This is a genomic window from Desulfocicer vacuolatum DSM 3385, assembly GCF_900176365.1.
Lineage (GTDB): Bacteria > Desulfobacterota > Desulfobacteria > Desulfobacterales > Desulfobacteraceae > Desulfocicer > Desulfocicer vacuolatum.
In genome coordinates, this window is sequence record NZ_FWXY01000012.1 from 57,672 (window position 1) to 115,342 (window position 57,671).

Below are 57,671 nucleotides of genomic sequence, written 5' to 3' on the forward strand. Positions count from 1 at the left end.
GGCCTTTGTCATTACCACGGCCATTGCCATTTTCTGGAACAGCATTAATACCATCTATGAACTCTTTACAGCCCAGACAGTCTCCCAGGGGGCAAGTGTACAAGCCCTGTGGGTGGCTTTATTCACTGTGGGATTAAAATTAATTCTCACAGCCTGGACCCGCAACATTGGTAAGCAGACCCAAAACAGTGCGGTCATTGCCCTGGCTGCAGATCACCGCAACGATGTGTTTGCCTCTGTGGCAGCCACTCTGGGTATTTTCTTTGGTCGCATGGGCTATGCATGGATTGATCCCCTGGCCGGTGCAGTGGTTTCTTTGATTATTCTGCATACAGGTGTGGAGATCCTCAAGGATGCCGCAGGGGAGCTCATGGATACAGTGCCGGGTCAGGCCCTGGGACAAGAAATCCAAACCCTCATTACACAAATCAATGGCGTGGAGCAGGTGGAAGAAATAAAAACCCATTGGTTCGGCCCCTACCTTGTGGCCAATATAACCATAGGAGTTAATGCCACCCTCACCGTGGCCCAGGGGGATCACATCGCCACCCAGGTGGAAAAAATCCTGATCAACGGGGTTGACCCCATGAGACGGGTTTATGTTCATTATCACCCCACACGGGAATTTACTCCACTAAAACAGAGTAAGTTTCAATGCTGAGTGTGATACTTTGCTTTTAATTTCAGCATGATCGGCTATGGCATCAATGGTGCCCCCCCCCCACGGCTTGCATTGATTATTAACGCTGAAATTTATTTATTGCAGGTTGCATTTCCATGAATATGTGGGTTATTATAAAAAGTTTATGAAATTTCCATATGAAACACTCCGCAGATCAAGGCGTGTTTCAAGCTTCGTTGTGGGCAGACCGAGGTCAGAATGCGGTCCGCAGTGGCTGTTACAAAGATAGATATAAAACCACAAATATGAAACCTATACCCATTCACAACAAGCTACTTTTCTGATAATTGGCAAAAAGACAGTAGTTTCATAATGGACAACATACATCCAAAGGCTCTCAATAAAGGTTAAAAGATGCAAATATACCAATACCCCTCGCCCGAGGGAGAAAAAAAAATCAGTGATACCATTGAAAGAGGACTTGGCTATACACAAGAAGATTACAACAATGTGGAAGCCTATATAAATGATGTGAAAAAAAGAGGCGATGACGCCCTGCTGGAATACACCCGAAAATTTGATTCCAGCGCCATCACCTTGGAAAATCTCAAGGTCAGTGAAGAGGAGTTCAACCAGGCAATGGAAACACTGGATGACTCTTTTTTAAAGGCCCTGGACCGTGCCGTGGCCCAGCTGACGCAATTTCACCGACAGCAAAAAGAAAAATCATGGATCGACACCCCCAGGCAAGGGGTGATGGTGGGTCAACTGGTAAGACCTGTGGACGCCGCAGGTATATATGCCCCGGGTGCCCAGGGCGGCAAAACGCCCTTGGTATCCTCAGTTTTAATGGGGGGGATCCCGGCCAAAGTGGCAGGGGTTGAAACCGTTATACTCATGACCCCACCCATGGCCGACGGTACCGTCAATCCCCACATGCTGGCTGCGGCAAAAAAAGTGGGCATTGACCGGGTATTCAAGGCCGGAAGCGCCTGGGCCATTGCAGCCATGGCCCACGGAACCCCCATGGTTCCCCGGGTGGATGTCATTGTGGGCCCCGGCAATATTTATGTCACCCTGGCCAAAAAGATTGTTTCCGGCACCGTGGGCATTGACATGATTGCCGGTCCCAGCGAAATTCTGATCATTGCAGACAACGGGGCAAATCCGGATTTTCTGGCAGCAGATCTTCTTTCCCAGGCAGAGCATGATATCATGGCTTCTGCCATCCTGATCACGGACTCAAAGGACCTTGCCATTGCCACCCAACAAGCGGTAAAAATGCAACTCCAAGCCCTTTCCCGCAGAGACATTGCCACCCCATCCATGAAAAATTTTGGTGCAGCCCTGGTGGTCCCGGATATTGGGACAGCCATAAACCTTGCCAACCGTTTGGCCCCGGAACACCTGGAACTTGTAATCAAAGAGCCCTTTGAGTGTATTGATCGCATCAAGAACGCCGGTGCCATCTTCATTGGGCCCTACACACCGGAACCTGTGGGGGACTACATTGCAGGCCCCAACCATGTATTGCCCACAGCAGGAACAGCGCGTTTTTCTTCAGCCCTGTGTGTGGATAACTTCACAAAAAAAAGCAGTCTTATCAACTACTCCCGGGAGGCATTCCTGGCAGAGGCAGATGATATTATTACCCTTGCTGAAACCGAAGGGCTGGACGCCCATGCCAATGCCATAAAAATAAGACGTCAAGGGTAAGACTGGGTATCAGCCATTGGCATTACTGATTACCAAACCCGTTTTGGGCACTGCAATCAGGGCATTCCCAGGTAATACCGTTGCATGTCATTCCCCATTCGTTCTCATACATGCATTCCTGGCAGATGGAGAATCCGCACCGGCAATTCCAGCAAAATTGAAATTCTCTGCCACAGCAGTGGCAGAGATGTATCTTTTTGCTCCGTCTTTTTTCCTTTCGTGATTGTTGAGTTGCCTCAGTCATATTTTCTCCTAAGGGTTTTTTATATGAAAAAGTGGGCACTGGGTATTAGGTTCTGGGTGCTCACAGCAACTACTTTTTCATTATTCGTTGTGGCTGGTACTTACAGCCATGTGGGTTATATGAAATACTCCGCAAACCAGAAACGTATTTCAAGCTTTGTTGTGGGCAGAACCGCATCAGAATAAGGTCTGCCCATGGCAGTTATAAAAAAACCACAACCAACCAAAGAAATGCTTATACAGGGTTTGTTCTTATTTTTGAAGTTTTTTTAAGAGACTTGTTTTTAAGACCAGGCATTATATATCCTATAAATCTGCAACCTCTCCATAAGGAATTTACAATACATGAACAAAAAAAAACTCTTTCTCATTGACGGCAGCGCCTATCTTTACCGGGCATTCCATGCCATCCGAAATTTATCAAATTCCAAGGGACTCCCCACCAATGCCACCTTTGGATTCACCCGGATGCTTTTAAAACTGATCAAAGAGGAAACACCGGAATACATTGCTCTGTTTTTTGATGTTAAAGGTCCCACCTTTCGCCATGAGATGTATGACCAATACAAAGCCAACCGCCCCCCCATGCCAGAAGAGATGGCCCAGCAAATTCCTTATATCAAGCAGATAATCACCGCCTTTGGTATTCCCATTGTTGAAAAAAAAGGATTTGAAGCCGATGATCTCATTGGTACCTGTGCCAGACTGGGCCAGGAAAAAGGATTTTCCACCGTCATGGTCACAGGGGATAAAGACTTCATGCAGCTTGTCACTGACCACTGCATCATCTACGACCCCATGAAAGATAAAACCATTGACAAGGCAACCATCCAGGCCGAGTTCAATCTTTCCCCGACACAGATTATAGACATGCTGGGTCTGGCCGGTGATACCGCAGACAACATCCCCGGGGTTCCGGGTGTGGGGCCCAAAACGGCCATGAAACTGTTGGAGGCCCATGGCAGTGTCCAGGGAATTTACGACAATCTTGATGAACTGAAAAAGAAAAAGGCCCTGCACAAAAAACTCTCTGAAAACAAGGAACAGGCGTTTTTAAGCCGACAACTGGTGGCCATTGATCAACATGTAAAAATTCCTTTTAACATTGAAGATTTTAAAGCTGTTGCTCCGGACAATGAAACCCTTTTCAACCTCTTCCAGGCGCTTGAGTTCAGACAGCTTCAAAAGGAATTCACCCGGGAATCAGAGCCTGTGGAAAAAACCTATGTCTGCCTCACGGACCTGAAAAACATCAAGCAACAGCTGAATCGTTTGAAAAAGGCGGACATCTTTGCCATTGACACCGAAACCACATCCAAGCATCCCATGCAGGCTGAACTTGTGGGCATCTCCTTTTCCCATGAACCCCACAAGGCATACTATATTCCAGTGGGACATGTGGCCTTTGGCAATGAAAAATTTGTACAGCCGGATCGCGAAACAGTTCTGGCGCTTATTAAGCCCATTCTGGAAGATGCTGCCATACCCAAGGTGGGACAAAACATCAAATATGACTACATTGTACTTTCCCGGTGCGGTATTTCCATGCAGGGCATGGCCTTTGACACCATGATTGCCTCCCACCTGCTCAACCCCTCCCGCCGGGGACACAGCCTGGATCAAATTGCTCTGGACCTGCTGGGGCACAAAACAATCAAATATGAAGAAATTGTGGGAAAGGGAAAGAATCAAATAACCTTTAACGAGGTGGAAATTGAAAAAGCTGTGGATTATGCAGCAGAGGATGCAGATATCACCCTTCTGGCGTATCACATTTTGGAAAAACGTATCCGGGAAAACGAACTTGACAGCCTGATGCAGGAAATTGAGATGCCCCTGGTACCGGTGCTGGCCGGCATGGAAATGAACGGTATCCAGGTGGACAGGGACAAGCTGTCCAATCTATCCAAGGGCTTTGAACAGGAACTTGCCGGCATTGAGGAAGAGATATTTTCCCTTGCAGGGGAACGATTCAATGTCAATTCCTCCCAGCAACTGGGGGCCGTTCTTTTTGAAAAACTAAAACTTCCCACACAGAAAAAAACAAAAAAAAAGACCGGGTATTCAACGGATATTGATGTATTGACAAAGCTTGCCCAATCCCATGAACTCCCGGGTTTAATCCTGCGCTATCGTTCCCTTGGTAAATTAAAATCCACCTACACCGATGCATTACAATTGTTGATTCATCCCCAGACCCACCGGATTCACACCTCATTTAACCAAAGCATCACTGCCACAGGACGGTTGAGCAGTTCCGATCCCAATCTTCAAAACATCCCCATCCGCACCCCGGAGGGCAAAGAGATCAGGGCGTCATTCATTCCCCGGCAGGGGCATGTCCTGGTGGCAGCGGATTACTCCCAGATTGAGCTTCGCATTTTGGCCCATTGTGCAGAGGATGAAATTTTAATTGATGCCTTTACCCATGATGAAGACATTCACACCCGTACAGCAACAGAGGTGTTCAACGCCCTGCCCGGATTTATCACCCCTGAATTGCGCCGCCAGGCCAAGGCCATTAATTTTGGGATTGTCTACGGCATGGGAGCATTTAAGCTGGGAAAAGAGCTGGAAATCAGCCGAAAAATGGCACAGACATACATTGATAACTACTTTAAACGGTACGCCGGGGTGAAAAACTACATTGACACCACCATTGCCACAGCCCGGGAAACCGGAGAAGTAACAACGCTTTTGGGTAGGAAAAGACGACTGGAGGACATCAATGCCGCCAATGCCAACATGCGCGGATTTGCAGAAAGAATGGCCATCAACACTCCCATCCAGGGCAGTGCCGCAGATCTGATCAAACTTGCCATGATCCAGATGGAAAAAGCGTTGACAAAAAAAAAGATGGCATCAAAAATGCTCTTGTCCGTGCACGATGAAATTCTTTTTGAGGTTCCGGAAAAAGAGGTAAATGCCCTGACGGCACTGGCCCGGGAAGTGATGGAAAACGTATTTACCCTCAAGGTTCCACTGAAGGTGAACATTGATGCCGGAAACAACTGGGCCGAGGCCCATTGATCCGGGATTTAATCTCTCCGGTGCAGAAAAGGCAGAAATACCGGCCAAGGCAGTTATGGATTTAATCACAACATCAACAACATCAGGCTTATTTTTTACCGGTGCCTACCCTACTCTTGTTGTGACTCCGACGGTGCCGACTTTTCCTGCAACGCCCCTTTAACCGTTTCTGAAACTGTCCGGTGGACATCAACAAAGGATTCATGGATGCTGGTGGGGGAAAGCCGCCCCATTTCAATGAATTTCACCACAATTTCTTTGGTGGTTCTCAGTATTTGTTCGTCTATGGATTTCATACTCCATCTGATACCAAAGAAATTCGCGGGGGTCAACCTTCCCACTGATTTCAGTTGCCATGGCCAAAAAAATGCTTATACTCGATGATCAGATAATTCTTTATTTAACAGGCATGTCCTGACGGACACAACGAATATTGAAGTATGGTATTATGCCGCCCCCCCGACGGGCAATGGGACCGGAACTGTAAACAGCTCAATTGTCCGGTTCCTATTGCCCCTCGGGGGGGGGGGGGGACGGCTCTGCCTTAGCTTGCCTTGGAGGCTGCCTTTTCATATAAAACATACATGGCTGTAACCACCAGCCACAACAAACAATGAAAAAACAGTGGCTGTGAACACCCAGAACCTAATACCCAGTACCCAGCACCTGCTTTTTCATATAACCGCCACGGGCAGGCCGATCCGGTTCTGCCCACAACAAAGCTTGAAATACGCCTCTGATTTTCGGAGTATTTCATATAAAAACGCTCTTCACCCAAGGATATTGATTTTAATGGACGCAAATGCACACGACAAAGAAAATATGATTGACAGACTCTCCTTTAACGGCAAAAAAATCACCCTCATCGGCACGGCCCATGTTTCCCGGGAAAGTGCCCGGATTGTCAAGGAGATCATCCAAAAAGAAAAACCGGACACTGTGTGTGTGGAACTATGTAATTCCAGGCTCAAATCCATAAAAGATAACGACAGCTGGCGCAACATGGACATCGTCAATGTAATCAAAGAAAAAAAAGCCATGCTTTTATTGATGAACCTGATGCTGGCCTCTTTCCAGAAAAAAATTGCGGAAAAATTTGACATCAAACCGGGACAGGAGATGATCAATGCCGTGGCGGCAGCAGAAGAGCAAGGTGCCACCCTGATTCCTGCGGATCGGGAAATCCAGGTAACCCTGACCCGGGTATGGCGCAACATGGGGTTTTGGGAAAAAATAAAACTGATGTTTCAGCTCATGCTCTCCATGGGAAGTTCCGATGAAATCAGCGAAGAAGAAATTGAGCAGATGAAACAGGAAGATCTGCTCCAGACATTGCTGGCTGACGTTAAAAAGTCCCACCCCATCATGGAAAAGGTCCTCATTGCAGAACGGGATCAATTTCTTGCGGCAAAAATCAGCAATGCCCCGGGAAACCATATTGTTGCTGTGGTGGGGGCCGGGCATGCGCCGGGCATAAAAAAACATCTGGCACCGGAAACCCCCATAGACACAGACACACTCACTGAAATCCCCCCGGCAGGAAAATCAGGCAAAATTTTGAAATGGATGATCCCCGGTCTCATCATTGTACTCATGGCACTGGGATTTTTCATGAAAGGGGCTGAGGCAGGCACTGACATGATCTGGCTGTGGATTGCGGCCAATGGTATTTTTGCCGGCATTGGGGCCATTGTGGCCCTGGCCCATCCTTATACCATTATCTCCGCCATTGCGGCAGCCCCCCTGACCTCTCTGAATCCCATGATTGCCGCAGGCTGGGTATCAGGGCTTGTGGAGGCAGTGTCCAGAAAACCCAAGGTAAGGGATCTGGAGTCCATCCCCAAGGATATTCTTTCCATAAAAGGATTCTGGCGAAACAATGTCACTCGAATTTTGCTTGTGGTGGTGTTCACCAATCTTGGAAGCACCATCGGCACCATGACCGCCATCCCCCTCATGCTCAAGGTAATCAATTAAAAAACGGGGCAGGACCCTTGCGGTCCATGCCCCAAAGTATCAAATTTTATTTTCAGCAAATTTCTGGATGCATTCCGGATAAAGGGCCCATTCCAGGGCCAACCCTTTTTTCTTAATGCTCTCCAGGGTATCTTCGTCGGTTATTTCAAAGGCCCGCTGGCCAATGATGGGACCCGTATCCTCTCCATAGTCAATGAAATGAACCGTACACCCCCCCACCTTGCATCCATGGCGAAAGGTATCTCCATACCCGTCGGTTCCGGGGAAAGAAGGCAAAAGAGCCGGATGAATATTCATGATTTTCCACTTACCCGGCACCGTGTTCATGTGATCAATAAAATAGGGCGTCAAGGTCCGCATGAATCCTGCCAGCACCAGCAGATCAATGTCATGGGGCAGAATATAATCCAAAAGCGCCCTTTCGGCAATGGCCCGGGATCGTAAAAAAGCAGTGATTTTTTCATGGTCGGTGGAGGCAGAAAAAAGCGTCTGACGATGTTGAACCTCTTTCAGATCAAAATCATCGGGCACTGCCAGGGCATTGGAATTTTGTTTTAACGTTCGGATAATCTTACCATAATCCACCACAAAGGTTTCAACACCTGCACGCCTGGCCCGGTCAAGCCCCTTGGCTTCAGGATTGTCAGATCCCGTAAATACCAGCGTGGCATCAATATTGCCTGCTGCACAACTGTCAATGATGGCCTGGAGATTGGTTCCTCCGCCTGATATTAACGCCCCTATTTTTATTTTTTTACCCATTATCTGTTGTCTCCTTGTTGCTTTCCATTACACAATTTAAAGGCCACCCATCCTCACCCGGACCAAGGGTCGTGCCATGATTCCTCAAAGCCGGGCCTGTCCTTTCATTCATTGACAAAGTAAAACCGAAACCCTATATTTACAGACAGTTTTTGAGCCTGGTTCTAAATTCAGCCACATTGGGGTGGCGCAAAGCTTGCACTATTGGCATTTATGCTGAGATCTACCATTATGACTCACTGTTGTCAAAAGTATAGGTATGTTAAACTTTCAGACGCTAACTTCACCCCGGCCCCATTGGTCGGAATGGCCAGCACAAACCAGGCCCAGTTTTTATCTAACCCAAATAAGGAGACAGGTTGATGGCGGAAAATATAGTTGAAATAGACGATGATTCCTTTGAAAAGGCAGTTTTAAAGGCAGACAATCCTGTGATGGTGGATTTCTGGGCACCCTGGTGCGGTCCCTGCCGGGCCATCGGCCCCATTGTGGACGAACTGGAAGGAATCTATGGTGAAAAAATGAACTTTGTAAAAGTCAACGTGGATGAAAACCCACTGACCCCGAGCAAATACGGTATCAAAGCCATTCCCACCCTGATTTTCTTTAAAAACGGCGAAGTGGCCGAACAGATAACCGGAATGGTGGCCAGGGCTAAACTTGAGGAAACCATCAAAGGGGTACTCAAGGAGGGATAATGGCCAACACAGATTATGACGTGATTATCATCGGAGGAGGACCTGCCGGGCTCACCGCAGGCATGTATGCTGCAAGGGCAAGGCTCAATGTGGTATTGTTTGAAAAAGCAGCCCCCGGAGGCCAGGTGATCATCACAGACTGGGTGGAAAACTACCCGGGATTCCCAGAGGGCATTACAGGTTACGACCTGGGTGAAAAAATGGTCACCCAGGCCAAGAACCTTGGCTTGACCATTGAATCCGATGAAATAACCTCTATGACCCTTTCCAGGGAGGAAAAGAAAGTTCATCTTGGCAGCGGAAAAACAGTTAGCGCCCACACAGTTATCATTGCCTCCGGTGCCTCCCCCAGAAAACTGGATATTGGTGAAGCCAAATTTATGGGAAAAGGTGTTTCTTTCTGCGCCACCTGTGATGCCCCTTTTTTCCGGGACAAGGTTCTTGTGGCTGTGGGCGGCGGAGACACCGCTGTACAGGAAGCTATCTACCTCACAAAATTTGCCACCAAGGTATACCTGGTACACCGGCGGGATGAGCTGAGGGCCACCAAAGTTCTCCAGGAACGGGCATTGAAAAACGATAAGATTGAGATGGTGTGGGATTCTGTTGTAACGGGAATGGACGGTTTTTTCAATGTTGAAAATGTTCATATAAAAAATGTAAAAACCCAGGCCCAGAGCACCATTAAGGCAGATGGCTGTTTCATCTGGGTGGGCACAACCCCCAACACAGCCTACGTCAAGGACAATGTAAAAACCGATGACGGCGGCTTTATTTTCACTGACACCCACATGGAAACATCCATTCCGGGGGTTTATGCCATAGGTGATGTCAGAACCACCCCTTTAAAACAAATCACCACCGCTGTGGGCGACGGCGCCATTGCAGCCATGTCCGCCGAGCACTTCATTGAAAACCTGAAGGATGCAAAATGAGAATTGCCTCTGTTGTAATGATCACCGTTCTTTTCTTTTTTGCCGGTTGTTCATGGTTCAACGAACCGGACAGGGAGATGGAAAAAAGTGCAGAAACCCTTGTAAATGAAGGAAGTGCAAATTACAAAGAAGGGAATTACCGGGATGCCATTCACTCATTTACCACCCTGAGGGACTGGTATCCCTTCAGCAAATACGCCATTCTGGCGGAACTGAAAATTGCAGATTCCCACTATAAGCTCAAATCCTATGAAGAAGCCATTCCAGCGTACCAGGAATTTGAGAATCTGCACCCAAAAAATGAAGCCATCCCCTTTGTCATCTACCGCATAGGCATGTGCTGGTACAAAAAAATTCGATCTGTGGACAAAGATCAGACACCGGCGGCCAAGGCAATGGCGGAATTTCAACGCCTCATGGAAAGATTCCCCCAGGACCCTCTCAGTGTCAAAGCCGCCAAAAAGATCAAACGGTGCAGGGAGAACCTGGCAGGACACGAGGCTTATGTGGCAGATTATTATTTAAAAATAAAGCAATACAAAGCAGCATTAAAACGCTATGAATCTATCCTTGCCATATACCCTGAAACGAAATTCGGTGAAAAAGCGTTGGAGCAAATTGCCCTGTGTAAGAAAAAAATCAATAAAGAATAGTTGGAAACCTTGTTTTTCTTTACATTCCGCTATTTTTATTGTATAAAATTTTGTTCTAAAATTTAATATTGGAAAATATTGGTTTAATATCCGAATTTTCCCCATAAAAACGCTTGAAAATTCCCCCAGACGTGACGGGATTTTTTCATAACTACCATGGGCAGGCTTTATATGTATTCTGGCGCTGCCCACAACAAAGCTTGAAAAGCTATAGTGTTTACAACAGCTTTTCTTATAAATCCAAAGAGAGGTAAGCATGTCCAAAGAATGTAAAATATGCGGAAAAAAACCAATGGTTGGAAACAATGTCAGCCATGCCCACAACATTAACAAACGTCGTTTCAATCCCAACCTGCAACGGGTCAGAGCACTCTACCAAGGACAGGTTAAAAAAATTGATGTGTGCACCAGCTGCATCAAGGCTGGACATGTGGTTAAAGCGCCTTAAAACCTCCACCCGGGGTATTGACCGCCACGGGTAGGCCCGTCCACAAAAAAATCTTGAAGATCCATCTGGGTTTACACACAATACAGGGGCAGAATCCATGCTATTCATCATGGATTCTGCCCTTTTTTTATTAAAAAATTATACCTCAATGTGCAATCCGGGATGGAATTCATCATTCATCAATGAGGATGCGCTTTACATCTTTCACATGCTTCACCCGCCGCAGATCAGATATGACTTTACTCAATTGCGATTTACTTTCCACTGCAATGGTAAAATAACTGTTCACCACTCCATAATCGGTGGTTTCCGTATGTGCGTTGATAATATCAGCCTTGGCCCTTGAGATGGTTGATGCCACATCTGCCAGAAGCCCGGACCTGTCAGATGAACGAATCCTTACCCTCACAGGATAAGATTCTGTATCACTTTCACTCCACTGAACCTCAATTTTCCTTTCCGGACTCATTTTTTGGGCATTAATGCAGTTTTTTCGATGAACTGCCACCCCCTGCCCCTGGGTAATAAATCCAACAATGGCATCCCCGGGCAAAGGATTACAGCATTTTGAAAATTTTATCAGGATATCATCCAGGCCTTTGACCACGACGCCATCTCGATTTCTTTTCCGGCTCTTCCCCCCCAGCCCTCTCTCCCGGGGCTTGATATCTTCTTTTTCTTTTGCTTCTTCAGGAACGGTTTTATGAAGAATCTGGAGGGGAGTGACTTTCCCAAACCCCACCTGGGCAATGAGATCCTCCACCTCTTTAAATCCAAAGGCTTCAGCAGCCTGATCCACTTCCCCGGATTTCACCAAGGCATTAAAATTGAAATTTCGTTTGCGGAAAAGTTTTTCACACATTTCCCGACCAAGGGCAATACTGCGTTCTTTTTCCTGGATTTTAATCCAATGACGGATTTTGGTCTTGGCCTTCACTGTTTTTACAAAATTAAGCCAATCTGGACTGGGATGGTGTCCTTTGGTGGTGACAATACTTACTGTACTTCCTGTGGTGAGCTGCTGGGCCAGGGGCACCAGCTTACCATCCACCTTGGCACCGGTGCACTGTTCGCCCACCTCTGTGTGAATCTGATAGGCAAAATCCACAGGTGTGGCCCCCTTGGGCAGGGTTTGAATATCCCCCCCCGGGGTAAACACATAAATCTCATTGGGATACAGATCTATCTTTACATTTTCAAGAAACTCATTGGAGTCCGTTGTTTCTTCCTGATTTTCCACCAGATTCCTGAGCCAGGCAAAGGTTTTTCCCGTTTTTTCATCAATGGCAGCCCCCTCTTTATAACTCCAGTGGGCCGCAATGCCGGATTCGGCGACATTATCCATTTCCCAAGTTCGAAGCTGAATCTCCACCCTCTGTCCCCGGGGACCAATCACCGTGGTGTGCAAAGACTGATATAGATTGGGCTTGGGCACACCGATGTAATCCTTAAATTTGTAATGTATGGGTTTCCACATATCATGGATAATACCCATTGCCTGATAACACTGAAACTTCAAATCCACAATCACTCTGAAGGCAATGATATCGTAAACCTGATCAAAGGGTAAATTCTGGGACATCATTTTCTGATAGATGCTGTAATGCTGTTTGTAGCGCCCTTTAATGGACAGATTTTTCATTCCCTCGGCGGTGAGCCGTTCTGTTAGCTTTTCCTTTACCTCATCAATGTAATTTTCTTTTTCTTCCTTGGCACGATTCACCAGGGTGTCAATCCTGGCATACTCCTCGGGCAGACTGTGAAAAAAGGCAATATCCTCCAACTCCTGCTTGAGCCAGAAAATGCCCAGGCGGGAGGCAATGGGGGCATAGATATCAAGGGTCTCCCGGGAAATCATCACCCGGCTCTCCCGGTCTTCATGATATTTAAGGGTTCTCATCACGTGGAGACGATCTGCCAGCTTAATCAGGACCACCCGGATATCATCAGCCATGGCAAGAATCATTTTTCTGAGACTCTCTGCCTGCCGGACAATCTTATCTGCAACGGAAAGCCGGGATAACATGGTCACCCCGGAGACAATATGGGCAATGCCCGGTCCAAACACCTCCTGGATCTCCTCCCGGGTGGCATGGGTGTCTTCTATGACATCGTGGAGAAGACCTGCGGCAATACTTTCCACATCCAGCTTCATATGGGCCAGAATGGCTGCCACCTCCAGGGGATGGGAAAGATAGGGCTCACCGGACAGCCGCACCTTGCCGTGATGGACCCGGGCCGAATAGATGTAAGCCCGATCAATAATGCCAAGGTCGGCATCAGGATTATATTGAACAATGATATCAAGAATATCGGTAATTCTAATCATGTACTGGGACGCCTTTTTACTCAGTATTCTATCTTTGTTGTGGGCAGACCGGGATCATAACAAGGCCTGCCCATGGCGATCCATATGAAATGGCGAACGAACAGTTTTTCATGCACGCCTTAACTTATTAATACGCCTTGGAAAATAAAACTCTTTTATTACTGGGCTTTCCGCAGCAGATACATTCTCCCTTTTCCTGGGGAGAATCAAAGGGAATACAGCGGATGGTCACAGAAAGATCTTCTTTTATTTTGGCCTCACATGCGTCATTTCCACACCAGTGGGACATGGCAAACCCCCCATGGATGCCTTTCCGGGATTTATAAAAATCATAAAAAGCTTTTTTGTCATCAATATCAACGGTATTGGCAGCCATAAACGCCTTGGCCCGCTGAAAATAAGTATCCTGGATCTCATCCAGAAGATCACAAAGCCCATCAACAAAGGTATCTTTTTTCACCCCGGTTTTATCCCGGGCAGATTTATCCCTGCGTCCCAGAAAAACCGAATCATTGGCCATATCTTTGGGGCCAATCTCTGCCCTTAAGGGAATTCCTTTTTTGACCCAATCCCATCCCCGGGCGCCACCAATATCCCTGTCATCAATTTCCACAACAATTTTTCTGCCATGGTATCGAATCTGACGAAGCTCCGCAGCCAGGGCCTGGGTATAGGCCATTATCTCTGCCCGTTCTTCGTCCTTTCTGTAAATGGGCAAAAGCACCACATGGGAAGGTGCCACCCGTGGGGGCATGATCACACCGTCATCATCTCCATGTGTCATGATCATACCGCCGATCATCCGGGTGGAGACCCCCCAGGAGGTGGTCCAGGCAAATTGCTCCTGTTTATCTGCATTCTGAAACTTAATGTCTGATCCCTTGGCAAAGTTCTGACCCAGAAAATGTGAGGTACCGGCCTGGAGTGCTTTTTTATCCTGCATCATGGCCTCAATGCACATGGTGTCCACTGCCCCTGGAAATCTCTCGGAAGGGGTTTTGCTTCCCCTGACCACAGGCATGGCAAGACACTCTTCCACAAATTTGGTATACACATTGAGCATCATCAAGGTTCGTTCCCGGGCCTCTTCTTCGTTGGCATGGGCCGTATGCCCTTCCTGCCACAAAAATTCACTGGTGCGAAGAAAAATACGGGTGCGCATCTCCCATCTTACCACATTGGCCCACTGGTTGATCAGCACCGGAAGATCCCGGTAACTGGACACCCATTTGGACATGGACTCCCCAATGATGGTCTCCGAGGTGGGACGAACAATCAAAGGCTCGGCAAGTTCTCCGGCGGGAACCAGTTTTTTGTTTTCTCCCTGCTCCAGCTTATGGTGGGTGACAACCGCACATTCCTTGGCAAACCCCTCCACATGCTCGGCCTCTTTTTCCAGATAACTCAATGGAATAAACAAAGGGAAATAAGCATTTTTAACCCCGGTTTCCTTGAACATCTCATCCAGTTGAGAGGATATATTCTCCCACAGGGTATACCCCCAGGGGCGAATAACCATACAGCCCCTTACAGGGGATTTTTCCGCCATTTCAGAAGCCTTCACCACCTCTTGATACCACATTGGGTAATCCTCTTCCCGTGTTGGCGTAATTGCTGTTGTAACCTTTTTCCCCATTTCCATTCCTCCAGATGATTTTAATTTATATTTTTATTGTGACTTTGTTCTGATTCATATTGTCTAACTTCTTGGAGCAGTACTTCCACAAGGCGATCCTGATTCACCTTCTTCACCACCTCACCTTTTTTAAAAAGTATTCCCATGCCATCGCCGCCGGCAATGCCGATATCCGCCTCCCTGGCCTCTCCCGGACCGTTGACCACACAACCCATGATGGCCACCTTGATATCTGTGGTGCAGTTTAAAAGTGCATCTTCCACGGTGCGCGCAATGTCAAACAAATTAATTTTACACCGACCGCAGGTGGGGCAGGAGATAATCTCCGGCCCCCGTTTCCTGATTTTCAGGGAACGCAGAATTTCCCAGCCCACACGGATTTCCTCCACAGGATCACGGGTCAAGGAGACCCGGATGGTATCGCCAATACCCTCGGCAAGCAACATGCCGATGCCAATGGCAGATTTGGTGATACCGGCGTACAGCCCCCCTGCCTCGGTGACCCCCACATGGAGGGGTACATCGGTGCGTTTGGATATAAGGCGGTAGGCTTCAACGGTTCGTTCCACATCCGAGGCTTTTAAGGAAATTTTGATATCATAAAAACCCAGATCCTCCAGTATGGCAATATTTCTAAGGGCACTCTCCACCATGGCACCGGGGGTGGGCCCCATGGTGGCAAGAATCTCTTTTTCCAAAGAGCCTGCATTGACACCCACCCGAATGGGAATACCATGGGATTTTGCACAATCTGCCACTGCTTTAATTTTATGGGTGGCACCAATATTTCCGGGATTGATTCTCAGCCCGTCGGCCCCGGCATGGGCAGAGGCAATGGCCAGCTTATAATCAAAATGGATATCGGCAATGAGGGGAATCTCAATCTGTTTTTTTATTTCCTTAATTGCCAGGGCCGCATCCATGTCAGGAACCGCCACCCGGACGATTTCACACCCAGCCCGGGTTAAAGCTGCAATTTGATCCACTGTGGCTGTGATATCCTGGGTGTAGGTATTGGTCATGGACTGTATGGCAACAGGCTCCTCCCCCCCCACAAAAATATTTCCAACGCTTATTTTACGGGTTTTTTGTCTTTCTTTTATAAAGGTCATTTTCCCTTTTATCCTTAACATGGCCTGACAGATTCATATAACTGCCACGGGCACCCCCCCATATTTCACCTTGGTTTGCCACGGTTTTATCCTAAAAACAACAGCATACCCCGGTGGACACAAAATTACAGAGCCCATGAATATCAAAGGATGGATAAATATTCAAGTTTAATGCCGATTTCAAGGGGTTTGCATTCTCTGATAAATCTATTTTCACCTTTTTTTCATGGGTTTGCCTGTTATCATATCAACCATAGAAAGGCGAATCAAAACAATGCCCATTTACGACAGTTTACAAAAATGCAACTGCCAGAACCTTGATCCATAACGAATTCTAAAAACCCTGAGCAAAACCTCACATAAAGCAGCACTACAATTCCCGGCGAACTATTTTTTTATTGACAAATTACGCATAAAGACATATGCATCCAAAGGCATTTTTGCACAACAACAAACATGCATAGTTTGCACAATATTGTTTATAATAAATGTACAATACAATCATTGGTTTTCTTTTCATTTCATAATAAATATTGATAGTTACTATTAACATTTATTGTTTTCATAAGAAAAATGCAAACAACATACTTGAAGCAAAAATTACAGACATTCATCATTTCACACAAATAGAAACAACGCCTTGATACAAATTTCTCCCCAGGGCATAGAATACAAGGATAAAGCTGCCATAACGCAAAATACTCAAAACCAGATTGTAACCAGAACAGCATTAAGGAGGTGCTATGGAAAAAAAACATGAAAATCATGAATTTTATGAAAATCTGGAAAAAAAAGGGGTTTCCAGAAGAAGTTTCCTGAAATATTGCACTGCGCTCACCGCATCAATGGGCCTGTCAATTTCCTGCACCGCCCAGGTGGTTAAAGCCATTGAAACGGCGGCTTCAGGTCCCCGCCCCCCGGTGATCTGGCTGCATTTTGCTGAATGTACCGGATGTTCAGAAGCTTTTTTACGAACCCCCAATGTGGGTGCCATTATCCTTGAGACCATTTCCGTGGAATACCATGAGACCATCATGGCTGCGGCAGGGCACCAGGCAGAGAAATCCCTGCACGATGCTGTTGAAAAATATAAAGGAAAATTTGTCTGCGTTGTGGAAGGGTCCATTGCCACAAAATATAATGGTTCCTACGGCAAGGTTGCCGACAAAACTTTTCTTGAAATTGCAAAATCCATTATTCCCAAAGCAGCAGTGACCATTGCCCTTGGTACCTGTGCAGCCTATGGCGGCATTCCCGCCGCCGATCCCAATCCCGGTGGATACAAGGGGGTTAAGGATGCCATTGGCATTGACACCGTCAACCTGCCGGGATGCCCGCCCAATCCGTTAAATCTTCTTTCCACCATAGTCAAATATCTTAATAAAGAAAAAATTGAACTGGACGAAGAGGGACGTCCCCTGTTTGCCTATGCAGACACCGTTCATGACCGCTGTCCCCGACTGCCACATTTTGAAAATGACGAATTTGTTGAAGAATTTGGATCCAAAGAAGCAGAAATGGGATATTGCCTCTACAAAATGGGCTGCAGAGGCCCTGAAACCTATAATAACTGCCCCACAGCAAAATTTAATGACGGCACCAGCTTTCCCATCCAGGCAGGCCACCCTTGCATAGGGTGCAGTGAGCCCGGCTTCTGGGATAATATGACGCCATTCTATGAAGAGTCATAAGCGCACAGAATTTTATTTTAAGTTGCTGAGAAGAAGTATTTATTAAAAATAATCCCAACAAGTCGGACAGAATTCCAAACGTTGTCAGGGATAAGATCGAGAGCAAAATAAGCGACTCCTGTGGCAGTTATAAAAAAAATCCGATAAATCGGGACAATTTTCAAGCTTTGCTGTGGATAGGTCAAAAGCAAAATAAGACCTGCCGTGGCAGTTATATAGAGGATATTATTATGGGTAAAAGAATTGTAATTGATCCAATCACCCGGATCGAGGGTCACTTAAAAATAGAGGTGGAAATTGAAAATGGAAAGGTAAAGGACGCCTGGTGTTCCGGCCAGATGTTCCGGGGTATTGAAATGATGTTAAAGGGCCGGGATCCCCGGGATGCCCACCATTTTGTCCAACGCTCCTGCGGTGTTTGTACCTATGTCCATGCCCTGGCATCGGTGAAAGCCGTTGAAGATGCCTGTAACATCACTATCCCTGAAAATGCTCGACTGATACGCAATTTAATGCATGGTGCCCAATTTCAACACGATCATCTGGTTCATTTTTATCACCTCCATGCATTGGACTGGGTGGATATTGTCAGTGCTCTGGATGCAGATCCCCTGAAAACCGCCAAGTTATCGGGAAATGTCAGTGGACGGCCCCAGAACAGTGAATATTTCAAAGGTGTTCAGGAAAAATTAAAATCCTTTGTTGCCAGTGGACAACTGGGGCCCTTTAACAATGGATATTGGGGACATTCAGCATATGTACTGCCCCCTGAGGCCAATCTTATGGCCACTGCACACTATCTTGAGGCCCTTCAACTCCAGGCAAAAGCAGCCCGCATGCATGCCATTTTTGGCGGCAAAAATCCCCATCCCCAATTCCTGGTGGTGGGTGGTGTCACCTCTGTGGCAGATCTTAATGTAGATCGCATTGCGGAATTTGAAACCATCTGGAAGGAGACCCGAGCCTTTGTTGATGAAATTTATATTCCGGATCTTTTGGCTGTTGCCTCATTTTATAAAGACTGGGGGGACATAGGCGGCAACAACAACGCCTTTCTTGCCTATGGGGATTTTGCCAACGACGTGGCGGAAAAAAACAAGCTCATGCCAGCAGGTTTCATCAGAAAAGACCTTGAGGTGGAAGAGATGAATCCCGACAAGGTAACCGAAGATGTCACCCGGGCCTGGTATGAAAAGGGGACCCCCAAACACCCCTTTAACGGAGAAACAAATCCCATCCAGGGAGAAACCCATTACAATACAGACGATAAATACAGCTGGATAAAAGCCCCCCGTTACGATGGCCTTGCCGCAGAAGTGGGGCCCCTTTCCAGGGTATTGATCGCCTATGGAAAAAAAGACCCTGCTGCCACAAAGGCCGTGGATGGCGTTCTTAAAAAACTGGGTGTGGGGGCTGATGCCCTGTTCTCCACATTGGGAAGAACCGCTGCAAGGGGTGTTGAAACCCAGCTGATCGGAAACGCCATGGGCAGCTGGATCGACAACTTGAAATCCAACATTGCCAAGGGCGACAAAAAGACTTACCAATCATGGGAAATGCCGGACAAAGGCAAGGGCTTTGGTCTCAATGACGTGCCACGGGGCGCTCTTGGACACTGGATTGAAATCGAAGATGGAAGAATTAAAAATTACCAGTATGTGGTCCCCTCCACATGGAATTTCGGCCCCACAGATGCCAAAGGCAATAAAGGGCCTGTGGAACGCTCCCTCATTGGAACCCCCATTGCCGATGCCTCAAAACCCCTGGAAGTATTAAGAACCGTCCATTCCTATGACCCCTGCATTGCCTGTGCCGTGCATGTCATTGACCCCCATACCAATGGAACCTATAAAGTTCAGGTGATTTAATCAAACCGCCCCGGGTTCACCCGGGGAGACAAACAATGTAACAAAGCCCGGGCCATGGTCCGGGCTTTACTTTGCCGTACAAACTCGTCCGTCACAGGTTCTTCAATTTCCCGCCATATAATATGTTTCTTTGAAATTGAACAGATCACATATGGTGTGAAAAATGAGAACTTCGGACTCATGAGATACAAAGAGGAGCCAATGAAACCACAAATCATGGTACTGGGCGTGGGGAACATTCTTTATTCCGATGACGGTTTTGGCATTAAAGTTGTGGAAAAACTTCAAAACAATTATATTTTTCCAGACCATGTCACCATTGTGGACGGCGGGGTGCTGGGGGTCAATCTGCTGGGGGTCATATCCCATGCCCACAAGCTCATTGTGGTGGATACCATTTTAAATAAAAGCAATCCCGGTGATTTTCACCGCCTTGAAGGCGAGGAGATCCCCAACCGCATTCTGGGTAAAAATTCCATGCACCAGGTGGATCTTCTGGAGGCACTGACCCTGTGCCGACTCATGGATAATATTCCGGAAACAATTATTCTTGGTGTGGAGCCTGAGGATATTGAAACCTTACATCCTGAATTGACACCGATCCTTGCCGAAAAGGTGGATGCCATGGTGGAATGGGTGCTCCGGGAACTTGTAAACCTGGGTGTTCCCACACAAAAAAAAACAAGCAATGTCATCCCTTGAAGATGCATTCCCATGAATAATTGCCACGGTCAGGTAAACAGTATTCTGACCACGACCATGCAGCAGTTACTGCCCCACCAAAGACTTTTGTATGGTCAGCGCCATGCCGGAAAGATTTGCAATGTAATCCCGGGCCAGGGGGTCCAGGGGAACCACTACACCCTGGATGGCTGATGCAATTTTTCCGGCCACCCGTTGATCAAACTGGGGTTGCACAAAAATCACCCGGACATTGTTCTTTTTTGCCTGCTGAATAAAAGAGACCAGATCCCTTCCCTTGGGGGTTTTACCACCCCGCTCCACAGCCAGTTGCTTTAGCCCATAGGCATCTGCAAAATAGCCGAACACCGGATGAAACACAAAAATCGTTTCCCCCTGCAAAGGCTTTAGTATCGATGCAATTTTTTGGTTCAAAAGGTCCAGGTCCGCTTGAAAAAGACGAAGGTTTTCACGAAAAAACGGCTCATATTCCGGTGCCAGGGTACTAAGGCTGTCACACATGGTTTGTGCCTGTTTTTTAACCAAAAGCGGATTCATCCAGATATGCGGATCATTCCCCTCTGCCCCATGGTGGTGATGATGCCCTGCTTCATCAGAATGTATCAACGCTTCTTTATTCACCGTCTCCCCATGTTCATGGGGCTCATGAAGAACATCTTTTTTTCCATCCAGTTGGCGCAATGTAATCCCCCGGGCGGTGTCCACAATGGAAAGCTTCGGGGCCATGGCCCGAATTTTAGGTATCAGTGCCGTCTCAAAGGGAACCCCAATGGTGAACAGCGCCATGGCCCGGGAAAGTTTCACCATCTGGGCCGAAGCAGGTGCATAGGTGGCAGGGCTTTTACCCGGAGGCACCAGAACGGAAACGGCCACTTTTTCTCCGCCAATTCGTTGGATAAAATATGCCTGGGGTGCAATACTGACAAAAACCTCAATTTTCCCGGAGGCAGACCCAAAAGCCGCCGGGGGGATCAGTAAAATACCCATCAGAAATACAAAAAAAGCCCGCACCATTACAGCAGTGATGTTGTATTTTATCATTTTTCTGCCGATCATCTGATTTTTTTCGTACATTTAAATGTGTCTCCCTTTTCCCTGTGCGTAATTTTTTTATATGACTCAACTTTCGGGCTTCATTTCAAAGCCGGCATTTTTAAATGTACCGATGGGCTCAGTGTGCCGAGGGGGTCAGGCTTTTGTTATTGATGTTATTGACCAAGGCCTTTGCCAACGGAAAAAGCCTCGATAATGTCAATAACGAAAGCCTGACCCCACCACGAAATGCGAACACCGAAAGTTGAGCTATATGAAATACTCCGTTAACCAGGGGAGTATTTCTACCTTTGTTGTGGGCGGAGCAAGGTCAGAATGCGGTCCGCCCGTGGCGGTTACAAACTGTTCTCATCCCAATTTTCAGGATGTAACGAACTTATCACCGGTGATTTCCGGGGCATGGGAACATAAACAGACAGTTCATCGGTGTCCACACTGAGGTGTTTCCGAAAATAGAGGGATGTGACAGCAAGGACAATGGCGCAGACGGTACAAAAAAAATAAAATCCAGATGGCGCTGTCATCTTCATAACCCCCGAAGAAATCAAGGGTCCAATGCCGGACCCCACACTATAACTTAGAATTAAAGCCGCACTGATGGGAACAATATTTTCTTCATCCAGATTATCCTGGGCCCGGGCAACCGCCACGGGATAAATGGAAAAAACAACCCCGAACAATATGGATAACCCCATGAGAATTGAATAGCCCATATGACCTGTCAAAGCAATGGCAAAACAGACCACAGCCGTAAAAAAACCCAATACAGACAAAACCGCCAATCTATCAAAACGGTCTGAAATAATGCCCATGGGCCATTGAAAAAAAAGCCCGGCCCAGATGGTAACTGTCATAAAAAAGGTCACCTGACTGATATCAAGGCCAATACCAAGGGCATACACCGGCCCCATGACATAAAAAGAACCGTTAATCATCCCGGACATAAAGCTGCCGAACAGGGCAAAGGGTGCCAGCCTGATCAATTTTAACAAATTGTAATGCACCACATTCAATGGTTTGGGATGGATCGCACCGGTAAGGGAAATGGGGACAATGCAAATGGAAAAAAGCATTCCCAAAACCATGAAAAGCAAATTGTCTTCAATGGGAGCCACATTGAGCATCATCTGCCCCAGCCCATTACCAAAATACATGACCACCATGTAAAGTGCAAGGACCCGCCCCCTGACATCGGACTCCACACGCTCATTGACCCAGCTTTCCACCACCATGTACAAAGAAGCGATGCAGATCCCGCTGCATACTCTCAAAAAAAACCAGAAAAAAGGGGCATCATACAAACCATGGGCAATGGCTGTGAAAGCAGTGGTGGCAGCAAAGGCCGTAAAGGCCCGGATATGCCCCACCCGCTTCACTGTTTGCTGGCAGACAAAAAATCCAAGAATCATGCCGATATAATATCCTGACATGGTAAGGGCAATAATCTGCTCATCCCAACCGGCATAGCTTAATCGGACACTGAGCAAGGTGTTTTGCAAGGCCCCTGCCACGGAAAGTATCAAAGTGGATAAAAACAAAAGAAAAAAAGGGCTGACTGCAGAAGTTATGGACATTGTGCTTCTCCATGAAGAATAATCGTATATTGGGCTGAATCAGGGTAATAATTTAAAAACAATTGGTGGGCGATCAGGTTTTTCCCCAAAATATTGCGTGTGAACGGTCGGTTAAAGACAGATCATCCCGGCAAAAGAAACCGGGGGATGTCTCATTTAAGATGGTGCCTTTTAATCGAAGTGTTCCATTATGTCAACACTAAAAAAAAAAAGATTCTCCACGGGGGTAACCCCCGGAAGAATCTCTTTAAATTACAACCACTTACAAAACCAACTCAGCTTAAATATTACAGCATTTTATCCCACATGGAGCAATTTATCTCACTCTTTAACTCGCTGTTGAACCGCGGTTTCAATAATTTGAACAGCCTCATCCATGGAAACTACACCTGTATTAATCAGCAAAGCATAATTTCCGGGATCTGAAATGGAGGCGTTAAAATATTTCCAGATAAAAGATTTTCTGGCAGACTGGGTTTTGGTAATTCGCCGTCCGGCCTCATCCTCACTTAATCCAAAGGTCTTGGCCACATGACTGCAACGCATTTCAAAGGGGGCAATTATCCTGACACTTATTCTCACTTCCGGGGGCAGAATAAAATTTGAGCCACGCCCCACAACAACACTGTTCCCATGCTCCCCAATGGTTCCAATGACTTTCATGAGATGATGCAGATATTGATCCGGCCAGAGATAACGATCGTCCACCAATGAAGCAATCCAGTTATCCAGGGTGTTGAGTCGCCGTTCATCCAGGGTTTCAATAAATCGAACACTGATATCTGCATTTTTTGCCATCTCATGGACTACTTCCTGATGAAAAAGGGCAAATCCCAGTTTTTTTGCAAGGCGCTCTGCAATGATTCGTCCCCCGCTTCCCGGTTCCCTGGAAAGACTGACCACAGGCCTCAAAGGCATGGCTTTTGTTTGAAGCTGTTTTTTCTCATATTCCCATTGTTTTACCTGCTCTTCGATAATTTGATTAAGTCTTCGCCGTTTTGATTCCATGTTGCCTCCTTTCAATGGATAGTCCAATTTTTACCTGTGGGGGAGTGACAGGCGATCAGGGTTGATTGTATGGGATCATGCATATCGCAGCAGCTCCACCTGATGCTCTTTATCTGAAAAACAAACCATTATAACCGCCACGGGCAGACCGTATTTTGATCCCGCTCCGCCCACAACAAAATTTGAAATGCCCCCCGGTTTGCGGAGTATTTCATATAAAATCAATAACAACGAGAGATTGCCTCCCTCCCAGGCATTACATGCTAAAAAGGTGCAGTGGACTCCACCTGTATTCATTATTTAGCCTCCAAACAATGAAAGTCTCTGGGCAAACCAACTGAGTAAGAAAACAATGAATGGTCAAAAACCAACGGATTTGAAATCAAGCAGCTAAATGGAATAAATCATGACCATTTTAAGTATCATTGCGATGGATAACGAAAAAATAGATAGATAGGAATTATTCAGATTCAGGCGTAATATTTATAAAGTATGATGAATGCACCTTGTTTGAATTATAACCGAATCCCCGGCATGGTGTCAACCGCAGAAAAAAGGCTTTTCCGATTCACAACCCATAATAACTCAACTTTCGGTGTTCGCATTTCGTGGTGGGGTCACGCTTTCGTTATTAACATTATCGAGGCTTTTTTCGTTGGCAAAGGCCTTGGTCGATAACATCAATAACAAAAGCCTGACCCCATCGATACATTTAAAAATGCCGGCTTTGAAATGAAGCCCGAAAGTTGAGATAATAATATACGGTTCCGGCCGGGTCCATTGCCCGTCAGGGGACGGCATGATACCATTTTCAATATTCGTTGCGTCCGTGAGGATATGCTCGCTATAACAAATAACATTTTATATCCCATAAACGGTCCAATTTTTGATCATCTTTTTACGTTTCATCTGAACAAGTGATTTTTTTTATATTGACAGATTCCATGAAATCATTATTTTCACAGTGCGTTAATGGCTTAAATATGAGCGTCATATTTCAACAACCCCGCAGATGTTGACTGCCGGGAAAAAGCCCTGTCACCCCAACCTTAAATATTTGGGCATCACGGCTTAAAGGTGATTCTTTATGATAAATATAATGGTGGACCCCATTGGTATAACAGTGGAAATGAATGAGGGAGAAACCCTCCACGATGGACTGGAACGAGCCGGAATAAGCATTGAAACCCCCTGCGGCGGCCAGGGCGTATGCGGTGCATGCAAGGTATGGGTGGCCCCTCCGACCCATGTGCCTTCCACCCCCCACGAGGACATCTCCCAATCCGATGATCAAAAAGGACTGAGGCTGGCCTGTCAGGCCATCCCGGAAAAAGACATCACCATCCGACTGGAAGATAATTTTGTCTATGACAAGGCCACCCGGAACCAGGGCCGCATTCTTCTCCAAAACAGTTCAATTGGAAAAAACGGCTCAGCATCGGCCGTAAGACTCATCCAAAGTCAAAATCAAACCGTTCTTGTCCATGACAGGGCCGAGGATGAAATTCCACTGCCCACATGGCAACCCCACTACACCCCCAAGGGGCTTGCCATTGACATTGGCACCACCACAATGGTGCTCTCCCTGGTATCCCTGGAAACCGGGGAGATTCTGGCATCGGGCTCCAGCCTCAACCCCCAGATAGTCCATGGCCATGATGTTCTCACCCGCATCCAGTATGCAGAAACCCCCGAGGGTCTGGAGGAAATGGCATCCCTGGTTCAAAACAAACTAAACGCGCTGCTGGCAGAGGCCTGCGAAACAACCCACACCCACCCTGATGAGATCGTGGATGTCACCATTGGGGCCAACACCACCATGCTCCAGTTGGCGGCAAAAATAGATCCCACCCCATTGGGACGGGTTCCCTTTACCTTTGATATTAAGGGCGGTACCACCTACCCGGCAGAAGTTTTCGGTCTCAATGTGAACAAAGCAGCCAGGGTATATCTCCCCCCTGTGATGCATGCCTTTGTGGGCACAGATATCACCGCAGGACTAATTCTCTGCCCGGAGTTCTTTGATGACAATAAATCCATTCTCTATATTGACATGGGTACCAATGGCGAAATGTGCCTTAACGTCAAAGGACGTCGTTTTACCACTTCCACGGCAGCGGGCCCGGCATTTGAAGGCATGGGCCTTTCCACAGGCATGCGGGCCACGGATGGTGCTGTGGAGAAAGTCAGCGTAAACAAGGATGGAATCATTGAATTCCAGACCATTGGCGGCGGCAAGGTCAAGGGGGTGTGCGGCAGCGGTATTGTGGATTTCATTGCCACACTGCTTACAACGGGCATCTTAGATCCTTCAGGAAAACTTGCAAACAACGATGAAAAAAATGCCTCTGTGATGACACTGGACGACCAACCCGCCTTTGAATATGGAGAAGGTGTCCATCTGACCCAGAAAGATATCCGACAAATTCAGCTGGCCAAGGGAGCTGTTCGCACCGGTGTTGATTTAATCCTTCAAAGTGGCGGTATCACCTGCGATGAACTGGACAGCATCTATGTAGCCGGTGGTTTTGGCAACTACCTGAAACCTGCGAACATGGAAAGAATCGGTCTTTTACCTGAAAATACGGCAGATAAAGTGATTTTCTGCGGCAACGCCTCCATTGACGGCAGCACAATCCTGTTAACCCAAGGTTCCCAGAGACTTTTTCTGGAAAAAGCCATGGACAACATGGAACATCTTCAACTGGCGGATTCCCCGGAATTCATGAACTGCTTTGTCACAAGCCTGGGATTTCCTCCGGCCAGGGAATCCCACGGAGTTAAAAATTGATGACGCTTCACACATCCCATGCTGTCATTGCCTGCGGTTCCCTGCACCACGAATTTGAGTCCCTGGCAAGAAAGGACAATGGCCCGGATATCCATTACCTGGATACAGATCTCCATCGAACCCCTGCCAGGATTCCAGAAATACTCCAGGCAAAGGTGGATGAAATTTCACACCGCTATGGAACCGTGATATTGGGTTATGGCCTGTGCTCCAATGGAGTGGTTGGGGTAAAGGCCCGGCAATGCCCATTGATCATCCCCAGGGTCCATGACTGCCTGGACCTTTTTCTGGGATTTGTGGGCAAGGGAAAGTCAAGAATCGGGCTGGGAACGGCCCACTATTATCTGACACCGGGAACCATCATAAACAAAAAAGATCCCCTGGCCATCATGGAATATGAATACGTTCCCAAAATGGGGCAAAAAACATCTGAATGGGGGATGAAAGAGGAATTAAAACATTACACCCATTTTGCTTTGATCACCTCCCCGGGAACGGACATGGAAGCTGTCAAAGATCAAGCCCAAAAAAATGCCGATTTTTTTGACATGACCCTGGAAGAAGTGGAAAGTGATCTGGCCTTTTTCAAACAGACCCTTTACGGTCCCCATGATCCTGAATACTTTCTTCACATTTCCCCGGGAGAGGCCATTACCCAGGAAATGTTTATTTAAGGGACTCAGACCTTATTGATTTACCATTTAATACTCGATGGTTGTTATTTCTCGTGAATGAGACCCCGAATAAACGGTAGATTAAAAATTGCTGACTCCCTAAAATGATGGCATGGACATCAGGTATCAGCTTTTTATCATACCTTATGATCATTTTTTTCAATAACTGCCACGGGCAGACCTTATTCTGACCTCGGTCTGCCCACAACGAAAATTGAAAATGGTATTATACCGCCGCCCCCCGATGGGCAATGGGCCCGGACCGGAACTGTAGACAGCTCAATTGTCCGGTTCCTATTGCCCATCGGGGGGCGGCTCTGCTGAGGGTAGTTTACTCCCGCCAATTACACAGCACACCAAGGAGAAATACGATCCATGACACCCGGCATAAATGCAGCAAAAAAAGCAAAAATCCCATATACCCTGCACAAGTATAACCATGACCCGGCAAGTGAATCCTACGGCACAGAAGCTTCTGAAAAAATGGGGATACCCGGGGAACAGGTTTTTAAAACGCTTGTGGTAAGTCTGGACAAAGGCGCTCTTGCCGTGGGCATCATTCCGGTGACAGCCAAGTTGAACATGAAACAAATGGCAAAGGCCGGTGGTGCAAAAAAAGCTGCCATGGCCACCCCATCGGATGTGGTCCGTTCCACCGGATACGTACTGGGTGGGGTCAGCCCCCTGGGCCAGAAAAAACGCCTTAATACCGTCATTGATGCTTCGGCCCGAAATTTCTCCACCATATATGTCAGTGCGGGTCGAAGGGGTTTGGAAATAGAACTGGCCCCCGACGATTTACAAAAATTGACCCGGGCCACTTTTAAAGAGATCATTGATGAGCACGCCAAACCATGGAAATAAACCTTATGCTGTTTTATCAGTGACTTATATTTCTGCATGATTTATCAGTATCTCACTGAAATCCAGTGCGATTGGCATTGTCCCCCTTGACTTAAGCTGTGGATTCTATATAATGAATAATATTCAGCATGAATCTTCAGCTTCTTCCACACCTGCTTTACGAATTACAATCTACCCCACTGTGCTTATGGGTCAGACATATTTGGGTTTACTGCCTCTGCGTTATCCATCCATCGCCTCAAGTGCCAATTTTCCGCCCATGTTTTTAAAAAACAATGAACTGATTTTTTTATCTCCATAAAGGGGATTTTCAGATATTTTTTCGGCAAATCATGGCTGACAAAGGAGGGTATATGTATCTTACACAAGGAGATCTTTTCTGGGGAATGGACGCTGACTTTGTAAAAGATGTCATGAACCAGACAGAAAAAATGGATTTTGAAGATGGGACAACCATATTCAATCAGGATGAGGCAGCAGATTTTTTCTATGTATTGATCAAAGGACGCATAAAACTGAGCATCGGCACCCAGGGGCCTGTGGTTTTTATGGCAAAGGATGCCGGAATGGTCATTGGGTGGTCCTCACTGGTGGGCAGAGAAACTTACTCCGCAACGGCCCTGTGCGTAAGTGAAGTTAAGGTCGTCAAAATTGAAAAAAACAGTTTTCTGGAAAAACTTGCCAAATATCCTTCAAGCGAAAGTCTTCTTTACAAACGTCTGGCCCAAATGCTGGGGGATCGGTTGATAACACTTTATCCAAGTCTTGCCTGATACGCTGACACTTGGCAAGAAATTACACCTTAAAAAAATCAATTAATTAAAAGATGCCATTTTTATATGAAATACTCCGCAAACCGGGGGGGTATTTCAAGCCTTGTTGTGGGCAGAGCCAGATCATCAACAGTCTGCCCGTGGCAGTTATTAAAAGGAAGATGCGTTACATACACACATGAAATTTCATCATTTAATCCAGTCAGCCTGATTTACCGAAAAAATTATTGTTTGATTTCAAACTTCACCCGATATAGATTATTAAACGACAAGGCATGGATGAAAATCATTGATCCGTTACCATCCATGATAATTTGATGTTTACGGCGCCACCATCAATGAGTATTATCCCCCAATGGCCTGACATTGGGGATCTGTGCGGGTGAAAAATGAAAATTGCCATTATATCTGATATCCACGGAAATCTGGAAGCACTGACTGCGGTGATGGAACACCTTAACACCTGCCCTGTGGATCAAATCATATCCCTGGGGGACAACATCGGATACGGTCCCAATCCCAATGAAGTCATGGATCTGTTGGCCCGGCACAGCATACAATCCGTTCTGGGCAACCATGAGATGGTGGTGAAATACCCCCGATTTCTAAAATGGTTTAACCCGGTGGCTCAGAAATCCGTTGTACAAACCAACAAATCCCTTTTACCCCATCATATCAAAACCATCCACACCTTTGAAAAACAAATGGTAAAAGAGAACCTGCGATTTGTCCATGGGATGCCGCCCCAGTCCCCTTTTTTATACCCCTTTCAATTGTCAACCAAAGGCCTTGCCGGGAAGATATCAGAACTTAAACAACCCGTCTGTTTCTGCGGTCACACCCATGAACTGGAACTCATTGAATTAACCTGCCGTGACAAACTCATTCAAGCCCCCCTGCCCCAAGGGGTTCAATCACTACAAAAGACCTCCAAATATCTGATCAATGCCGGCAGTGTGGGACAGCCCCGGGATGAGAACAAAGATGCAAAATTGATCATCTACGATCCCCTTGCATACACCATTGAGGTGCTGTATCTACCCTACCCCTACCGGGTGACCATGCAGAAAATAAGGGATGCCGGGCTCCCGGAATCTTTTGCCACCAAATTATCCCCAAACTGAGACATTAAAATCCATGAAAAAAATAGGAAAATACAGCGTTACAGGGCTCCTTGGCCAGGGTGGTATGGGAAAAGTTTTTAAGATTCAATATCCCGTCACCGGAAAAATCGGCGCCCTTAAATACCTTGATCCCAACCCCCTTTTAATATCAATGATGGGGCAAAAGGCCGTGGAAAATCTTTTCACCCGGGAAGCCATGACCATGGCAAAAATCCGTCATCCCAACATTCTGGAATTGTTTGATTTTGATCGATCAAAGGGCAAGTTATACTACACCATGGATTTTTATTGTAATAACCTGGGTCAATTAATGGGGGAATCCATGGAAACCGAGCGGCCCACTCGAATTTTAACTCTTGAAAAAACATTTCACCATGCCCGGCAGATACTGGAAGGGCTTGGCTGTCTTCATTGGTCGGGGATCATTCATCGGGATATAAAACCCTTTAACATCATGTTAACAGAGCTTGATGTGATTAAAATCGGAGACTTTGGCCTGTCCAAACTCCGGGGGGAAGATATGCCCATCCATGGCAGCGTCAAGGTGGGCTCCCCCTATTATGCAGCACCGGAGCAGGAAAAAAATCCAGAGCATGCCACGGAAGCCAGCGATCTTTATTCCATGGGAGTGATGCTCTTTCGCATGGTCACCGGTGTATTGCCGGAAAGCAATGGGGTATTGGCAAGTTCATACAATAATGATCTGGATGAACAATGGGATCTGTTTTTTAAAAAAGCCATGGCCCCGGACCCGTCCCATAGATTCCAGACAACTCAACAAATGGCCCTTGACCTTGAAAAACTGGAACAGCAGTGGATAAAGCAAAAAGAACGCATGTGTGCCCTTCCAGAAGATTTTCTGGAGAAACCGCCACTCAAAACAGGTAACATAACCCTGCGAAAAACCCCGGTTAAAGCCCTGCAAGGGGATGCCCCGGATATGTTTAATCTCACAGATCTCATGGAACCTGTTAAATTTATAAAAAATAATTTTGAAAAAATTGAATCAGATCAGGTGCTGGACCATGCCACCGGTCTTGTGTGGCAAAAATCAGGCTCCCCCTACCCCATGAACTGGAAGGATGCCCATGACTACATAGATCATCTTAATCAACATAAATCCACATCATCACCCTGGCGTCTTCCCACCATTGAAGAACTGGTGACCATTTTGTCCCCCCTGCCCCAGGGCATCGGCCACTGCCTTGAACCCATATTTGACCAACGCCAGACCTATTTGTGGAGCTGTGACCGCTGCACATTTATTTCAGGGTGGTATGTGAACCTGGAGATGGGATTTGTGGATAAAAACGATTTTTCAAGCTTTTACCACATCAAGGCTGTGAGAGATCATTGATTATTGCACCCCCTCCTTTTAAAAGTTTCCGATCGGATACTTTTAGTGACTTCACCATAAAAATTCAATGATAAGTTACCGATCAGGGACTTTTTCACACAACATCAACAAAAAAATATATCACAAACGGTTTAAGTAATTAATAGAATTCTTGAGATTATTCCCATTAAACACCTCAAGGGAGACTACACCATCAAACTGTTTTAACACCTCCAATGTGGGCAAAAATCGATCCATGGGCGTTTTATCAAGCCCCTGGTGATCCCTGGGGGGCTCATGGGAAAAATCCACCCCATGAAGATGAATCAGGGGCACCCGGTGGCCATACCGTTGGAACAATGCCGTAATATCATAATTATATTTTATCAGATGCCCGGCATCAATGCACAGAGCCACATCCATTGAATCAAGAATTTTATATAGATGTTCCGGAGGATATTCCAGGGTCTCAATGGAGATATCCGACGGATGATTTAAAAAGGGACAAAGAATCCCAAGGCTTTCCAGGGCGCGATCCTGCCACTTTGCAACACCGACATCCCCTTTTGCCGCATCCTCCGGGGTAAATTCCAGGTGCAGGGTATGGGTGGAAGGAGACAAAGGCGCACACAGCGCCACCACCTGTTTGATGGTATCCACCCCCAGCATGCGTTCAGTTTTGGAATCGGACGTCAGGGAAACATCCACCGGCAGGTGGATATTGTAAGTCACTCCAAGCTCTTGGGAAAGCTGTGCAAGTTCACGGATCTCATCTTCCCGGGGCAAAGCCGGCACAGGGCCGTTCTTTGTCATGAAGGGCCTGCTTTCAAATACAAGCAACTCAATTTCATCAAACACAGGCCCCAGTTTTTTCACATTATCCACAATGGTTCCAGGGTCAATAAAAGACGTCGTACCCACTTTAAAGGGCCATTTTTTTTCTATCATCATTGCACTATTGTTCCCTAAATTTCATCTTCAATAAACCCCACCCATGAAACGGCCCAGCCAAAAAACCAACATGGCCAGAAAGGAGGCCATGAGCATGAGATCGCAGGCCATGGCGATCTTATCAATCCCGGGCCGGACAAAGGCCGTACCGATAAAAGGCTTTTCCACCAATGTGCCATGATAATAATTGGGACCGCCCAGCTTGACAGCCAGAACACCGGCAAAGGACGCCTCAGGATATCCGGCATTGGGGCTTTTATGGCTTCTGCCTTCCTTTAACGCCGTTAAAAATCCCCGTTTTCCCCGGTGCCATGAGATCAGAGCCGCTGCAAGACAGATAAAAATCACCGATAACCGGGCCGGAATATAGTTGGCCGCATCATCAATGCGGGCTGCGGCCCTGCCAAAATAAAGGTATCGTTCATTCTTATACCCCACCATGGAATCCAATGTGTTCACCATTTTATAGGCAAGGGCCAGGGGCACCCCACCCAAAAAATAAAAAAACAAGGGTGACAAAAACCCGTCCACATAATTTTCCGCCACGGTCTCCACAGCAGCACTGACCACCCCGGTGTCATCCAGTGTGTCCACTTCCCGGCCCACAATCATGGCCACCTGTTTTCGTCCGGCTTTAATCCCCCCGGTTTCAAGAGCTTTTCCCACCAAGGTGGCTTCTTTGTCCAGGGTCCTTGCAGAAAAACAGTAATAAAGCAAAATTATCTGAATACATATCCCCAGATTGTAATGAAGCGCAAAACACAATTTCACCACAAAAAAGGCAATCACCCAGGTGGTGATAATGAGAAACAAAGCAAACAGCAATCCAGCCTTGAATTCATTTTTAATCCAGCTGCGAAATATTTTTTCGCATCCGGAGATGGCATTGCCCATCCAGACAATGGGATGGGGCAACCACCGGGGATCGCCCATGAGCATATCCAGCCCAAAGGCAAGGGGCAGGATGATCAAATTTATGTCAAAAACCATTAATATTCCCCATTTTATTAAAGCACACCTTTCATGATCCGGGCCAGATGGAGATTGGTTTCCCGGTCCCTGAGGGAAAACCGCACAAACCGGTCGGATAATCCATGGAAATTGGCACAATCCCGTATGAGAATCCGCTCATTTCCCACCAGGTTGCACACGCCAGCGGAGTTCATGGTTCCCAGCAGTTCAGCAAGCATGAAATAGGTATCTGATTTATAAAGTTTTACCCCGTCAATCCCGGCCATGGCCTGTTCAAATATTTCCCGCTCCTTTATGACAAACTGCCGGGTGGTTTCCATGAACGGCGCAATGTGCTCGGGATTTTCCAGGATATGAACAATGGCCGCCTGGGACAGGGCATTCACAGACCAGGGCTGATAAAATTTCATCAATTTTTCAATCACAGCGGGGTCAGCACACAAATATCCTGTGCGAAGGCCGGGAATTCTGAAAATCTTGGACATGGAGGAAAGCACAATGAGGTTGGGAAAACGGGTTTCCGCCACAAGGGAAATCTTTTCTGCATTTTCCACAAAGGGAAGATAGGATTCATCCAGCACAAACCAGGTATCAGGATGCTCTTTTACAAGGGAGATAATTTCTTCCACAGGAATCAAAGCCCCTGTGGGATTATTGGGATTACAGATGATTACAGCATCCACATCCCCTGCCATGGAACCGATTTTTGAAAGATCCTGGTGAAACCTGTTTTCACTCAATGACATGCAAAAGGAATAATCTGCATCGTGCATGATGCAGCCGTCCCTGTAGTCGGCATAGGTGGGACCGGCAATGAGCACCTTTTTCCAGGACAATGCCCGGGGAAGGGTGTAAATAAACCAGGTGGTGCCGTTGCCGCCTATCACCCTTTTGGCATCCACCTGATAATAGTCACTAAAGGCATTTACCATGTCCAGGGCATCGGCCTGGGGCAGGGAACGGATTTTATGAATATTGTCTATAATAAATGCTTCAACACCCTCTGGGGGCCCCAGGGGATTGATGTTGCTGCTCATGTCTATGATCTCATCCACGGTACAGCCATTTCGCTGTGCCAGGGCCTGGACATTGCCGCCATGGCCTGTAATCATTTTTTAAACTCCTAAAATAAATTCAACTTTTTTTGATACTCATGAGTCCGAGATTCTCATCTCTCATACCACATGGGATATGTTCAATTTCAAAGAAACACATTATGTGGCGTCAAATTGGAGAACCTATGACTGACGAGATTGATACAAGAACAAAGGTTCGCCTAACAAATAGACATACCTGCCCCAAGAAAAAGCATGGCCTCGGTGACCTCGGTCATGGCTCCCAGCATATCCCCGGTGATGCATCCCATTTTTTTTTGGTAAAACCAAAGCATGAGAAACACGGTACCTGCAAAAAACAAATTCAAAAATAAGCCCCTCATCCCCAGAAACAGGGAACAAAACAGGGGAATACCCATCCAGATAAAATCTTTTAAAGGAAGACGTTTTTCAAAAAGATCATGGCCGGTTCCGGTGTTCTTTCTTCCATACTGGAGGTATCGAATGCCAAAAAGCATCCCCCCCCGGGCATAGGCCGGCACAATGATCAATAAAAGCAAAAAAGTACCGCCGGTGCACACGGTTTTTGCAGCATAGATACCTGCAATTTTAAGGGATAAAATGCAGAAAATAGCCACCAGCCCCATCATGCCGGTGCGACTGTCCTTCATTATTTCCAGGGCCCGTTCCCGGGATCGATGGCTGAAAAGACCGTCCGCCGCATCCCCCAGCCCATCCAGATGAAAGGCCCCGGTGATAGCCACCAACAACAATACATCCACAAGGGCCACCACAGGAAGGGGCCAAAGCAGTGAGGCCACGGTATCCACAACGGCCAGCAGCAGCCCTGCCACCAACCCCACCACCGGAAAAAAACGAATCATGCCCGTGGGGGAAAAGGTATTGCCCCTGCCGGCGGGTAGAATGGTGATAAACATGATGGCGGATCTTAAATCCACCCAGAATCCTTTTTTTTCTTCCATAATACATCCTTTGGAGCCTGTTTAAGAATTTTTATATGAAATACTCCGCAAACCGGGGGCGTATTTCAAGTTGTGTTGTGGCAGAGCCGCATCAGAATAAGGTCTGCCCGTGGCAGTTATATGAAATACTCCGCAAATCTGTGGAAAATTTCTATCTTTGTTGTGGGCGGAGCGGGATCAAAATACGGTCCGCCCGTGGCGGTTATTAGAAAATAAAACTTCCGGGCAACCTCAGCAGAGCCCCCCCGACGGGCAATGGGAACCGGACAATTGAGCTGTCTACAGTTCCGGTCCGGGCCCATTGCCCGTCGGGGGGGCGGTATAATACCATTTGGCTCCGCGTCTACGACCCTATATTTGTTGTGTCCGGCAGGACATGCCCGTCATAAGGGATCGAAGTGGGATCCAATCCTTATTTTTTACAGGTTTGATAAAAAACACCCCGATCCTGGCGCATGGACTCAATGGTCCCCTCACCTTCCAGAACGGAAAGATATTTATTGATATCATTGATATGGGTTCCCAGTATGGATGCCAGGTCCTCGGGGGTGCACGGCCGCCGATGGATGGTTTCCAGGATGGCAGACTCCATATCATTTCGATAGGCCTTTGTTTCCCTTCTCTGGGCTGCAGCGGCAATGATCTCCACCCGATCTTTTCCCAGAAAATTCTGAATTTCCAACAATTTTTCATGGGTGGCAGCAGAGATATCAGACACGGCACCGGGGCGATCCAGGGTGTTGAGTTGAATCACGTCCGGCAAAATGGTATCACAGGCCTGTTTCAATGCAGTCAGATCTTCCCGGCTGTCATTTACCCCCGGCAAAATAAGAATTTCCAGGGCCAGCTTTCCTGTGTAGGCTTTTTGAAAATCGGCAATACCCTTTATATAATGATCCAGATTGATTTTAGCACATGGCCGGTTGATCTTTTGAAAAGAAGAAACAAGGGCCGCATCCAGGGAGGGCATCACCAGATCCGCAGGCAGCAGGGCCTCCCGGACCTCTTTATGACAAAGCAGGGTACCGTTGGTCAAAACCGCAATGGAAACACCGGGTTTTTTATCCTTGATCCAGGCAATAACATCGCCGATGCGGGCGCTTAAGGTGGGTTCCCCGGAACCGGAAAAGGTAATGTAATCAGGATCAGGATTTTGTTTGAAATAGTCATCCAACTCTTTAATCACCGCATCATGGGGAACATATTCTTTTCGCTCAACAGTGAGCTCAGTGGTTCTGCCGCACTCGCAGTAAATACAGTCCAGGGAACATATTTTGTGGGTCACCAGATCCACCCCCAGTGACATGCCGAGCCGCCGGGAGGGAACCGGACCAAAAAGGTGTTGATACATGGCCTAACTCCTTGTTTCTTCAAACAAAGAAACGTTGAAAATATTCAGACATCTTGAACTCAATAATGGCGTTTATGAATTCGCCAAGTTCAAACACAAGCCTGACAAATTATCAACCCAATGGTGCAAATGCAAGGAAAATAACCGGCCGCCTGACAAATCTTTCCCACGCTTTATAATCCATAAATATACAGATAAAAATCATCCTCAGCAGACTGGATGTCCGGTGGGGAAACAGTGACAACCGGCGGGAGCGCGTTGGGTTTTCTAAACGGTCCATGTTGTGTCCACCACATTCACCCCATGGGTAACACAATGGTAAAGCATGCCCCCTGAGATCCTGAACTTTCCACTCGAATAGTTCCGCCGTGATTTTCAATGAAACCGTTACACACCGAAAGCCCCATCCCCATACCCAGCACATTTTTTGTGGTGTAAAAAGGATCAAATACATAATCCATGTGTTCTTTTGCAATGCCCGGCCCGGTATCTTGAAATTGAATTTCAATGGTTTCATCCATTAAAACAGATGTCACCCAAATCTGTTTTGCCTCTGTCTGCCCATCCATTGCTTCCAGGGCATTGTTCACCAGATTTAAAATCACATGGCTGATCTGTGAGGAAGACGCATGGATTAAAGGAAGGGCCGGGGAAAAATTCAAACTCAATTCCACACCGGCCTGCTGTATATGAAGCCTCACCAGAGCAAGAGTATCCTGGATCACCTTATTAATATCAATGTGTTGCTTTTTTTCCTTTCCCGGTCGCGTGAGATCCATGAGATTTTCCACAGTGGTTCGGATGGATTCAAACCCCTGGGTCAAGGCCGCCAGACATTCCATCATCTCTTCGTCTGATGCCGCATTTTCCTTCATCAGGTCAATAAAAGCAGAAATTCCCTGGAGGGGAGAGTTGATCTGATGGGCCACAGATGCCGCCAGCTGCCCTGTCACAGCCAGCCGATCCGATCTCAGCAGGCGTGCCTGGAGCTCCTGAAAAGCAGAAATATCCCGGGAAAAAAGGAGATAACCAACCAAGGTCTGCTCCTGATTTTTCATGGGCATCAGGGTGGAGCTCACCACATGGCGTTTTTTGGCGTCATCTTTATACACCCATTCAAACTGATATGAACCTGTTTTCTCAACCTGTTCAAGTCCTTTGTCAAATGTGGCACCACTATCTTTTTGTTCACCGTGTAATTGACGGACATCCAGATCCATACCCATATTTATCCCGCTGCCAAACATCATTTTTGAAGCGGGATTGTAATGCAGTACCCGAAATTGCAGATCCGTTGCAATGATGGCGTATTCCGTGGATGAATCAAAGATACTGTTTAATGTATCTGTCACCTTGAGCACTCTTTTTACCAATTTTGTTTCCAACTGATTTGACGCTTCAAGGCGCTCCACCATCTCATTAAACGCCATGGCCAGCTGTCCCAGTTCATCCTTTCTTTGCACAGGCACACGGATGGAAAAGTCCCCATGGGTCACCCGCCCAATGGATTGGGTCAATTTTTTCACAGGCAGAACAAAAAGGCGAATCATCCAGAACATGAACAACAAAGCAAAACAGATGACCACCACATTGATCACCAGAAACTGATATTCCAGTGATACCATGGTGCTATCCAGCTGGTTTCGGGTCTTCTGAATGGAACTTTTTAAATCATCCTCCCGGGTGACAAGAACCAGATGCCAGCCAAGGGAATCCAGGGGAGATGTCACCAGAATATAGTCCTCTTGTTTTACGTTAAGATCCATGATCTGCTCTCCCCGGTGGCAGATTTTATCTGCCACGGCGCGGACCTGTTCCAGGGTGGAATCCTGAAGTCCGTAATCCAGGGTATCACTGGAGTCCATGAATTTATCCAGATCCACCTCAAGTCCAAAAAGATCAAAATATTCCCGGGGAAACATAATTAATCGTCCCTGCTTATTTAATAAAAAAGAAAAGAGAATCTTTGATCTGCCGTCCCCATGATTTTCAGAGTTAAAAACCTCCCTCAACAGATGCCCCAGGGAGACATCAATTCCCACAATACCTTTAAATACCCCGGAGGCATCATAAAGTGAGGTGGATGCCGTTATGCTCATATCATTGTTTACATCATCTTTGTAAAGGCGAGTCCAGCGGGTTTTGGAAACTCCGGAGGGATCGTTTGAAAATATGGTAAAGGGCTCTCCGTCACGCAGATCAAACATCGATGGATCTGGAAGTTCAAACAGCTGCTTTATGCCCTGGGAAGTACTGGCGCAATACATGCCAACACCACTCTCAGAAATCAAATGGGTGGCAAAACTCTCCGGCACCAATGATTTTGACCTCTCAAGCAGGGATTCCAGATGGGAAAGCGCCCGGATTTCCATGTCAATCCCAGGTGTTATTTTTTTATCCCCCCAATAGAGGGTCACCACTTTTTTTGATGGCGATGAATAAAAAATATTTTGGCCGGGATTAAAAACAAGGGAATTTTCAGACCATTTTTCAATGCTGTGCTGTTCCAAACGATCATAAATGCCCATGGCCCGTTCCCCCATTAATGAAGAGACCGCAGTGATACGTTGAAACATGGCATCTGCCTTTTGGGCCTGTTCAAATACAATGCGGGACAGATAACTACTGGACAGCTCCCAGATCTGGGTCTCATTCACGGAAGTGGCATAGGAGCCAAAATTCTCAAGGGAGCGTATACCCATATAGGATAAAGGACATATAACCAGTAAGATGGCAGCGAAAACAAACAAAAAAAGTCGGGTTGCCATGGTCAAATTCCATGGAAAACGATTGGCTTTATCAAGTGCCATTATATTTTACAACTCCTTTTTAAAATGCAGATAGTTTTCGCCGGGCACAGTAAATAGTCACGTGGACGGAACAGCCTGGACCATTACTTCAAATTCCCCTGCTTGGGGACTGTGCAGCATACTAATTTCAGGTAGCGACGGAATGCCGGAGGAATATTTACCGGGTACAATTATGTAAAACAAACAAAAAAGATCATCTCCACAAGAACGATGGATGATCGTAATAAATTCTTCATCCATATGCAAGGCACGATTCAAAACATCACACATCATAGACTATTAGGCATGTTTTTTCAATAAGTTATAAAACAGAAGTGCTCAAATTACCCACTTTAACGCATCTGTATTTTATTTTTTACAAAAAACACAAAATACAACTTTATCTAACAATTGAAAACAAATAATCTTCAAGACAAGCAGTAATAAAGCAAATGGGAGCAGACAGAGATATTGGAAAAAGGAAAATAATGATACGGAGGGAAAAGGGAAAAGGGATATGGGATATGGGATATGGGAGATGAGAAAAAATTTTGGAACCGGTAAGGGTTTACTTTTGGTAAAAAGATCAAGGCCTGCACAAAGGCAGACCTTGACCCCAGCCGGGAAAAAGCTGTTTTTTAAATTAAAACACTCTATTTCTTAGGATGACACTTACCGCAAGAGGCGGGTGCTGCCTTGGTATTGTTCTTTTTATTATAATCCTTATGGCAGGTAATGCAATTTTCGTGGAGCGCATTGGTATGGTACTCCATCTTCTGGGCCTTGGTCAATTTTTCCCCTTTTTTCTTGGGGGCTTTACCCGGTTTGGCATGGCAGGCAATACAATTTTCCACGGCATCGCCCATTTTTAAATCATTCAGTGGCTTACCGTCTGCATCGTGGTGACATTCCCCGCATGTTATCCCATAATCTTCCATGTGCTTCTTATGGGTGAACTGAACAATTCCTTTTTTATGGGCTTTATAGGCTGGATTCTCCATGGGCATGATATCTGCAATATTGGACTCCACCACTGGAGCGGCTTCCTCTGTTGTCGGTGCTTCTGCCACAGGCGCTGCCTCTTCAACAGCCGGGGCTTCTGCTGCCGCAGGGACAGCCTCTTCAGCAACCGGAGCTTCTATTGCCGCAGGGACAGCCTCTTCAGCAACCGGGGCTTCTGCTGCCGCAGGGACGGCATCTTCAACCACCGGGGCTTCTGCTGCCGCAGGGACGGCATCTTCAACCACCGGGGCTTCTGTTGCCACAGGGGCGGCATCTTCAACCACCGGGGCTTCTGCTGCCGCAGGGACGGCATCTTCAACCACCGGGGCTTCTGCTGCCGCAGGGACGGCATCTTCAACCACCGGGGCTTCTGTTGCCACAGGGGCGGCATCTTCAACCACCGGGGCTTCTGCTGCCGCAGGGACGGCATCTTCAACCACCGGGGCTTCTGTTGCCACAGGGGCGGCATCTTCAGCAGCTACAGCGGGGGCTGCCGGAGCCGGAACAGGCATGGTTTTGTTTTTATCATGACAGTTATTACAGGTTGCCGGGGCTGCCTTGGTGTTATTCTTTTTGTTAAAGGCTTTATGACAGGTAATGCAGTTCTGGTGAAGGGCATCTGTGTGGTACTCAAGTTTTTGCTCTGCTGTCAATTTTTTATTATCAATCTTGGCCGGGGCCTTTCCGGGCTCGGCATGACAGGCAATGCAGCTTTCAACTTCATCCCCTATTTTCAAATCAGCCAGGGGTTCACCGGAATCATCATGATGGCATTCACCGCAGCCAATGCCATAATCTTCCATGTGTTTTTTATGGGTAAACAATACAATGGGTTTCTTATGCTTTGCGTATTCTGAATTTTCCATGGCCATGATATCTGCCATACCGGCGGATGCTACAGGAGCCGCTGCCACTGTTTCAGCGGGAGCAGATTCATCCTGGGCTGCCGCAACGGGCTCAGTTTCTTCAACGGCCTTTGCATGCACATCTTTTTCAGTCTCTTCAGGGGCAACATCTGCCTTGTGGGCTGTTTCCTCTTTTGCCGGAGCCGGGGCTTTTTCTTCATGCGCTGCAACCGCTTCTTTTTCATGCACGGCTTCTTCTTCATGGGCGGCGGCTTTGGTGGATGCCGGTGTTTCTGTGGCCGGTTCTACCTCTGACTTTTCAGTCTCTTCTGTCTGCGATACCACAGCATGGTGATCCATCCCCTTTTCCTGGGAGGCATCATGGTGTACAGCCATGGATTTCATATGCGCATTCTTTGCTTTTTCCCATGGATCCAGATCTTTCTCCCCATGGGGAATAGAACAATAACTCAACATTACAATCAACGCTAACATAACGATGAAAAGTAGATTCTGCCCATCAAATTTACCGCGCATCACGCCCCTCCTGTCCTTTTAACAAAAAAATCCTAAAAATGTAATTTGTCCATTCAGATACCGCCGTCAGCGGTTCTCTGAAACCAAACGATCTTATCAAAATTCACGCACAACCGTACGTTAAGTTTCCAAAAAAAAGTGATATCAGATTTTTATCAAATAAACAATAAAGGTCAATGAAAATCATTGCCTGATATGAATCATTTCATCCAGCACCCGGCGCACAGCAGTGGCAAGCTCACTTCGCTCCAGGGGTTTTTCAATGCAGTGGGCGATCCCCATCTGTTTTAACTGCTCAACGCTTATTTCCTGTGCAATGCCGGTGCAAAGAATAATGGGGATTTCAGGGCGTATTTCAATGAGCGCCTTTGCCAACATCTTGCCATTCATTTCCGGCATGGTCATATCGGTGATCACAAGGTCAATGGCCATGGGATCGGATTGAAACAGGGCCAAGGCCTCCCGGGATGAAGTCACCCCCTTTACCTGATACCCCAAATTCCCCAAAATAACAGAGGCAATTTTAACAAGGGAAATTTCATCATCCACCACAAGGATGGTTTCCTCCCCCCTGGGAAGCTGTGCACAAACGGAAGAAGACTGCTCGGGCATTTCATCCGTTGCCGGAAAAAAGACCTTTATGGTGGTGCCTCTTTCCGGCTGACTCTCAATTTGCAACGTTGCATCATGGCTTTTCACAATACCGTGCACCACAAAAAGACCCATACCGGAGCCCTTACCCACCTCTTTTGTGGTAAAATAGGGATCAAATAATTTCTCTTGAATGGCAGAGTCTATGCCATGGCCGGTGTCACTGACTCGCAAAACCACATATTTGCCCGGTGTCAAACTGATATCCCCCCAACGCTGACTTTCCATTGAATCCAGCACCACGTTTTCCAGTCCAAGGGTCAATATCCCGGTGCCCTTTGCCTCCATGGCATGGGCCCCATTGGTACTTAAATTTATAATAATCTGCTGAATCTGGGTGGAATCGGCCTTAATGGGACAAATTTCCTTTGGCATCTCTGTCTTAATTTCAATGGTGGTGGGAATGGAGGCCCTTAAAAGATGTTCTGCCTCCTTTACAATTTTCCGGAGGTCCACTGTTTTTTTAGAAATATCACATTTTCGGCTGAAACTGAGCAGCTGATGAACCACATCCCTTGCTCTTAGCCCCGCTGTTTGAATTTCTTTAAGATTTTCCCGGGCAGAACTCCATTGGGGAACCTCATCCAGGGCAAGCTCCATATTGCCCAGAATGATACCGAGAAGGTTATTAAAATCGTGGGCAACCCCCCCGGCCAGGGTGCCAATGGCCTCCATTTTTCTTGCCTGTTGCAGCTCCTCCATCAGGCGACACCTGTCTGTGACATCAATAAGGGTAATGATGGCACCATGACTGAAAGGAGCAATACTGATATTTAAATAACGCTCTTTGTATTTGATTTCAGAAAAATCTTTTTGCTCATTTTTACGCATACACGCCATCAGCGCATTATACATATCCACAGAATGTTTCTCTGCATAATCCTTGTACATGACATCCCCCACGGCGGGCAGGGAGCCGTGGCGCTTTTTTCCGGCAAAATTATGCATCATAATCCGGGCATTTTTATCCACAATAATCGTCTGGATGGGGTTATGCTCAAACAAGGCCCGATATCGGGATTTGCTGTCAATCAACTGGGATTCCATGGCCTTGATCCGGGTCAAATCCAGATTTACTTCAATGGCTCCTTGAATGTTTCCTGCATCATCCTTCACCGGAGCTGTGAAAGTGGATACCACTCTTTTTTCTCCATCAAAGGCATCAATTTCAAGCAACTCCCCGGCAATTGTGATGCCCTCTGTGATGGTTCGGTATAATGGCCTGTCCTTGACAGCCATGTTCACACTGGAGCCAAGCCTGCGTGATTTAAAAATATCAAATTCAGCAACATCCACCAGGGGAAGTTTTCCCCATATTCGCCCGGCCTCGGGGTTGCCTTTTATCAATTTGCCGTTTTTATCGGCCAGCCACAGCCCCACCGGCAAAATTGAAAACACCTTGCGAAAAAGATTTTCACTGTAAATCAATTTCTTCTCAGCGCGTTTTCTGGAGGCAATTTCCCGTTTAAGCTGCCGGTTCCATAAAAAAAAGAAAATACCCAGACAGGTTCCCAAGGTACCGCCAATCCACAAAAGAACTTCCCCGGGAGATAGAACCACACTGCCGAATTTAATTTCAAGGAAAGCCCGGCAAGGGGAAGGCCAAAGAAAAAATAAAGCGCAAATATAAATCAAAACATATTTTTTATTTTTAAATTTTTCCACTGAACTTACTCCACAAGGTCCATGAATTTTCTTGAGCAGATACAATGAATCTGCTACATACCCGTTCAAACACAGTGCATTTATTTGGGATTAACAATATAACGGATCACCATATACCAGGAGAAATTTATATGCAACCCAGCAACACCCGGGTGATAGAAGCCGCAGCATACATTAAAGAAAAAATATCCCACCTGCCCAGGGTGGGATTTCTCACCGGGACAGGCCTGGGAAGCAGCACCGGGAATATTGCCGTGGAAACCGCCCTGCCCTACTCCCAGATCCCCCATTTTCCAATTTCCACTGTGGAAAGTCACACCGGACAATTACTCCTGGGCACCCTTGCAGGCACCCCCATCATGGCCATGCAGGGGCGGTTTCATCTCTATGAAGGATACTCTCCGGCCCAGGTCACTTTTCCGGTGAGGGTCATGCAGGCACTGGGGATAAAATATCTGATTATCAGCAACGCTTCAGGGGGACTTAATCTTGATTTTTCACCCGGCCGGATCATGCTCATCACCGACCACATTAACCTCACGGGACAAAATCCTCTGCAAGGACCCAATAACGATGACTGGGGCATACGCTTCCCGGACATGACCCGGGTTTATGATACCTTTCTTGCTGATCTGGCCCGGAAAGCTGCTGAATCCAAAAACATTCCCCTGGCCCGGGGTGTTTATGCCGGACTCATGGGACCGTCCCTGGAAACCCCTGCAGAAACAAGATATCTGAAAACCATTGGTGCAGATGCCGTTGGTTTCTCCACCGTGATGGAGGCCATTGCAGGGGTCCATGCTGAAATGAAAATATTGGGTCTTGCCACCATCACCAATATCAACAACCCCGATGCACCGGAAAAAGCCACAGTGGAAGAGATCATTAAAACCGCTGAAAAAGCAGCAAAAAATGTAAACACCCTTATCACTGAAGTTGTGTCCGCACTGTAACCATAACCATGACAATATCCGGGAGAAAAAACCCATGGGAAAATTACCTGATAATATCACCACACTACTGAATAAAGAGGCCGGTGGATTTAATACCATGCTGGGACTCAAGTTCACCCATGTAACCATGGAGCGCCTCCAAGCAGAACTTGAAATCTCGGGAAAACACCACCAGGTATATGGCATTGTCCATGGGGGGGTCTATGCCGCCATTGCCGAAAGCATGTGCAGTGTGGGGGCTGTTATTAACGTGATGGGAGAAAATAAAAATGCCGTGGGCCTGGAAAACAGTACCACATTTCTCCGGGCCGTGCGTTCCGGAACCCTTCACTGCGTGGCAACTCCCCTGACCAGGGGCAGAAGAGCCCATGTCTGGGAAACCCGCATCCACGATGACCGGGACCGACTGGTGGCATCTGGCCGGGTTCGCCTGATGATACTGGCACCCAAAGATTCCCTGGCAGGAGAAGAAATTCAATTTGAAAATAAATCTGCGCTTCCGGACATATAAAAATCGGCACTTTATTTAAGAGCGACACCTGACATACAACCACTTGCCATGGCCCATCAATTGCTGCTGCATTTTGCACCACTCCGGTGCAAAACAAATCATATTTACGATGTCTCCGGTTTAATGTCAGCGCCCTTTTTACCCCTTGGTTGCCTGGGTGTCATCACATTGCCAGCCAGGGGGGGGCAGCATTCAAAAGATTCACACACAGTAATGATATCTCTAACAACCTATATTAATAACAAATTTTCAACACAACCTTTAAAAACAAAATCTTCACATTCCCAAGCCTACCCCTTATTTAACACATGCCAAATAAAATTTTTATTGTGCATCACCTTTCCGGCCCAATTCTTGATTTATAAATGAGCAACCCCTGATCACAGGGATCGCATTTCAGCCCTGTTTAAAAACCGGGGGGGCCAAGTGCAATCCCATGCGATTTCAGGTGATTTATCTATATTTTAAACAGGCGCTTAAGCCCGGGGAGGTATCCCATGAAAACCCACACAATAAAAAACAAAACCAAACAGGCTCCCATGGTCTTTGACATGACTTCAAACCAGTGTGTCTGGTCCAGGGCAGGCATTATGTCCCCCTTTCCCTGCATGAATGCATTTAACTGCTTTGATTGTCCCCTGGACAAAAAAATGCAGGAACGTGTCCAGAGCAAGCAGATGCACCGGCATCCGGCATGGCGCAATCACCTTCCCCATACAAGTGAACCGGTTATCACAGGTACGGACACAAAATGCAGACATATGCTCTCCGGCAGGGTGGCATACAAATACTGTATCCATAATTATGACTGCGCCACCTGCGCCTATCATCAGTTGATGGAGGAGGAAACCATCAGCCTTGCCGTTTCCCATGTGAACAAGGAGTATGCAGGCGGGTTCAGTCTTGCCCAACGATACTACTACCACCGAGGGCATACATGGGCCCGCATTGAATACGGGGGGCGTGTGCGTCTGGGTCTGGATGATTTTGCCACAAAATTACTGGGCCCCATGGATTTGCCCGATCTTCCGGCCCTGGGAACCGCCGTGCAGCAGGGAGAACCGGGTATTGGTATTGCCAGGGATGAATTAAAAGCCGAAGCACTGTACCCCATGGAAGGAATCGTTGTTGCCATAAACCCCACCATCAGACAAAAGGGTATGGTGAACAAAGATCCCTATGGAGAGGGATGGCTGATGATCATTGAGCCCACAAAACTTAAAATGAATCTAAAAAATCTTATCTTTGGAGAAGAGAGCATCGCCTGGATGGAAGAGGAAAGCAGCCGCCTTGCCGCCCTTGTTTCCCAAGAGACAGAATACAAACTGGCGGCCACCGGGGGACGGGCCGTCAACGATATCTATGGTCAAATACCTGAACTCGGATGGGATACACTGGTTAAATCGTTTCTTCTGACCCCATAACTCAATCATTGCCTGTCGGGGGCGGCACAATACGACCATTTCAATATTCCTTGTTGACAGAGCCAGCTCAGAATACGGGCTGCCCATGGCAGTGATACCCGCCGGAACATAATCACCGTTTGGTAATTGCGTTTAAGCGCACTTTGCATTCATTGCACAGGACTGGGCTAAGGGTATCGAGTTTATCAAGTCCCACGGAAAAATTCATGATACACCGGGAACTTTTACAATGGGATAACCCCATAAGATGGCCGGTCTCATGGATGGCTATTTTGGAAAGCCGTGTGTAAACCAGGGATTTTTCAGGGATAATCCCATTGCATGGCAGTTGCAGCCGGTGGGTGGAAATAACTGCGGCATTCCCCCCGATCCGGGCTTCCCCAAAAACATAGGTTAAAAAAGGCAACGTGATATCCCGGGAAGTAATGCCCACCCGCTTCACCGGGCCATGGATATTTACAGCAAGGGATTTGATAATTTCAGCGGCATTGTACTGACTGCGATGGGAAAACACAGCTCCCCGGGGGGCCGGCCACGGGGCTGCCACATCCGTTGCAATATCAAAAACAGCCTGTATGTTGGCAGCAGCCACCCTCACTGCCACCGCATCAACAACACCCAGGGGAATCAGCGTAAAAAAACCCGGTGAACGGGGAATGTATTCATTGTCTGCTATTTTTTAATCCTGTATTTTTTAATTTTTCTTGAAAGGGTGCCGCGATCAATATTGAGAAGTTCGGCACATTTGGAGACATTGCCCCCACAGGCACCAAGGGTATGTTTAATATGAGAGGCCTCCACATCGCTCAGTCGGATAAGATCTTTTTCCAGGCCCCCTTCCCCCGGCAGCTGCCTTTCAGGCCGTAAGAAAGTCAACAACGATTTTTTTACGGTGGGCTCTTTACATAACACCACAGCCCTTTCCATGACATTTTTAAGCTCACGAACATTGCCCGGCCAGTCATATTTTGTTAACAACTCAAAGGCTTCAGGAGAGAGCCCCTCAACGTTTTTTCCCATTTCCCGGGAAAATTTTTCCAAAAAATGCAATGCCAGCAAAGGTATATCTTCGATTCTATCCCTTAATGGCGGAATGTCAATATTAATGACATTGATTCTGAAATAAAAATCCCGGCGAAAGGCCCTGGATTCAATCAGTGCCGAGATGTCCCGATGGGTGGCACATATCAAACGAAAATCACTGTGAATCTCCTGACTTCCCCCCAATCTGAAAAAAGTTTTTTTTTCCAGTACCCGCAAAAGGGTCACCTGCATCCGGGGGGATATTTCTCCCACCTCATCAAGGAAAAGCGTACCGGTATCAGCAAGTTCAATGCGCCCCCTTCTCACCTGGGTGGCTCCGGTGAACGCCCCCCGTTCATGGCCAAACAGTTCACTTTCCAGAAGAGTTTCAGTGACAGCCCCACAATTAATGGCCACAAAGGGAGAAAAAAGACGCTTACTTCGCAAATGGATGGCCCGGGCCACCAGTTCTTTTCCTGTTCCTGTCTCTCCGGTGATGAAAACCGGGGTATTGCTCTGGGCAATATCTTCTATTTGTTGAAAAACGGCCCGCATGGCACTGCTTTGGCCTAACAGGTCCTCCATCCACACGTCTTCCTGTTCAGATAAACACCTTCGTAATCGCTGATTTTCGTCCTTTAATGCTCTCTGGGCCGCCAGTTTTTCAATCAACACAATTAACTGCTCAGGATCAAAGGGTTTTAAAAGATAATCGCTGGCTCCCTGCTTCATTGCCTTGATGGCAGACTCAATGGAACCATAGGCGGTGATCATCACCACCATGACCTCCGGATACGCTGTTTTAATCTCCCGGAGCAGTTCAAGGCCGTCCATACCGGGCATTCGCATGTCCACCAACACAAGCTGTGACAGGTGTTTTTCCAGGGAATCAAGGGCATTTGGGCCGGATGACGCCGTTGTCACCCGATATCCTTCCCGGACCAGCCAGGCAGACAGGGATTCTCGCATGGCCTCTTCATCATCAACAATCAAAATTTCAAATTCATTCATTTATCTTTTTTTCCTCCGGCATCGGATGCATTGGTGTGTGCGGGCAAAATAATGCGAAAGGTGGTTCCTTTATTCAATTCACTTTCCACGGAGATGTGTCCATTGTGTGCCTTGATAATGCCATACACCATGGCAAGCCCCAGTCCCACACCGCTGACTTCGGTTTTTGTGGAAAAAAACGGCTCAAAAATTTTATCCATATTTTCATTGGGGATTCCCACGCCGGTATCTGTAACCGTCACCCACACCCCCGGTGGCATCTCATTTATGCCGGCTTTAATGGTAAGTTCTCCTCCCCGGGGCATGGCTTCCATGGCATTAAAAACAAAATTGGTGAAACATTGCTGGATCTGGGTGTAGTCCCCCAGCACCTCCAGGGGGATGGGCTCAAAGTCCAGAATTAATTTAATATTGGACAGCATCATCTTGTGCTGGGTGAGTGCCACAATGCGCTGGAACATCTCTGTTAGATCAATTTTTTTGGTCTCCATCTGTTGCTGCCGGGAAAAGGAGAGCAAATTACTGACGATTTTACCGCACCGCTGGGCCTCCCGCACGGTCAAGTGTAGATATCGTTTAAAATCCTCCAGCTCCCGGTGCGTGGGGGGACCCTGCTCAATTATTTTAAGAATCAACTTATTAAAATTAATAATGGAGCCAATGGGATTATTGATTTCATGGGCCACAGAGGCCACCATTTTACCAAGGGATATGATTTTATCCTCGTGCACCAGCCTTGCCAGATCATTTTTAATGGCCCGGGTTTTATGATCCAGGCGATCATTCATTTCAGCGGTGATATCCCTGACAACCTCCAGGACCTGGACAATCTGGCCTTTGTCATTAAAAATGGGAAAGGTACTTACATCGCAATATCGCTCCTTGTCATGGTGGATATGTTCATGTATGGCATGGGCCGACTGTCCTGTTTTTAAAGTTTCTTTCATGGGACAGGGACTTTCCGGGCTGTCACAGGGTGTAATGGCATTATGGGAAATCTGAAAGCAGTAACGCCCAAGGACCTCGTCTTTTCGCAATCCTATCTTTTTCAATGCAGATTCATTGATCCACACCACTTTATAATGGGTATCAATAACCATGGCCCCCACCACAGTGACCTCGGCCAGGGCCTGGATAAAGGAATGATTCAAGCTCAAGGCTTCCTTTTGCCGGGCAATCTGCTGGGTTGAGGTGAACACGTCCTGCACAATTTCCTGGAACAGTCGGGAGGCAATGTGGTTGAGAACAGGCAGGTCTTCAGGGGTGGCTTTATTTAATTCATGGGAAAACTCAATATTGCCGGTGAGATTAAGGATCAACTCAAGGCCGGGTATGTCAAAAAGATCCCGGTACCTGGCAGTGGTGAATATCCCCTTTTTCCGGGCATACTCAAACCCCACGGCCCGGGTGTGGACATCGGCGATGCCTGCAATGTCAACGTGCAGGCGATTGAGTTTTTTTAATTCCATGAGCTGCAAAAAGGAGAGGCATCGCCGCCCGCCGCCCACAATGGCGATTTTAAAGGTATGAGAAGCACTTTCGTCCTGAAACGGCATGATCCATCCTCCATGAATTTTGATATTAAAAAGTATAGCAAGAAATCTGAATCGAATAAAGATTCTTTTTGGACTTGACATGAAACAATGCATATGGTTATTAAAGTTATAATACAAAACAGTGTTTCACATCATAAAACAAAAAAACAGAGGCGTGTGACGGTATGAACTTAAAGCAAGATAAGGTCATGGATCTTACAACGGCTATCAACACTTATGTAAAAGACCGGTGTCATCTTTCCCTGGGGGGATTTACCATTAACCGAAACCCCATGGCCGCCGTGTATGAAATCATCCGGCAACGGGTAAAAAACATTCATTTATATGCCCATTCCAACGGTCAGGGGGTGGATGAACTCATTGGGGGCGGATGCGTCTCCCACCTGGAAATCGCCTATGGGGGCAGCGGCAAATTCGCATCCACCTGCATCCGATTTCGCAAGGCTGTGGAAGAAAATCTTCTCCAGGTGGAAGACTACACCAATTATCAAATGACCCTGCGTTTTCTGGCCGGGGCCATGGGTGTTCCTTTTCTGCCCTGCAGATCTTCCATGGGCACTGATATTGTTAACAAATGGGGCTTTTCCCAGGAAATGAGAAAAACATCGAAAAAATTACCCGATGACAAGCTAACCATCATGGACAACCCCTTTTCAGGATGGCTGGACACAGAAAAAGTGGTGCTGGTACCGGCCATCCAGCCAGATGTCACCATCGTCCACGTTCAAAAAGCCGATAAACGCGGAAATTGCCGGATACAGGGGCTCACCTTTGCCGATGCAGAACAGGCCAAGGCTGCAAAGCATCTCATTGTCACCTGTGAAGAGCTTTACGACAATGATGAATTAAAAACAGACTCAGACCAGAATCAGATTCCTTTCATCCATGTGGATGCCGTTGTCCATGTGCCCCACGGGGCATATCCCACGGCATGTTACCACCATTATGATTATGATCCCAACTACTTAAAGGCCTATGCAAAAAAAGCAAAGGATGACACCCTCCATGGCGAATATCTCAAAGAGATGATCCATGGATGCCAAACCCAGCAAGATCTCATTGCCAAAACCGGGCCGGAACAGATGGCTGCCATTGCCGCAGACCCTCAAACCGGTTATGCCAGAAACCTTGATAGAAAATAGGCGCACAGGCGGATCGTATTCTGATCCGGTTCTGCCCACAACAAAGCTTGAAATACACCCCTGATTCACGGAGTATTTCATATAAAAAAGGAATCTAAAATGGAATATACGTTAAAAGAAATGATGGCCATCACTGCGGCCCGGGAGATCAAAAATGAAGATATTGTCTTCTGTGGAACCGGCATCTCCATGCTGGCAGCCATGGCAGCCAAGAATATCAATGCCCCGGAAAGTGTTATTTTTTTTGAAACCGGAGCCATTGACTCCAAACTGGAAGAAATTCCCCTGGCGGTGGGAGATCCCCGGGTGATGTACCACACCTCTGCCAACGGAGGACTCCTGGATTCCTTTGCCACCATGCAAAATGCCATCACAGGACAGCATGTGGTGGGAATTCTCGGAGCGGCCCAGGTGGATAAATTCGGTAACCTCAATTCCACGGTGATCGGTGATTATGAGTCACCCAAAATTCGATTCTCCGGCAGTGGCGGGGGTTGTGATGTGGCATCTTTTGTTCCCCGAAGCATTATTTTCATGCAGCATGAGAAGCGTAAATTTGTGAAAAAACTTGATTATCTCACCAGCCCGGGTTATCTTGACGGCCCGGATGGACGAAAAAACGCGGGCCTTATTCCCGGAGGACCGGAACTTGTCATCACCAACATGGGGGTCATGCGGTTTGATGACACCACAAAACAGATGTACCTGGCTGCCTTTTATCCCGGCATAACACCGGAACAAATTCTGGACAAAATGGAATTTTCCGTGGATACTTCCCGGGCAGAAGAAGCAACCCCCCCCACTGCGGAAGAACTGACTCTTTTAAGGGAAAAATGTGATCACCAGCGATTGATACTATCTTAAAAGACCATGTTGCCGTTGTGGGTGGCAAAAGCACACCGGGATATGTCAAATTTCCATGGATATTCAAGACCGGCTTTTCCGTTCCACGGCAGGTGCCATGTGCGGAAAAGCACCTTTTTGCATCATTATTTTATCGGAATAAAAAACCGTTTTCCAATGAAAATTCCCGAACCGCACCAATCAGGGACTCAATACATTTATTGCGATGGACGTCATTGGAAAAACGAATTTCCGGAATGGCCAGACTCAACACAGCAATCGCTTTTCCCCGGTGATCCATAATGGGGGCGCTCAAAGAACCCAGCCCCGGGGTTCTTTCCCCCAGGCTGCCGGCAAACCCCTCTTGCCTTATCTGGGACAGTGCCTGCTCTAAGGAGGTCCGTTCCACCAATGTGTTTTCCGTCAAACGGGTAAGGGGCGTGAGGTCCAGATAGGTTTCAATAAACTCAGGTGAAGAAAATGCCAGCAAACATTTGGCTGAAGCACCGGCATGGAGAGGGGATCTATGCCCCAGGGGCATGCCTGCCCGCAGGGCCCTGGAGGACTCCAGGGTATCAATGCAGATGCGATGCCCATCCTCAACTATATTCAGATGAACCGTCTCCCCGGTTTCCGCTGCCACCTGTTCCATGTATTTCCGGGCACCCCGGGTCACCTGGTTAACATGCTGAAGGGGTTCTATGAATTTATAAAACACATTACCCAGATGATACTGACGGGTCTGGCTGTCCTGTTTAACAAATCCGTAGGTTTTGTAGGTCTGTAGAATCCGCTGAACCGTTGCCGGACTGAATCCGAGTTTCTGGCTCAACTCCCGCACTCCCCAGCTGGATTTATCTTCACTGAATGCCAGAAGCGTCAAAATCGATTTTTCAATGGCATTATATTTTTTATGATCATTGTTTTGTTTCATATTATAAAACACTGTTTTTTAGAACCAAACTGTCATACTCAAAAAAAAATGTCAAGAAAAGATCGCCATCCTTCACATAACCCAAAAAGTAGTTTACACTTTGTTGGAAACTTAACCCTTAAAATGGGATATTGGATATGATTTTCAAAGCAGAACAACTTTACTGGAATGCCGGGGAAAAAAATCAATTAAAACTGGACTGGAAACGATTCAGTAAATCCCTTTTAAATGCCTCACCCAACGGCATTGCAGCCCTGGACATGACCTTGAAAATCATGATTTCCAACCAACTGGCCCAGACGGGGCTGGATCTGTTCCCCGGTGCCATGCTCTCCACCACCCTGCCCGATCTTTCCAAGCATGCCCAACAGGTCCTGAAAGCCGATAAAGCCGCAGAAGGTATCATTATTAATAGAAACAACGTCCGTTATTCTGTGCTTTTGAACCCCATCCGCCACCGCAATGCAATGTTGGGAATATTTTGCATATTCCAGGATATGACGGCCCTGGAAAAAATCACCTCACAAATGCAATCTTTCCAGGATCTTTCCATGGAACTTGATACCATCATTGATTCCAGCAACGACGGACTATGGATTTGCGATGGAGAAGGAACCATACTCAGGCTCAATCCAGCCTCTGAATATCTCACCCATGTGAAATCAGATGAGGTTCTGGGCAGAAATATATCAGAACTGGTGGCCGAAGGACTCATTGACCAGTCTGTCACCCTTGAAGTGCTTAAAACCCAAAAAAAGGTCAGCATTCTCCAGCAAACCCGCCACGGTAAAATACTTTTTCTCACGGGCAACCCTGTCTTTGATTCCAACGGCAATCTGTTCAGAGTGGTTGTAAACGAAAGGGATATTACTGAAATCAAGAGTCTCCAGGAAGAGCTGGAAGAAAAGGTGGCCTTAAACAACCAGTATCGCCAGGATCTGCTGGAGATGCAGATTGAAGAGATGGAATCACGACAAATCATTGCAAAAACCCCTGAATATATAAATATTATTCAACAGGCCGTAAAACTTGGCACAGTGGATTCCACGGTATTGATTTTGGGCGAATCCGGCACCGGAAAAGGAGTGGTGGCAGATCTTATTCACAAATATTCCCCCCGGAAAAACCATCCCATGATCAAGCTCAATTGCGGCTCAATCCCCGAATCCCTGGTGGAAAGCGAGTTGTTTGGCTATGAAAAAGGGGCCTTCACCGGTGCGGGCAAAGGGGGTAAACCGGGTAAATTTGAAATGGCACATAAGGGCATTATTTTTCTGGATGAAATTGCAGAACTGCCCCTTTCCTCCCAGGTAAAACTGTTGCGGTTTCTGGAGGATGGACAGATTACCCGGGTGGGTGGAACCGTCAGCCAGAAAGTGGATGTTCGGATTGTGGCAGCCACCAACCGGAATCTTAAAAAAATGGTGGCCCGGAAACAATTCAGAAGTGATCTGTTTTACCGCCTCAATGTCATTCCCCTGACCATGCTCCCCTTGCGCAAGCGAAGGGATTGCATCTTACCCCTGATCAACCATTTTACAGATCAATTCTGCCGACGGTATGGTAAAAAAAGGGTTATGTTTTCCCGGGAAGCCATGAGTGCCATGCTGGAGCACCCCTATCCCGGCAATGTCAGGGAAATGATCAACATATGTGAACGGGTGGTGGTGATGTCCCAGGATGGACATGTCAATCTGGAAGATCTGCCGGCAAGTGTCAGGGAGGGCGTGGCAAAAGGTCCCCTGGGGGGTGAGGTGTGGCATCCGGGGCAGACACTCAAAGAAAGAATGGATGCCCTGGAAAAAGAGATTCTTGAAAAAGCCCTGAAATTCCATGGCACCCAGGCTAAAATGGCCCATTCTCTGGGACTGAACCAGTCCACTGTGGCCCGTAAGTTGAAAAAGCACCTCCTGAAATGAGACCATTTCGGCACACTTCACAACACCGGGCATTGGGATGACACAGCCTGCCGGCTCTGCCACCCCGATTTATTGATAATTCAGTTGATTTTTCAGTTTTCAGTCAACGGGAATACCCTTGGGATCCCATCCCCTGAGTTTGTAATAATCCTGAACCAGATAATTCATATCCGCTTCGGTGATGCCTTTACCGGTTTCAAGCTTTTCTTTTAAAAATCGCTTGGGCAATTGATCATCGGCCATGGTCAGCCCTTCCCTTAAGTTGAACCGCCGGGTATCATCGGTGATTCGGGCTGCCACAGCTTTAAGATCAGATTTGGAAAATTTTTCGCCGGTGGTCATTTCAAAAACAGCGGCCAACTCCTCCCAGGTATAAAAATCCCTGTAAAACCGACAAAAGATAATGGCATCAAACAAAGTACATCGGTCCTCAAAATCAAGGAACATTTCAGCCTTGTCCTCCAGCTGATCCGGATCAATCATACCGGCCAGTTCAGGTTTATAAAAGGTGCTTCTCAAATGACAGGCCCCCCGGGGACTGATGGCATAGGCAAGGCCCATTCCCTTTAACACCCTGGGATCATATCCTGCCGGTTCAAGACCCTTGACATGGATGGCCACATCTTCCATATCCAGCTCCACACTGGCCGTTTTAATACCCTCGGCAATGAGGCCCCCCAATCCTTCCCTGCGGGCAATTTTATAAAGAAGATCTGCCACAACTTCGGCATCGCCATAGGGAAGATTTTCTTTTATTTTACCCCGTTGGGATGCTTCAATGGCAAGGGCCGCAAGGTTACCGGCACTCATGGTATCCATGCCCAGGCGATCGCAGATGTCGTTGAGCCACACAATGTCCTCAATGCTGTCAATCATGCAAAGACCGCCAAAGGCATAGATGGTTTCATATTCAGGACCTTCCAGCTGAAGCCCTTTGTGACGACCTTCTTTGACTGTGACAAATTTACCACACCCCATGAAGCAGGTTTTACATGACCTTGGTTTGGGGTCCAGGCGCTCCTTCATGCTCTGGGCATTAATCTTTTCCCAGTGCTCGCATTTCCCCTTGGACCAGTATTTTGTGGGAAAGGCACCGGCATTGTTTAAACCGGCCACCATCACAGGGGTTCCCTGGGTTCTGTAGGTATTTGTGGCCACATGATCCTTAAGTTCCCGGAGCATATCCTTTGCATATTTTTTAATTTTATCAGGATCATGAAATTCCCGTCGGCAAGATCCATGGAACACCATGGCTTTCACCTTTTTAGACCCCAAAACAGCCCCCATGCCGCAACGTCCGGCCGATCGCCAATAATCGTTTTCCACCACGGCAAACCGCACCAGATTCTCTCCGGCAGGCCCGATGACCAAAGCGCCGCAGCCTTTGACACCGCACCGTTCCTTGACAAGGTCTTCGGTTTCATAACTCTCTTTTCCCCAAAGATCATCCGCATCGTGGAATTTAACCTCTGTATCAGAAATCTCCAGCCACACAGGATGATCCGAGGCCCCCTTTAAAATCACAAAATCATATCCGGTACGACTCATGGAGATGGCAACGCTTCCCCCGGAATAGGATTCCCCATAAAAACCGGTGAGGGGCGATTTGGTGTAAATACCATACCGGCAACTGCCGTAAAGCCTGCTGTCCGTTGCAGGGCCAAGTCCCATGATAAAGCTGTTATCAGGGGACAGGGCATCCACCTGGGGGGGATTATGTTCCAGCAGCAGCCTGGTTCCCAGACCTTTGCCGCCCATATATTGTTTAAGGACCTCTTCTTTAATGGGTTCTATTGTCACTTCCTGACTGCTCACATCAATGATAATGAGACGCTTGAAAAAACCTTTCATAGTGCTTCCTTATCCGGTGAAAACCGGCTTTAGAGAATCCGCCGTTAGTAATCTGGCGTTCTTTAAAAAAATCACATTTTCTTG

The 57,671-nt window shown here is 47.1% G+C and carries 48 protein-coding genes (1 of these 48 only partly in view); 25 read left to right on the plus strand and 23 right to left on the minus strand.

Going from position 1 to position 57,671, the window contains the following annotated elements:
* The 4 genes from B9A32_RS11915 to polA all read left to right on the plus strand — a co-directional run.
* Positions 1–661: the 3' portion of a cation diffusion facilitator family transporter gene (locus tag B9A32_RS11915; RefSeq protein WP_084069670.1), read on the plus strand. The gene continues 302 nt to the left of window position 1, outside the view; 661 of the gene's 963 nt are visible here — the last part of the coding sequence; the start codon falls outside the window, past its left edge; its stop codon occupies positions 659–661.
* 375 nt (positions 662–1,036) lie between these two features.
* Entirely contained in the window at positions 1,037–2,338 is a 1,302-nt protein-coding gene (gene hisD / locus B9A32_RS11920) for a histidinol dehydrogenase (protein ID WP_084069671.1), read from the plus strand.
* Between the two features lie 267 nt (positions 2,339–2,605).
* Positions 2,606–2,767: a hypothetical protein gene (locus B9A32_RS21360; RefSeq protein WP_170923803.1), complete on the plus strand. Its 162-nt coding sequence runs from the start codon at positions 2,606–2,608 to the stop codon at positions 2,765–2,767.
* Positions 2,768–2,926: 159 nt separating this feature from the next.
* Positions 2,927–5,611, plus strand: coding sequence for a DNA polymerase I (gene polA, locus B9A32_RS11930; protein ID WP_084069673.1), 2,685 nt, complete (start codon positions 2,927–2,929; stop codon positions 5,609–5,611).
* A 110-nt stretch (positions 5,612–5,721) separates the two neighbouring features.
* Here polA and B9A32_RS11935 read toward each other — a convergent pair whose 3' ends face one another.
* Both B9A32_RS11935 and B9A32_RS21730 read right to left on the minus strand, forming a co-directional pair.
* Positions 5,722–5,907, minus strand: coding sequence for a conjugal transfer protein TraB (locus B9A32_RS11935; protein WP_084069674.1), 186 nt, complete (start codon positions 5,905–5,907; stop codon positions 5,722–5,724).
* Positions 5,908–6,155: 248 nt separating this feature from the next.
* Positions 6,156–6,368, minus strand: a complete 213-nt coding sequence (locus tag B9A32_RS21730) for a hypothetical protein (protein ID WP_212637910.1) — start codon at positions 6,366–6,368, stop codon at positions 6,156–6,158.
* 35 nt (positions 6,369–6,403) lie between these two features.
* Here B9A32_RS21730 and B9A32_RS11945 point away from each other — a divergent pair, with 35 nt between their 5' ends.
* Positions 6,404–7,588, plus strand: a complete 1,185-nt coding sequence (locus tag B9A32_RS11945) for a TraB/GumN family protein (RefSeq protein WP_084069676.1) — start codon at positions 6,404–6,406, stop codon at positions 7,586–7,588.
* A gap of 39 nt (positions 7,589–7,627) precedes the next feature.
* On the opposite strand, the gene purN is transcribed toward B9A32_RS11945, so the two are convergent.
* Positions 7,628–8,350, minus strand: a complete 723-nt coding sequence (purN, locus tag B9A32_RS11950) for a phosphoribosylglycinamide formyltransferase (RefSeq protein WP_084069677.1) — start codon at positions 8,348–8,350, stop codon at positions 7,628–7,630.
* Between the two features lie 362 nt (positions 8,351–8,712).
* On the opposite strand from purN, the gene trxA reads away from it, so the two are divergent.
* From trxA to rpmB, 4 genes are all read left to right on the plus strand, one after another.
* Positions 8,713–9,048 carry a thioredoxin gene (gene trxA / locus B9A32_RS11955; RefSeq protein ID WP_084069678.1) on the plus strand — a complete coding sequence of 112 codons (336 nt, stop codon included), beginning with the start codon at positions 8,713–8,715 and terminating at the stop codon, positions 9,046–9,048.
* A complete protein-coding gene (gene trxB / locus B9A32_RS11960) occupies positions 9,048–9,983 on the plus strand; it encodes a thioredoxin-disulfide reductase (RefSeq protein ID WP_084069679.1) in 936 nt (311 codons plus the stop codon). The genes trxA and trxB overlap by 1 nt, the downstream gene beginning before the upstream one ends.
* Positions 9,980–10,636, plus strand: coding sequence for an outer membrane protein assembly factor BamD (locus B9A32_RS11965; protein WP_232367140.1), 657 nt, complete (start codon positions 9,980–9,982; stop codon positions 10,634–10,636). The genes trxB and B9A32_RS11965 overlap by 4 nt, the downstream gene beginning before the upstream one ends.
* 256 nt (positions 10,637–10,892) lie before the next feature.
* Positions 10,893–11,084, plus strand: a complete 192-nt coding sequence (gene rpmB / locus B9A32_RS11970; RefSeq protein ID WP_084069680.1) for a 50S ribosomal protein L28 — start codon at positions 10,893–10,895, stop codon at positions 11,082–11,084.
* A gap of 172 nt (positions 11,085–11,256) precedes the next feature.
* Here rpmB and B9A32_RS11975 read toward each other — a convergent pair whose 3' ends face one another.
* From B9A32_RS11975 to ispG, 3 genes are all read right to left on the minus strand, one after another.
* Positions 11,257–13,413, minus strand: a complete 2,157-nt coding sequence (locus B9A32_RS11975) for a RelA/SpoT family protein (RefSeq protein WP_084069681.1) — start codon at positions 13,411–13,413, stop codon at positions 11,257–11,259.
* Positions 13,414–13,540: 127 nt separating this feature from the next.
* Complete coding sequence (gene proS, locus B9A32_RS11980) at positions 13,541–15,049, minus strand: proline--tRNA ligase (protein WP_084069682.1); 1,509 nt, start codon at positions 15,047–15,049, stop codon at positions 13,541–13,543.
* 20 nt (positions 15,050–15,069) lie between these two features.
* Positions 15,070–16,161: a flavodoxin-dependent (E)-4-hydroxy-3-methylbut-2-enyl-diphosphate synthase gene (gene ispG, locus B9A32_RS11985; RefSeq protein WP_084069683.1), complete on the minus strand. Its 1,092-nt coding sequence runs from the start codon at positions 16,159–16,161 to the stop codon at positions 15,070–15,072.
* Between the two features lie 743 nt (positions 16,162–16,904).
* Here ispG and B9A32_RS11990 point away from each other — a divergent pair.
* The 3 genes from B9A32_RS11990 to B9A32_RS12000 all read left to right on the plus strand — a co-directional run bounded on the left by B9A32_RS11990 (position 16,905) and on the right by B9A32_RS12000 (position 20,422).
* A complete protein-coding gene (locus B9A32_RS11990; protein ID WP_084069684.1) occupies positions 16,905–17,852 on the plus strand; it encodes a hydrogenase small subunit in 948 nt (315 codons plus the stop codon).
* Between the two features lie 230 nt (positions 17,853–18,082).
* Positions 18,083–19,720 carry a nickel-dependent hydrogenase large subunit gene (locus B9A32_RS11995; protein ID WP_084069685.1) on the plus strand — a complete coding sequence of 546 codons (1,638 nt, stop codon included), beginning with the start codon at positions 18,083–18,085 and terminating at the stop codon, positions 19,718–19,720.
* Between the two features lie 201 nt (positions 19,721–19,921).
* Positions 19,922–20,422: a HyaD/HybD family hydrogenase maturation endopeptidase gene (locus B9A32_RS12000; RefSeq protein WP_084069686.1), complete on the plus strand. Its 501-nt coding sequence runs from the start codon at positions 19,922–19,924 to the stop codon at positions 20,420–20,422.
* A 66-nt stretch (positions 20,423–20,488) separates the two neighbouring features.
* On the opposite strand, the gene B9A32_RS12005 is transcribed toward B9A32_RS12000, so the two are convergent.
* From B9A32_RS12005 to B9A32_RS12020, 4 genes are all read right to left on the minus strand, one after another.
* Entirely contained in the window at positions 20,489–21,496 is a 1,008-nt protein-coding gene (locus tag B9A32_RS12005) for a metal ABC transporter solute-binding protein, Zn/Mn family (protein ID WP_139795809.1), read from the minus strand.
* A gap of 314 nt (positions 21,497–21,810) precedes the next feature.
* Positions 21,811–23,049 (minus strand): MFS transporter, encoded by a 1,239-nt coding sequence (locus B9A32_RS12010; protein ID WP_084069687.1) that lies wholly within the window; start codon positions 23,047–23,049, stop codon positions 21,811–21,813.
* Between the two features lie 321 nt (positions 23,050–23,370).
* A complete protein-coding gene (locus B9A32_RS12015; RefSeq protein WP_084069688.1) occupies positions 23,371–24,057 on the minus strand; it encodes a cytidylate kinase-like family protein in 687 nt (228 codons plus the stop codon).
* A 75-nt stretch (positions 24,058–24,132) separates the two neighbouring features.
* Positions 24,133–24,354, minus strand: coding sequence for a hypothetical protein (locus B9A32_RS12020; protein WP_084069689.1), 222 nt, complete (start codon positions 24,352–24,354; stop codon positions 24,133–24,135).
* Positions 24,355–25,144: 790 nt separating this feature from the next.
* Here B9A32_RS12020 and B9A32_RS12025 point away from each other — a divergent pair.
* The 7 genes from B9A32_RS12025 (at position 25,145) to B9A32_RS12055 (ending at position 31,640) form a co-directional block, all read left to right on the plus strand.
* Positions 25,145–26,848: an ASKHA domain-containing protein gene (locus B9A32_RS12025; RefSeq protein WP_084069690.1), complete on the plus strand. Its 1,704-nt coding sequence runs from the start codon at positions 25,145–25,147 to the stop codon at positions 26,846–26,848.
* Positions 26,848–27,522 carry a DUF1638 domain-containing protein gene (locus tag B9A32_RS12030; protein ID WP_084069691.1) on the plus strand — a complete coding sequence of 225 codons (675 nt, stop codon included), beginning with the start codon at positions 26,848–26,850 and terminating at the stop codon, positions 27,520–27,522. Before B9A32_RS12025 ends, B9A32_RS12030 begins: the two co-directional genes overlap by 1 nt.
* Before the next feature lie 375 nt (positions 27,523–27,897).
* Positions 27,898–28,386 carry a Cys-tRNA(Pro) deacylase gene (gene ybaK, locus B9A32_RS12035; protein WP_084069692.1) on the plus strand — a complete coding sequence of 163 codons (489 nt, stop codon included), beginning with the start codon at positions 27,898–27,900 and terminating at the stop codon, positions 28,384–28,386.
* Between the two features lie 353 nt (positions 28,387–28,739).
* Positions 28,740–29,159: a cyclic nucleotide-binding domain-containing protein gene (locus B9A32_RS12045; protein WP_170923804.1), complete on the plus strand. Its 420-nt coding sequence runs from the start codon at positions 28,740–28,742 to the stop codon at positions 29,157–29,159.
* Between the two features lie 66 nt (positions 29,160–29,225).
* Positions 29,226–29,477, plus strand: a complete 252-nt coding sequence (locus tag B9A32_RS21735; protein ID WP_212637911.1) for a hypothetical protein — start codon at positions 29,226–29,228, stop codon at positions 29,475–29,477.
* Between the two features lie 71 nt (positions 29,478–29,548).
* Positions 29,549–30,283 carry a metallophosphoesterase family protein gene (locus B9A32_RS12050; RefSeq protein WP_084069695.1) on the plus strand — a complete coding sequence of 245 codons (735 nt, stop codon included), beginning with the start codon at positions 29,549–29,551 and terminating at the stop codon, positions 30,281–30,283.
* A gap of 13 nt (positions 30,284–30,296) precedes the next feature.
* Positions 30,297–31,640, plus strand: a complete 1,344-nt coding sequence (locus B9A32_RS12055; protein WP_170923805.1) for a protein kinase domain-containing protein — start codon at positions 30,297–30,299, stop codon at positions 31,638–31,640.
* 120 nt (positions 31,641–31,760) lie between these two features.
* Here the strand turns inward: B9A32_RS12055 and cbiR are convergent, their stop codons facing one another.
* The 8 genes from cbiR to B9A32_RS12100 all read right to left on the minus strand — a co-directional run bounded on the left by cbiR (position 31,761) and on the right by B9A32_RS12100 (position 44,315).
* On the minus strand, positions 31,761–32,570 hold the full coding sequence (cbiR, locus tag B9A32_RS12060) for a cobamide remodeling phosphodiesterase CbiR (protein ID WP_084069697.1): 810 nt from the start codon (positions 32,568–32,570) through the stop codon (positions 31,761–31,763).
* 27 nt (positions 32,571–32,597) lie between these two features.
* Positions 32,598–33,560, minus strand: coding sequence for an adenosylcobinamide-phosphate synthase CbiB (gene cbiB / locus B9A32_RS12065; RefSeq protein ID WP_084069698.1), 963 nt, complete (start codon positions 33,558–33,560; stop codon positions 32,598–32,600).
* 17 nt (positions 33,561–33,577) lie between these two features.
* A complete protein-coding gene (locus B9A32_RS12070) occupies positions 33,578–34,654 on the minus strand; it encodes a pyridoxal phosphate-dependent aminotransferase (RefSeq protein ID WP_084069699.1) in 1,077 nt (358 codons plus the stop codon).
* Positions 34,655–34,818: 164 nt separating this feature from the next.
* Positions 34,819–35,580: an adenosylcobinamide-GDP ribazoletransferase gene (gene cobS / locus B9A32_RS12075; protein ID WP_084069700.1), complete on the minus strand. Its 762-nt coding sequence runs from the start codon at positions 35,578–35,580 to the stop codon at positions 34,819–34,821.
* Between the two features lie 412 nt (positions 35,581–35,992).
* Positions 35,993–36,931 (minus strand): radical SAM protein, encoded by a 939-nt coding sequence (locus tag B9A32_RS12085; protein WP_084069702.1) that lies wholly within the window; start codon positions 36,929–36,931, stop codon positions 35,993–35,995.
* Between the two features lie 296 nt (positions 36,932–37,227).
* A complete protein-coding gene (locus B9A32_RS12090) occupies positions 37,228–39,741 on the minus strand; it encodes an ATP-binding protein (protein ID WP_084069703.1) in 2,514 nt (837 codons plus the stop codon).
* Positions 39,742–40,373: 632 nt separating this feature from the next.
* A complete protein-coding gene (locus B9A32_RS22145; protein ID WP_084069704.1) occupies positions 40,374–42,104 on the minus strand; it encodes a cytochrome c3 family protein in 1,731 nt (576 codons plus the stop codon).
* Positions 42,105–42,287: 183 nt separating this feature from the next.
* Positions 42,288–44,315: a PAS domain-containing hybrid sensor histidine kinase/response regulator gene (locus B9A32_RS12100; protein ID WP_212637912.1), complete on the minus strand. Its 2,028-nt coding sequence runs from the start codon at positions 44,313–44,315 to the stop codon at positions 42,288–42,290.
* 236 nt (positions 44,316–44,551) lie between these two features.
* On the opposite strand from B9A32_RS12100, the gene B9A32_RS12105 reads away from it, so the two are divergent.
* From B9A32_RS12105 to B9A32_RS12120, 3 genes are all read left to right on the plus strand, one after another.
* The gene (locus B9A32_RS12105) at positions 44,552–45,373 is read left to right on the plus strand and encodes a purine-nucleoside phosphorylase (protein ID WP_084069706.1); all 822 of its coding nucleotides are present in this window, start codon (positions 44,552–44,554) and stop codon (positions 45,371–45,373) included.
* Between the two features lie 34 nt (positions 45,374–45,407).
* Positions 45,408–45,884, plus strand: coding sequence for a PaaI family thioesterase (locus tag B9A32_RS12110; RefSeq protein ID WP_084069707.1), 477 nt, complete (start codon positions 45,408–45,410; stop codon positions 45,882–45,884).
* Positions 45,885–46,381: 497 nt separating this feature from the next.
* Complete coding sequence (locus tag B9A32_RS12120) at positions 46,382–47,308, plus strand: glycine cleavage system protein H (protein WP_084069709.1); 927 nt, start codon at positions 46,382–46,384, stop codon at positions 47,306–47,308.
* Between the two features lie 112 nt (positions 47,309–47,420).
* Here B9A32_RS12120 and B9A32_RS12125 read toward each other — a convergent pair whose 3' ends face one another.
* From B9A32_RS12125 to B9A32_RS12135, 3 genes are all read right to left on the minus strand, one after another.
* Positions 47,421–47,912 carry a matrixin family metalloprotease gene (locus tag B9A32_RS12125; protein WP_212637913.1) on the minus strand — a complete coding sequence of 164 codons (492 nt, stop codon included), beginning with the start codon at positions 47,910–47,912 and terminating at the stop codon, positions 47,421–47,423.
* 68 nt (positions 47,913–47,980) lie between these two features.
* A complete protein-coding gene (locus B9A32_RS12130; protein ID WP_084069711.1) occupies positions 47,981–49,342 on the minus strand; it encodes a sigma-54-dependent transcriptional regulator in 1,362 nt (453 codons plus the stop codon).
* Positions 49,339–50,898, minus strand: coding sequence for an ATP-binding protein (locus B9A32_RS12135; RefSeq protein ID WP_170923807.1), 1,560 nt, complete (start codon positions 50,896–50,898; stop codon positions 49,339–49,341). The genes B9A32_RS12130 and B9A32_RS12135 overlap by 4 nt, the downstream gene beginning before the upstream one ends.
* A gap of 164 nt (positions 50,899–51,062) precedes the next feature.
* Here B9A32_RS12135 and B9A32_RS12140 point away from each other — a divergent pair, with 164 nt between their 5' ends.
* Both B9A32_RS12140 and B9A32_RS12145 read left to right on the plus strand, forming a co-directional pair.
* Complete coding sequence (locus B9A32_RS12140) at positions 51,063–52,040, plus strand: CoA transferase subunit A (RefSeq protein ID WP_084069713.1); 978 nt, start codon at positions 51,063–51,065, stop codon at positions 52,038–52,040.
* 99 nt (positions 52,041–52,139) lie between these two features.
* Positions 52,140–52,904, plus strand: coding sequence for a CoA-transferase subunit beta (locus B9A32_RS12145; protein WP_084069714.1), 765 nt, complete (start codon positions 52,140–52,142; stop codon positions 52,902–52,904).
* Positions 52,905–53,034: 130 nt separating this feature from the next.
* Here B9A32_RS12145 and B9A32_RS12150 read toward each other — a convergent pair whose 3' ends face one another.
* Positions 53,035–53,817: an IclR family transcriptional regulator gene (locus B9A32_RS12150; protein WP_084069715.1), complete on the minus strand. Its 783-nt coding sequence runs from the start codon at positions 53,815–53,817 to the stop codon at positions 53,035–53,037.
* 137 nt (positions 53,818–53,954) lie between these two features.
* Between B9A32_RS12150 and B9A32_RS12155 the strand changes: the two genes are divergently transcribed.
* Positions 53,955–55,736, plus strand: a complete 1,782-nt coding sequence (locus tag B9A32_RS12155; protein WP_084069716.1) for a sigma 54-interacting transcriptional regulator — start codon at positions 53,955–53,957, stop codon at positions 55,734–55,736.
* Between the two features lie 99 nt (positions 55,737–55,835).
* Here B9A32_RS12155 and B9A32_RS12160 read toward each other — a convergent pair whose 3' ends face one another.
* A complete protein-coding gene (locus tag B9A32_RS12160) occupies positions 55,836–57,587 on the minus strand; it encodes an aldehyde ferredoxin oxidoreductase family protein (protein WP_084069717.1) in 1,752 nt (583 codons plus the stop codon).
* Positions 57,588–57,671 lie beyond the last annotated feature (84 nt).

Coding starts and splice junctions, on each gene's coding strand:
- hisD (WP_084069671.1), top strand. CDS start 1,037: ATGCAAATATACCAATACCCCTCGCCCGAGGGAGAAAAAAAAATCAGT.
- B9A32_RS21360 (WP_170923803.1), top strand. CDS start 2,606: ATGAAAAAGTGGGCACTGGGTATTAGGTTCTGGGTGCTCACAGCAACT.
- polA (WP_084069673.1), top strand. CDS start 2,927: ATGAACAAAAAAAAACTCTTTCTCATTGACGGCAGCGCCTATCTTTAC.
- B9A32_RS11935 (WP_084069674.1), bottom strand. CDS start 5,907: ATGAAATCCATAGACGAACAAATACTGAGAACCACCAAAGAAATTGTG.
- B9A32_RS21730 (WP_212637910.1), bottom strand. CDS start 6,368: ATGAAATACTCCGAAAATCAGAGGCGTATTTCAAGCTTTGTTGTGGGC.
- B9A32_RS11945 (WP_084069676.1), top strand. CDS start 6,404: ATGGACGCAAATGCACACGACAAAGAAAATATGATTGACAGACTCTCC.
- purN (WP_084069677.1), bottom strand. CDS start 8,350: ATGGGTAAAAAAATAAAAATAGGGGCGTTAATATCAGGCGGAGGAACC.
- trxA (WP_084069678.1), top strand. CDS start 8,713: ATGGCGGAAAATATAGTTGAAATAGACGATGATTCCTTTGAAAAGGCA.
- trxB (WP_084069679.1), top strand. CDS start 9,048: ATGGCCAACACAGATTATGACGTGATTATCATCGGAGGAGGACCTGCC.
- B9A32_RS11965 (WP_232367140.1), top strand. CDS start 9,980: ATGAGAATTGCCTCTGTTGTAATGATCACCGTTCTTTTCTTTTTTGCC.
- rpmB (WP_084069680.1), top strand. CDS start 10,893: ATGTCCAAAGAATGTAAAATATGCGGAAAAAAACCAATGGTTGGAAAC.
- B9A32_RS11975 (WP_084069681.1), bottom strand. CDS start 13,413: ATGATTAGAATTACCGATATTCTTGATATCATTGTTCAATATAATCCT.
- proS (WP_084069682.1), bottom strand. CDS start 15,049: ATGGGGAAAAAGGTTACAACAGCAATTACGCCAACACGGGAAGAGGAT.
- ispG (WP_084069683.1), bottom strand. CDS start 16,161: ATGACCTTTATAAAAGAAAGACAAAAAACCCGTAAAATAAGCGTTGGA.
- B9A32_RS11990 (WP_084069684.1), top strand. CDS start 16,905: ATGGAAAAAAAACATGAAAATCATGAATTTTATGAAAATCTGGAAAAA.
- B9A32_RS11995 (WP_084069685.1), top strand. CDS start 18,083: ATGGGTAAAAGAATTGTAATTGATCCAATCACCCGGATCGAGGGTCAC.
- B9A32_RS12000 (WP_084069686.1), top strand. CDS start 19,922: ATGAAACCACAAATCATGGTACTGGGCGTGGGGAACATTCTTTATTCC.
- B9A32_RS12005 (WP_139795809.1), bottom strand. CDS start 21,496: ATGTACGAAAAAAATCAGATGATCGGCAGAAAAATGATAAAATACAAC.
- B9A32_RS12010 (WP_084069687.1), bottom strand. CDS start 23,049: ATGTCCATAACTTCTGCAGTCAGCCCTTTTTTTCTTTTGTTTTTATCC.
- B9A32_RS12015 (WP_084069688.1), bottom strand. CDS start 24,057: ATGGAATCAAAACGGCGAAGACTTAATCAAATTATCGAAGAGCAGGTA.
- B9A32_RS12020 (WP_084069689.1), bottom strand. CDS start 24,354: ATGAATACAGGTGGAGTCCACTGCACCTTTTTAGCATGTAATGCCTGG.
- B9A32_RS12025 (WP_084069690.1), top strand. CDS start 25,145: ATGATAAATATAATGGTGGACCCCATTGGTATAACAGTGGAAATGAAT.
- B9A32_RS12030 (WP_084069691.1), top strand. CDS start 26,848: ATGACGCTTCACACATCCCATGCTGTCATTGCCTGCGGTTCCCTGCAC.
- ybaK (WP_084069692.1), top strand. CDS start 27,898: ATGACACCCGGCATAAATGCAGCAAAAAAAGCAAAAATCCCATATACC.
- B9A32_RS12045 (WP_170923804.1), top strand. CDS start 28,740: ATGTATCTTACACAAGGAGATCTTTTCTGGGGAATGGACGCTGACTTT.
- B9A32_RS21735 (WP_212637911.1), top strand. CDS start 29,226: ATGAAATACTCCGCAAACCGGGGGGGTATTTCAAGCCTTGTTGTGGGC.
- B9A32_RS12050 (WP_084069695.1), top strand. CDS start 29,549: ATGAAAATTGCCATTATATCTGATATCCACGGAAATCTGGAAGCACTG.
- B9A32_RS12055 (WP_170923805.1), top strand. CDS start 30,297: ATGAAAAAAATAGGAAAATACAGCGTTACAGGGCTCCTTGGCCAGGGT.
- cbiR (WP_084069697.1), bottom strand. CDS start 32,570: ATGATGATAGAAAAAAAATGGCCCTTTAAAGTGGGTACGACGTCTTTT.
- cbiB (WP_084069698.1), bottom strand. CDS start 33,560: ATGGTTTTTGACATAAATTTGATCATCCTGCCCCTTGCCTTTGGGCTG.
- B9A32_RS12070 (WP_084069699.1), bottom strand. CDS start 34,654: ATGATTACAGGCCATGGCGGCAATGTCCAGGCCCTGGCACAGCGAAAT.
- cobS (WP_084069700.1), bottom strand. CDS start 35,580: ATGGAAGAAAAAAAAGGATTCTGGGTGGATTTAAGATCCGCCATCATG.
- B9A32_RS12085 (WP_084069702.1), bottom strand. CDS start 36,931: ATGTATCAACACCTTTTTGGTCCGGTTCCCTCCCGGCGGCTCGGCATG.
- B9A32_RS12090 (WP_084069703.1), bottom strand. CDS start 39,741: ATGGCACTTGATAAAGCCAATCGTTTTCCATGGAATTTGACCATGGCA.
- B9A32_RS22145 (WP_084069704.1), bottom strand. CDS start 42,104: ATGCGCGGTAAATTTGATGGGCAGAATCTACTTTTCATCGTTATGTTA.
- B9A32_RS12105 (WP_084069706.1), top strand. CDS start 44,552: ATGCAACCCAGCAACACCCGGGTGATAGAAGCCGCAGCATACATTAAA.
- B9A32_RS12110 (WP_084069707.1), top strand. CDS start 45,408: ATGGGAAAATTACCTGATAATATCACCACACTACTGAATAAAGAGGCC.
- B9A32_RS12120 (WP_084069709.1), top strand. CDS start 46,382: ATGAAAACCCACACAATAAAAAACAAAACCAAACAGGCTCCCATGGTC.
- B9A32_RS12130 (WP_084069711.1), bottom strand. CDS start 49,342: ATGAATGAATTTGAAATTTTGATTGTTGATGATGAAGAGGCCATGCGA.
- B9A32_RS12135 (WP_170923807.1), bottom strand. CDS start 50,898: ATGCCGTTTCAGGACGAAAGTGCTTCTCATACCTTTAAAATCGCCATT.
- B9A32_RS12140 (WP_084069713.1), top strand. CDS start 51,063: ATGAACTTAAAGCAAGATAAGGTCATGGATCTTACAACGGCTATCAAC.
- B9A32_RS12145 (WP_084069714.1), top strand. CDS start 52,140: ATGGAATATACGTTAAAAGAAATGATGGCCATCACTGCGGCCCGGGAG.
- B9A32_RS12150 (WP_084069715.1), bottom strand. CDS start 53,817: ATGAAACAAAACAATGATCATAAAAAATATAATGCCATTGAAAAATCG.
- B9A32_RS12155 (WP_084069716.1), top strand. CDS start 53,955: ATGATTTTCAAAGCAGAACAACTTTACTGGAATGCCGGGGAAAAAAAT.
- B9A32_RS12160 (WP_084069717.1), bottom strand. CDS start 57,587: ATGAAAGGTTTTTTCAAGCGTCTCATTATCATTGATGTGAGCAGTCAG.